General features: G+C 66.1%; 49 protein-coding genes, 1 tRNA gene and 1 pseudogene (1 of these 51 cut by a window edge). 35 read left to right on the top strand and 16 right to left on the bottom strand.

The features are described from left to right. The 4 genes from trpB to C1A30_RS20490 all read left to right on the top strand — a co-directional run. Positions 1–430, top strand: partial view of a tryptophan synthase subunit beta gene (gene trpB, locus C1A30_RS20475; RefSeq protein WP_101949941.1) — the final stretch only. 830 nt of this gene lie to the left of the window's left edge; 430 of the gene's 1,260 nt are visible here — the last part of the coding sequence; its start codon lies off the left edge, out of view; its stop codon occupies positions 428–430. Continuing rightward, positions 427–1,215, top strand: coding sequence for a tryptophan synthase subunit alpha (gene trpA / locus C1A30_RS20480; protein ID WP_101949942.1), 789 nt, complete (start codon positions 427–429; stop codon positions 1,213–1,215). The genes trpB and trpA overlap by 4 nt, the downstream gene beginning before the upstream one ends. Next, entirely contained in the window at positions 1,212–3,209 is a 1,998-nt protein-coding gene (gene lgt / locus C1A30_RS20485) for a prolipoprotein diacylglyceryl transferase (protein ID WP_101949943.1), read from the top strand. Before trpA ends, lgt begins: the two co-directional genes overlap by 4 nt. A gap of 119 nt (positions 3,210–3,328) precedes the next feature. Next, positions 3,329–4,846, top strand: a complete 1,518-nt coding sequence (locus tag C1A30_RS20490) for an HNH endonuclease signature motif containing protein (RefSeq protein WP_101949944.1) — start codon at positions 3,329–3,331, stop codon at positions 4,844–4,846. A 291-nt stretch (positions 4,847–5,137) separates the two neighbouring features. Here the strand turns inward: C1A30_RS20490 and C1A30_RS20495 are convergent, their stop codons facing one another. Further along, positions 5,138–6,235, bottom strand: coding sequence for an IS110 family transposase (locus C1A30_RS20495; RefSeq protein WP_101950353.1), 1,098 nt, complete (start codon positions 6,233–6,235; stop codon positions 5,138–5,140). A 155-nt stretch (positions 6,236–6,390) separates the two neighbouring features. Between C1A30_RS20495 and C1A30_RS20500 the strand changes: the two genes are divergently transcribed. The 7 genes from C1A30_RS20500 to C1A30_RS20530 all read left to right on the top strand — a co-directional run bounded on the left by C1A30_RS20500 (position 6,391) and on the right by C1A30_RS20530 (position 17,100). After that, a complete protein-coding gene (locus C1A30_RS20500; protein ID WP_101950354.1) occupies positions 6,391–6,843 on the top strand; it encodes a TM2 domain-containing protein in 453 nt (150 codons plus the stop codon). Next, positions 6,833–7,240, top strand: coding sequence for a DUF2752 domain-containing protein (locus tag C1A30_RS20505; RefSeq protein WP_101949945.1), 408 nt, complete (start codon positions 6,833–6,835; stop codon positions 7,238–7,240). Before C1A30_RS20500 ends, C1A30_RS20505 begins: the two co-directional genes overlap by 11 nt. 82 nt (positions 7,241–7,322) lie before the next feature. After that, positions 7,323–11,852, top strand: a complete 4,530-nt coding sequence (gltB, locus tag C1A30_RS20510) for a glutamate synthase large subunit (protein WP_101949946.1) — start codon at positions 7,323–7,325, stop codon at positions 11,850–11,852. After that, a complete protein-coding gene (locus C1A30_RS20515) occupies positions 11,845–13,353 on the top strand; it encodes a glutamate synthase subunit beta (protein ID WP_101949947.1) in 1,509 nt (502 codons plus the stop codon). The genes gltB and C1A30_RS20515 overlap by 8 nt, the downstream gene beginning before the upstream one ends. Before the next feature lie 26 nt (positions 13,354–13,379). Further along, a complete protein-coding gene (gene pyk, locus C1A30_RS20520; protein ID WP_101950355.1) occupies positions 13,380–14,798 on the top strand; it encodes a pyruvate kinase in 1,419 nt (472 codons plus the stop codon). A gap of 15 nt (positions 14,799–14,813) precedes the next feature. Then, positions 14,814–15,683 (top strand): acyl-CoA thioesterase II, encoded by an 870-nt coding sequence (locus C1A30_RS20525; protein WP_101949948.1) that lies wholly within the window; start codon positions 14,814–14,816, stop codon positions 15,681–15,683. Positions 15,684–15,702: 19 nt separating this feature from the next. Continuing rightward, on the top strand, positions 15,703–17,100 hold the full coding sequence (locus C1A30_RS20530) for a bifunctional lysylphosphatidylglycerol flippase/synthetase MprF (protein WP_101949949.1): 1,398 nt from the start codon (positions 15,703–15,705) through the stop codon (positions 17,098–17,100). On the opposite strand, the gene C1A30_RS20535 is transcribed toward C1A30_RS20530, so the two are convergent. The 6 genes from C1A30_RS20535 to C1A30_RS20560 all read right to left on the bottom strand — a co-directional run bounded on the left by C1A30_RS20535 (position 17,097) and on the right by C1A30_RS20560 (position 23,753). Then, positions 17,097–17,606 carry a DUF4190 domain-containing protein gene (locus C1A30_RS20535; protein WP_101949950.1) on the bottom strand — a complete coding sequence of 170 codons (510 nt, stop codon included), beginning with the start codon at positions 17,604–17,606 and terminating at the stop codon, positions 17,097–17,099. The genes C1A30_RS20530 and C1A30_RS20535 overlap by 4 nt on opposite strands. 10 nt (positions 17,607–17,616) lie before the next feature. Continuing rightward, positions 17,617–19,092, bottom strand: a complete 1,476-nt coding sequence (locus C1A30_RS20540) for an ATP-binding cassette domain-containing protein (RefSeq protein ID WP_101949951.1) — start codon at positions 19,090–19,092, stop codon at positions 17,617–17,619. After that, positions 19,085–20,563, bottom strand: a complete 1,479-nt coding sequence (locus C1A30_RS20545) for an ABC transporter ATP-binding protein/permease (RefSeq protein WP_101949952.1) — start codon at positions 20,561–20,563, stop codon at positions 19,085–19,087. Before C1A30_RS20545 ends, C1A30_RS20540 begins: the two co-directional genes overlap by 8 nt. A gap of 23 nt (positions 20,564–20,586) precedes the next feature. Continuing rightward, positions 20,587–21,627: a cytochrome d ubiquinol oxidase subunit II gene (cydB, locus tag C1A30_RS20550; protein WP_101949953.1), complete on the bottom strand. Its 1,041-nt coding sequence runs from the start codon at positions 21,625–21,627 to the stop codon at positions 20,587–20,589. Positions 21,628–21,639: 12 nt separating this feature from the next. After that, on the bottom strand, positions 21,640–23,100 hold the full coding sequence (locus tag C1A30_RS20555; RefSeq protein WP_101949954.1) for a cytochrome ubiquinol oxidase subunit I: 1,461 nt from the start codon (positions 23,098–23,100) through the stop codon (positions 21,640–21,642). Positions 23,101–23,162: 62 nt separating this feature from the next. Beyond that, positions 23,163–23,753, bottom strand: coding sequence for an HdeD family acid-resistance protein (locus C1A30_RS20560; RefSeq protein ID WP_200828320.1), 591 nt, complete (start codon positions 23,751–23,753; stop codon positions 23,163–23,165). Between the two features lie 213 nt (positions 23,754–23,966). On the opposite strand from C1A30_RS20560, the gene C1A30_RS20565 reads away from it, so the two are divergent. From C1A30_RS20565 to C1A30_RS20600, 8 genes are all read left to right on the top strand, one after another. Next, on the top strand, positions 23,967–24,299 hold the full coding sequence (locus tag C1A30_RS20565) for a DUF732 domain-containing protein (RefSeq protein ID WP_160112772.1): 333 nt from the start codon (positions 23,967–23,969) through the stop codon (positions 24,297–24,299). Between the two features lie 143 nt (positions 24,300–24,442). After that, a complete protein-coding gene (locus C1A30_RS20570; protein WP_101949957.1) occupies positions 24,443–25,327 on the top strand; it encodes an ABC transporter substrate-binding protein in 885 nt (294 codons plus the stop codon). A gap of 21 nt (positions 25,328–25,348) precedes the next feature. Next, the gene (locus C1A30_RS20575) at positions 25,349–26,275 is read left to right on the top strand and encodes an amino acid ABC transporter permease (protein ID WP_101949958.1); all 927 of its coding nucleotides are present in this window, start codon (positions 25,349–25,351) and stop codon (positions 26,273–26,275) included. 8 nt (positions 26,276–26,283) lie between these two features. Continuing rightward, positions 26,284–27,036, top strand: coding sequence for an amino acid ABC transporter ATP-binding protein (locus C1A30_RS20580; protein ID WP_101950356.1), 753 nt, complete (start codon positions 26,284–26,286; stop codon positions 27,034–27,036). A 2-nt stretch (positions 27,037–27,038) separates the two neighbouring features. After that, positions 27,039–28,160 (top strand): MacS family sensor histidine kinase, encoded by a 1,122-nt coding sequence (gene macS, locus C1A30_RS20585; protein WP_200828322.1) that lies wholly within the window; start codon positions 27,039–27,041, stop codon positions 28,158–28,160. Beyond that, positions 28,133–28,795, top strand: coding sequence for a response regulator transcription factor (locus C1A30_RS20590; protein WP_101949959.1), 663 nt, complete (start codon positions 28,133–28,135; stop codon positions 28,793–28,795). The genes macS and C1A30_RS20590 overlap by 28 nt, the downstream gene beginning before the upstream one ends. A gap of 44 nt (positions 28,796–28,839) precedes the next feature. Then, on the top strand, positions 28,840–30,555 hold the full coding sequence (locus C1A30_RS20595) for a DUF2339 domain-containing protein (protein ID WP_101949960.1): 1,716 nt from the start codon (positions 28,840–28,842) through the stop codon (positions 30,553–30,555). 28 nt (positions 30,556–30,583) lie between these two features. After that, entirely contained in the window at positions 30,584–31,075 is a 492-nt protein-coding gene (locus C1A30_RS20600; protein ID WP_101949961.1) for a Dps family protein, read from the top strand. Here C1A30_RS20600 and C1A30_RS20605 read toward each other — a convergent pair. Further along, positions 31,050–32,360, bottom strand: coding sequence for an adenylate/guanylate cyclase domain-containing protein (locus tag C1A30_RS20605; RefSeq protein WP_235010015.1), 1,311 nt, complete (start codon positions 32,358–32,360; stop codon positions 31,050–31,052). The genes C1A30_RS20600 and C1A30_RS20605 overlap by 26 nt on opposite strands. Before the next feature lie 790 nt (positions 32,361–33,150). Between C1A30_RS20605 and C1A30_RS20610 the strand changes: the two genes are divergently transcribed. Continuing rightward, positions 33,151–35,115 carry a cellulase family glycosylhydrolase gene (locus C1A30_RS20610; protein ID WP_160112773.1) on the top strand — a complete coding sequence of 655 codons (1,965 nt, stop codon included), beginning with the start codon at positions 33,151–33,153 and terminating at the stop codon, positions 35,113–35,115. On the opposite strand, the gene C1A30_RS20615 is transcribed toward C1A30_RS20610, so the two are convergent. Then, positions 35,112–36,611 (bottom strand): PucR family transcriptional regulator, encoded by a 1,500-nt coding sequence (locus tag C1A30_RS20615; RefSeq protein ID WP_160112774.1) that lies wholly within the window; start codon positions 36,609–36,611, stop codon positions 35,112–35,114. The genes C1A30_RS20610 and C1A30_RS20615 overlap by 4 nt on opposite strands. An 82-nt stretch (positions 36,612–36,693) precedes the next feature. Here C1A30_RS20615 and speB point away from each other — a divergent pair, with 82 nt between their 5' ends. The 4 genes from speB to C1A30_RS20635 all read left to right on the top strand — a co-directional run bounded on the left by speB (position 36,694) and on the right by C1A30_RS20635 (position 41,323). After that, on the top strand, positions 36,694–37,641 hold the full coding sequence (gene speB, locus C1A30_RS20620; protein ID WP_101949964.1) for an agmatinase: 948 nt from the start codon (positions 36,694–36,696) through the stop codon (positions 37,639–37,641). Beyond that, the gene (locus tag C1A30_RS20625; protein ID WP_101949965.1) at positions 37,638–39,215 is read left to right on the top strand and encodes a 5-guanidino-2-oxopentanoate decarboxylase; all 1,578 of its coding nucleotides are present in this window, start codon (positions 37,638–37,640) and stop codon (positions 39,213–39,215) included. Before speB ends, C1A30_RS20625 begins: the two co-directional genes overlap by 4 nt. Before the next feature lie 9 nt (positions 39,216–39,224). Continuing rightward, positions 39,225–40,685, top strand: a complete 1,461-nt coding sequence (locus C1A30_RS20630) for a sodium:solute symporter (RefSeq protein ID WP_101949966.1) — start codon at positions 39,225–39,227, stop codon at positions 40,683–40,685. A 215-nt stretch (positions 40,686–40,900) separates the two neighbouring features. After that, the gene (locus tag C1A30_RS20635) at positions 40,901–41,323 is read left to right on the top strand and encodes a hypothetical protein (protein ID WP_101949967.1); all 423 of its coding nucleotides are present in this window, start codon (positions 40,901–40,903) and stop codon (positions 41,321–41,323) included. Between the two features lie 62 nt (positions 41,324–41,385). On the opposite strand, the gene C1A30_RS20640 is transcribed toward C1A30_RS20635, so the two are convergent. Continuing rightward, a tRNA-Leu gene (locus C1A30_RS20640) sits at positions 41,386–41,462 on the bottom strand. Positions 41,463–41,540: 78 nt separating this feature from the next. Between C1A30_RS20640 and C1A30_RS20645 the strand changes: the two genes are divergently transcribed. The 6 genes from C1A30_RS20645 (at position 41,541) to C1A30_RS20670 (ending at position 47,497) form a co-directional block, all read left to right on the top strand. After that, on the top strand, positions 41,541–42,152 hold the full coding sequence (locus tag C1A30_RS20645; RefSeq protein ID WP_101949968.1) for an ANTAR domain-containing response regulator: 612 nt from the start codon (positions 41,541–41,543) through the stop codon (positions 42,150–42,152). Between the two features lie 177 nt (positions 42,153–42,329). Further along, positions 42,330–43,547, top strand: a complete 1,218-nt coding sequence (locus C1A30_RS20650; RefSeq protein ID WP_101949969.1) for a branched-chain amino acid ABC transporter substrate-binding protein — start codon at positions 42,330–42,332, stop codon at positions 43,545–43,547. Between the two features lie 114 nt (positions 43,548–43,661). Then, complete coding sequence (locus tag C1A30_RS20655) at positions 43,662–44,708, top strand: branched-chain amino acid ABC transporter permease (RefSeq protein ID WP_101949970.1); 1,047 nt, start codon at positions 43,662–43,664, stop codon at positions 44,706–44,708. A gap of 68 nt (positions 44,709–44,776) precedes the next feature. Further along, entirely contained in the window at positions 44,777–45,943 is a 1,167-nt protein-coding gene (locus C1A30_RS20660; RefSeq protein ID WP_101950359.1) for a branched-chain amino acid ABC transporter permease, read from the top strand. Continuing rightward, positions 45,940–46,767, top strand: coding sequence for an ABC transporter ATP-binding protein (locus C1A30_RS20665; protein ID WP_101949971.1), 828 nt, complete (start codon positions 45,940–45,942; stop codon positions 46,765–46,767). Before C1A30_RS20660 ends, C1A30_RS20665 begins: the two co-directional genes overlap by 4 nt. After that, positions 46,751–47,497, top strand: a complete 747-nt coding sequence (locus tag C1A30_RS20670) for an ABC transporter ATP-binding protein (protein WP_101949972.1) — start codon at positions 46,751–46,753, stop codon at positions 47,495–47,497. Before C1A30_RS20665 ends, C1A30_RS20670 begins: the two co-directional genes overlap by 17 nt. Positions 47,498–47,562: 65 nt before the next feature. On the opposite strand, the gene C1A30_RS20675 is transcribed toward C1A30_RS20670, so the two are convergent. From C1A30_RS20675 to C1A30_RS20690, 4 genes are read right to left on the bottom strand one after another with little or no spacing between them, the layout of a single operon-like run. Continuing rightward, positions 47,563–47,790 (bottom strand): DUF167 domain-containing protein, encoded by a 228-nt coding sequence (locus C1A30_RS20675; protein ID WP_101949973.1) that lies wholly within the window; start codon positions 47,788–47,790, stop codon positions 47,563–47,565. Between the two features lie 4 nt (positions 47,791–47,794). Then, the gene (locus C1A30_RS20680) at positions 47,795–48,526 is read right to left on the bottom strand and encodes a TIGR02206 family membrane protein (RefSeq protein WP_369974141.1); all 732 of its coding nucleotides are present in this window, start codon (positions 48,524–48,526) and stop codon (positions 47,795–47,797) included. A gap of 12 nt (positions 48,527–48,538) precedes the next feature. After that, the gene (locus C1A30_RS20685; protein WP_101949974.1) at positions 48,539–49,738 is read right to left on the bottom strand and encodes a lipid-transfer protein; all 1,200 of its coding nucleotides are present in this window, start codon (positions 49,736–49,738) and stop codon (positions 48,539–48,541) included. Further along, a complete protein-coding gene (locus C1A30_RS20690) occupies positions 49,728–50,171 on the bottom strand; it encodes a Zn-ribbon domain-containing OB-fold protein (RefSeq protein WP_101949975.1) in 444 nt (147 codons plus the stop codon). The genes C1A30_RS20685 and C1A30_RS20690 overlap by 11 nt, the downstream gene beginning before the upstream one ends. Positions 50,172–50,343: 172 nt before the next feature. Between C1A30_RS20690 and C1A30_RS20695 the strand changes: the two genes are divergently transcribed. Together C1A30_RS20695 and C1A30_RS20700 are read left to right on the top strand one after the other, a co-directional pair. Continuing rightward, on the top strand, positions 50,344–50,748 hold the full coding sequence (locus C1A30_RS20695; protein WP_235010018.1) for a hypothetical protein: 405 nt from the start codon (positions 50,344–50,346) through the stop codon (positions 50,746–50,748). A gap of 11 nt (positions 50,749–50,759) precedes the next feature. Further along, the gene (locus tag C1A30_RS20700; RefSeq protein ID WP_101949976.1) at positions 50,760–51,197 is read left to right on the top strand and encodes a hypothetical protein; all 438 of its coding nucleotides are present in this window, start codon (positions 50,760–50,762) and stop codon (positions 51,195–51,197) included. Positions 51,198–51,214: 17 nt separating this feature from the next. Here the strand turns inward: C1A30_RS20700 and C1A30_RS20705 are convergent. Next, a pseudogene (locus C1A30_RS20705) lies at positions 51,215–51,334 on the bottom strand (alpha/beta hydrolase); the annotation flags it as partial. 11 nt (positions 51,335–51,345) lie between these two features. Continuing rightward, complete coding sequence (locus C1A30_RS20710; RefSeq protein ID WP_101949977.1) at positions 51,346–52,485, bottom strand: FAD-dependent monooxygenase; 1,140 nt, start codon at positions 52,483–52,485, stop codon at positions 51,346–51,348. Between the two features lie 70 nt (positions 52,486–52,555). Here C1A30_RS20710 and C1A30_RS20715 point away from each other — a divergent pair, with 70 nt between their 5' ends. From C1A30_RS20715 to C1A30_RS20725, 3 genes are all read left to right on the top strand, one after another. Beyond that, the gene (locus C1A30_RS20715) at positions 52,556–53,434 is read left to right on the top strand and encodes a LysR family transcriptional regulator (protein WP_101949978.1); all 879 of its coding nucleotides are present in this window, start codon (positions 52,556–52,558) and stop codon (positions 53,432–53,434) included. Between the two features lie 75 nt (positions 53,435–53,509). Continuing rightward, on the top strand, positions 53,510–56,071 hold the full coding sequence (locus tag C1A30_RS20720) for a LuxR C-terminal-related transcriptional regulator (RefSeq protein WP_101949979.1): 2,562 nt from the start codon (positions 53,510–53,512) through the stop codon (positions 56,069–56,071). Positions 56,072–56,213: 142 nt separating this feature from the next. Continuing rightward, positions 56,214–57,668 carry a hypothetical protein gene (locus C1A30_RS20725; RefSeq protein ID WP_160112775.1) on the top strand — a complete coding sequence of 485 codons (1,455 nt, stop codon included), beginning with the start codon at positions 56,214–56,216 and terminating at the stop codon, positions 57,666–57,668. The last annotated feature ends 3 nt before the right edge of the window (positions 57,669–57,671 follow it).

Consider the following 57,671-nt stretch of genomic DNA (forward strand, 5'->3'; position numbering starts at 1 on the left):
CGAGGCTGCCGGCGACGGAGTCGAGACAGGGCGTCACGCCGCGACATTCACAGGTGGGTCACCTGGCGCGTTCCAGGGTTCGTTCTCTTATCTGTTACAGGACGAGGACGGCCAGACGATCGAATCGCATTCGATCTCAGCGGGATTGGATTACCCGGGCGTGGGCCCAGAACATGCTTATTTGAAGGACACCGGCCGGGCGGACTACCGGCCGATCACCGATACCGAGGCGATGGACGCGTTCTCGCTGCTGTGCCGCACCGAGGGCATCATCCCTGCGATCGAATCCGCACACGCGGTCGCTGGTGCGCTGAAGTTGGGCGCCGAGTTGGGCCGCGGGTCAATCGTGTTGGTGAACCTGTCGGGCCGCGGCGACAAGGATGTCGAGACCGCGGCGAAGTGGTTCGGGTTGTTGGACGGTGCGTCGTGAGCCGGCTTGGTCCGTTGTTCTCCGCGTGTCGGGAGGAAGGCCGATCCGCGCTGATCGGGTATCTGCCCACGGGCTTCCCCGATGTGCCGACGTCGATCTCGGCGATGACGGCAATGGTCGAATCTGGTTGCGACATCATCGAAGTGGGCATCGCTTATTCGGATCCCGGGATGGATGGCCCGGTGATCGCGGCCGCGACGGAGGTGGCGTTGCGTGGCGGGGTTCGGGTGCGCGACGCACTGGCCGCGGTGGAGGCGATCAGCAAGGCCGGCGGCCGGGCCGTGGTGATGACGTATTGGAATCCGGTGCTGCGGTGGGGCGTCGAGGCGTTCGCGCGTGACCTGGCGTCCGCGGGCGGCCTCGGGATGATCACGCCGGATCTGATTCCCGATGAAGCCTCGGAATGGCTTGAGGTTTCCGAAGCGCACGATTTGGACCGGATCTTCCTGGTGGCGCCGTCGTCGACGCCGGAACGGTTGGCGGCGACGATCGAGGCTTCACGTGGGTTCGTCTATGCCGCGTCGACGATGGGTGTCACGGGTGCGCGCGATGCGGTGTCGGTGGCGGCGCCGGAACTGGTGCGCCGGGTGAAAGCGTTGTCGGACATTCCCGTTGGGGTCGGCCTGGGTGTGCGATCGCGTGAACAGGCGGCGGAGATCGGCGCATACGCGGACGGCGTCATCGTGGGGTCGGCGTTGGTATCGGCGCTCGAGGACGGAGTTCCGGCGGTGCGTGCCTTGACCGAAGAACTCGCCGATGGAGTGCGGCAGAGGATCACTGCGTGACGACGACTTACCTGGCGTACATACCAAGTCCTTCGCAAGGGGTGTGGCACATCGGTCCAGTGCCGCTTCGCGCGTACGCGCTGTTCATCATCGTGGGGATCATCGCGGCGCTGGTGCTCGGTGATCGGCGATGGGTGGCCCGCGGCGGCCAGCAGGGCGTCATCTACGACATCGCGTTGTGGGCAGTGCCGTTCGGACTGATCGGTGGCCGGCTGTATCACGTCATGACCGACTGGCGGACGTACTTCGGTGAAGACGGCGCAGGGGTGGCGGGTGCCCTGCGGATCTGGGACGGCGGCCTCGGCATCTGGGGTGCGGTCGCACTGGGGGCGGTCGGTGCTTGGATCGGGTGCAGGCAGAAGGGGATTCCGCTATCCGCGTTCGGTGACGCGATCGCGCCCGGAATCATTCTGGCCCAGGCCATCGGCCGACTGGGTAACTACTTCAACCAGGAGTTGTACGGCAGGCCGACAACGCTGCCGTGGGGGCTGGAGATCTATGAGCGCCGCGATGCGAGTGGCGCGCTGGACACCTTGAATGGGGTGTCGACCGGTCAGCTGATCGAGGTCGTCCACCCGACGTTCTTGTACGAATTGTTGTGGAACCTTTTGGTTTTCGCGGCGCTGCTTTGGATCGACAAACGGTTCAAGATCGGCCACGGCCGGCTGTTCGCGATGTATGTGGCGGGCTACTGCGTCGGCCGGTTCTGGGTCGAGTTGATGCGCAGTGACGTGGCTACGCACATCGCCGGCATCCGGATCAATTCGTTCACATCGACGTTCGTGTTCGTCGGCGCGGTCGTGTACATCATGGTCGCGCCGAAGGGTAGAGAAGATCCGGCGTCCCTTGTGGGTAAACCGGAAGACGATCATGCGGTGCTGGCGAAAGAGCTGACGACTGTCGCGGCGACGACGGGTGTGGTGGCTGCCGCCAAGGCCGCGGGTGATGTCGAGGCCGAAGACGCGAAGGCCGTCGCTGAGCCCGAGACAGAAGACGCCGAAGCCCTCGGGGCCGACGTGGCGGGCGTCCCCGCGGACTCGGTCGAGGATGCAGAGAAGTTCGCAGCGGAGGGCGAGGAGGAGCCCGAGGCGGGCCTGGGTGCGGTCGAGGGCGAGGAAGTCGCAGACGCGGTCGAGGCTGCGCCGGAGGTGCATGAGGCAGAGGTCGAAGCCGCCGAAGAAGCCGAGGCCGTCGCGGATGAGGCCGCTGCGAAAGCCAAAGACGAAGAGGCCGAGGCACCGAGCGACGACGCCGAGGTAGAGGCCGCTGACGAGGCTGAGGCTGTCGCTGACGAGCCTGCCACGGAAGCCGAGGCGGAGCCCGAAGCGGTTGAAGCCGACGCCGAGGCGGAGCCCGACGACGAGGCCGAGGCTGTCGCGGTTGAGGCTGCCGCAGAAGCCGAGGCGGAGCCTGAAGAGGTTGAAGCCGTGACCGAAGTGGCCGCCGCTGACGAGCCAGCTACAGGCCTCGGTGCGGTCGAGGGTGCGGAAGTCGCCGATGCGGTGGAGGCTGCGCCCGAGGTTCACGACGCCGAGGCAGAAGCTGCTGATCAGGCAGAGACCGTCGCGGACGAGGAAGCCGAGGAAGCCGCGGAAGGCGAGGAGCCCGAAGAAGTCACTGCTGAAGTTGCGGCCGACGACGAGCCTCTGTCGGAGGCGGCGGCCGAAGCCGAGGAGCTCGCCGAGGAAGTTGTCGAGGCGCCTGACGAGGAAATTGAGGCGGCAGCCGAATTCGCCGCCGCGTTCTCCGAAGCCGATGCGGTCGAATCCGACGACTCCGAGCCGGACGAACCCGAGACCGAGGCCGCCGAGGCCGCAGTCGAAGAGGCAGAAACCGAGCCCTCCGAGGAGGAAGAGGAAGCGGTCGTCGACGAAGCCGCCTCCGCCGCGGACGACGAACCCAAGACCGGTGTCCTCGAGCAGGCGGAGCCCGAGCCTCCGAAACAGCCCGAGCCTGCCGGGCGACTGAGCCGCTTGTTCCGTCGCAATCGCTGACGGACGCCGTATACCAGAAGCTGCGGCTCACTGACGAAGCTATCCCCAGGCCCGAACTCGTCCACAGCCTGCACGGATGTGGTGGCGGATTCGTCGGGTGGCTGAATATTGTCGAAAGTATGTTCGAATCGTTGGTTGCGGCGGCGGTGGGTGCCTCGGGTGCCGCCGCGGTGGGGGCGTGGGCGCGGGTGGAAAACGTCGCCTGCGCGCGACGCTTGGCGGCCAGCGCCGACATGCTGGAGGCGCGGTTGTCGGCTGCCGGGTCTGCCGAGCGTGATCAGTGGTGTCTGGACAATTGGGATTCGGTTAGTGCCGAGGTGGCCGCCGAGCAGAACGTCTCCAATGGGGTGGCCTCGCATCAATTGTTGGTGGCGATATCGCTGCGTGAGCGGCTGCCGCGGGTGGAGGCGGTGTTCGCCACCGGGGCGCTGTCTTATCGGTTGGTGGCCGCGATCGTGTCACGTACCCGGTTGGTGCGCGATCGGCAGGCCCGCGCCGAGTTGGATGCCGCGATCGCCGCCGAGGCCGAGAGTTGGACCAGGTTGTCGGCGACCAAAACCGAGACCGCCATCGACGCGTTGATCGATCGGATCGATCCGGGTGCGTTGCGGCGCACCGAGCGCAGCGCCCGTGGCCGGCATCTGGACATTGTGGATGGCGATGACGGCAGCGGCCTGGACAGCATCGAGGGCAGCCTGCTGGCCCCGCACAGCGCCGCGCTCAAGGAGCGGCTGCGTGCGCTGATCGGCTCGGTGTGCGGCAAGGATCCGCGCACCGTCGATCAATTGCGCGCTGATGCGATGGGGGCGATGGCCACCTACGCCGAGAAGCTGGGCTGTGAGTGCGGTGATCCGCACTGCCCCGCCGCGGCGGCGGCGTCGTCGGGTGGGGCGGTGATTCATGTGATCGCCGAGCAGTCCAGCCTGGCCGATGACACACCGGTGCAGCTTGACGGTGCAGCCCCGCCGTTGTTCGATTCGGATAAGCCGTTGCGGGAACGCACGATTGACGAGGTGAGCGCCCCGGAACCATTGCCAGGGCCGGCGCACACCAACCCGGCGGCGATCATTGGCGGCGGGATCCTGCCCGCGCCGCTGCTGGCGGCCAAACTGGCCGCCACCGCGGTGATTCGGCCGCTGATTCACCCCGGGGACGCGCCGCCTGAACCGCGCTACACCCCCTCGCGGGCGCTGGCCGATTTCGTCCGGTGTCGCGATATGACGTGTCGTTTCCCGGGCTGCGATGAGCCGGCCTACCGCTGCGATCTGGACCATACGATCGGCTATCCGGTCGGGCCGACGTGTGCGTCGAATCTGGCCTGTCTGTGTCGAAAACACCATCTGCTCAAGACGTTTTGGGGCTGGTCGGCGCGTCAACTGCCCGACGGCACCCTCATCTGGTCGGCGCCCAACGGGCGGACCTACACCACCTATCCGGGTGCCCGGTTGCTGTTCCCGCAACTGTGTGCACCGACCGCGCCCATCGCCACACCCACGGTCGCCCCGCCAAAGGCCACCGGGCTGACCATGCCACGGCGCACACACACCCGCGAACAGCAACGCCAACACAGCATCGAAGCCGAACGCCGCCTCAACGACCCCTACATCGCCGAACGCAACAAACCCCCACCCTTCTGATATGGGGTGCTGGTTTGTCAAGAGGCAAGGTGAAGCGGCGGCCGTGACGGTTGCCGCGGCCGCCGCTTCGTTGACCAGATGGACTGGCTTGGCGTCGTGTCGACGCTGGGTCAGTCTGATATGCGCGGGTTGGCTACCGCAGGACGGGACTTTCGGCGTGAGCGGATCGCTTGTCTAGCATCGAGGGTAAACACGTTGCAGGACAACGTGTCTCCTCATAGAAGGGACGCGGGTCGCTCGGTCTGACGCGTGCCTGCACCGGTGGTTCCATCTGGACGATTGTGTCGGCGCTCAGTCCTCGAGCACCGCCAGCGACCAGCACCAGCCTGCCAGCTCGCGCGCGATCGCGGCGTTGGCGATCACCGGACGTTTGCGGCGCTCGTCGAAGCGCACCCACCGGGTGTGCAGCCGACGATTGGCGGCGTGACTACGGGCACGGACGGCTGGTGTGGCCCTGTCCCAGCAGCGGCGCAGCCGCGGTCCGGGTTGATAGCGCTTACGGTGATGCCAGGCCGATTCGATGAGTAAGCGGCGCACGTGACCGTTGCCGGTCTTGGTCAGACCACCCTGCGTGCGGGTGACTCCCGAGGAGTACTCGCTAGGCACCAGACCCACGTAGGCGCCGATCGTGCGTCCGGTGAAGCGCTGCCAAACGCCGATCTCGACAGCCAACCCGAACGCCGTCAGCGTGGAGATCCCCCGAAGACACTGCAGGCGGTCGGCGACGGCAGTGAACTCCGAATCCGCGGCCAGAGCCGCGATCGCCGTGTCGATGCGGTCGCGGCGGTCCACGGTGCACAACATCGCATCGAAAGCGGCGTCGAAAGCGGCCTGCAGAGCGCGGTCCTCGAAACGCTGCCGGCGCAACCACAATTCGTGCTTGCCCGTCCACGCCTCACCGCCGTAATAGACGATGCCCTGACGAAGCAGCAGCTTCGAGACCCGATGCCGCGCAGCCATCAGGTCACCGCGGCAATCATCGCGAGCACGGACGAGGTCGCGGGCAGCTTCCTGCTCCACCGTCGGCACGGCGACCGACACCACCTCGCCCAGATGCACCATTCGAGCCAGATGCCGCGCGTCGCGTTTGTCGGTCTTCACGCGATCCCCAGAGGGACGGATCAGTTTCGACGGTGCCGCCACGAGACACTCGGTCCCTGCCGCCGTGAACGACCGCGCCAACCCGAACCCCGTCGGACCCGCCTCGTACACCACCCTCACGGGCCCGGGCAACGACTGCGTCCACCCGATAATCTCCTCGTGGTCAGGGGTCATCCGGCGCTCCACGACCTCACCGGTCTCACCATCCAACGCACACCCAAACACCGAACGCGCGTGCACATCCAAGCCAACACTCGTACGCTGACGGATCACTGGGGCCTCCCAAATCTGTGGCTCTACCGGCCAGGACCACACTCCTGACGGCAACCCACGATCACATTTGAGTGAGGCCCCAGCCCCCCATACCGTCTAGAGGCACGCCCGAAAGTTGGCGGGTTTTCCTTACTTACGACCGGCCGTGTCGCTCTGGCATGCTGGGTGCCATGACCGAGCCGCAGTTCAGTGGCAGTGAAAGCGGCGGCCCGTTCCCGCCGCCCCCGCAGCAGCCGGGCTACCTGCCGCCGCAATCGGGCCAGTACCCGCCACCTCCAGGGCAATATCCGCCGCCCCCAGGCCAGTACCCGCCGCCGGTCGGCAGCTATCCGCCGGCGTACATGGATCCCGCGGCCCCGTATGGCAGGCATCCGCTGACCGGGGAACCGCTCTCGGAGAAGTCGAAGATGATCGCGGGACTGCTGCAGTTGCTCGGGCTCTTCGGGCTTGTCGGCATCGGCCGCATCTACTTGGGCTACACCGGCCTCGGGGTCGCACAGCTGATCGTCGGGATCGTCACGTGCGGCATCGGCGCAGTGGTGTGGGGCATCATCGACGCGATTCTGATCCTCACCGACAAGGTCCGCGATCCGCAGGGGCGCCCGCTGCGCGATGGCACCTAGCACCATCAGCCGACGGCAGGTCTACGGTGCGATCGGCGCCGGGGCCGCCCTCACCGGCGCGCTGGCCTACATCGGTCTCGGTGATCCGCACCGCTCGGACTTCGGCTTTCCGACCTGTCCGTTCAAGGCGCTGACCGGCTGGAACTGCCCTGGTTGCGGCGGTCTGCGGATGACACACGACGTGCTGCACGGTGACTTCGCCGCCGCCGTCATGGACAACGCCTTCCTCCTGGTCGGCCTACCGTTGCTGGCGGCCTGGCTGCTCGTTCGCTGGCGGCGCGGCGAATCGTTGATGCCGAAGCCCGCGGTCGTCGTGCTCGTCGTCGCCGCCTTCACCTGGACGGTGGTACGAAACCTGCCCGGATTCCCGCTGGTCCCGACGCTTATAACCGGTTAGCTCCGCAACCCGCTGATACAATCGACAACCGGGCCGGTGCAGTCCCGGACCACGATTTTCCGGACTGCGAAGGTGGCTTTCGATGCTGTATTCAGCATTTCCTGCACCCCAGGGCTTGTACGACCCTGAGAACGAATCGGATTCCTGCGGTGTCGCCATGGTCGCCGACATTCAGGCCCGTCGCTCGCACGCCATCGTCACCGATGGCCTCATCGCCCTCGAGCACCTCGAACATCGCGGCGCCGCGGGCGCCGAACCCAACAGCGGCGACGGCGCAGGCATCCTCATCCAGTTGCCCATCGAACTCCTCAGCGCCGTCGTGGACTTCGAGTTGCCCGCGGCCACCGACGACGGCTGCAACACCTTCGCCGCCGGGCTGTGCTTCCTGCCACAGGATGCCGACGCCCGCGCCGCCGCCACTGAACATGTCGAAGCCATCGCGAAAGACGAGGGCCTGCACGTCCTCGGTTGGCGTCCGGTACCCGTCGATCCCGACGGCGCCGAAGTCGGCGTCACCGCGCTCGGCTGTATGCCATATATGGCACAGCTTTTCGTCACTACCCCCGAGGGCGACATCGGCGGCATCGACCTCGACCGCCGCGTCTACCCGCTGCGCAAGCGCGCCGAACGCAACGGCGTGTACTTCCCGTCGCTGTCCAGTCGCACCATGGTCTACAAGGGCATGCTCACCACAATGCAGCTGCCGCAATACTTTCCAGACCTGCGCGACGAACGCTGCCGCAGCGCCATCGCGATCGTGCACAGCCGGTTCTCCACCAACACCTTCCCCTCCTGGCCGCTGGCCCACCCGTTCCGCTTCGTCGCCCACAACGGCGAGATCAACACCGTGCGCGGCAACCGCAACCGCATGCACGCCCGCGAGGCCATGCTCGCCAGTTCAAAGATCCCCGGCGATCTCGGCAGGCTTTCGCCCATCTGCACCCCCGAGGCCTCCGACTCCGCCTCCTTCGACGAGGTGCTCGAACTCCTGCACCTCGGCGGCCGCAGCCTGCCGCATGCGGTGCTGATGATGATCCCCGAGGCGTGGGAGAACGCCCTCACCATGGACGCCGACGAACGCGCGTTCTGGCAGTTCCACGCCTCTGTGATGGAGCCCTGGGACGGGCCCGCCTGCGTCACCTTCACCGACGGCACCCTCGTCGGAGCGGTGTTGGACCGCAACGGATTACGGCCCGGCCGGTGGTGGCGCACCATCGACGACCGCGTCATCCTCGCCAGCGAGAGCGGCGTGCTCGACGTGCCGTCCGCCGAGATCGTCGCAAAGGGCCGGCTGCAGCCCGGCAAGATGTTTTTGATCGACACCGCGCAGGGCCGCATCATTCCCGACGACGAGATCAAACACGACCTCAGCAAGCAGGAACCCTACGGCGAATGGCTGCACGCGGGCCTGCTCGACCTCAAGACGCTGCCCGAAAGGGTTCGCGTCACGCCCAACCACGACTCCGTGGTGCGACGCCAGATCTCGTTCGGCTACACCGAAGAGGATCTCCGCATCCTGCTCACCCCGATGGCCGCGTCCGGCGCCGAGCCACTCGGCTCGATGGGCACCGACACGCCGACGGCCGTGCTGTCCCAACGGTCCCGTCTGCTCTACGACTACTTCGTCGAACTCTTCGCCCAAGTGACCAACCCGCCACTGGACGCCATCCGCGAAGAGATCGTCACCTCCATGGCCCGCGTCATGGGCCCCGAGCACAACTTGCTCGAACCTTCCGCCGCATCTGTCCGTCAGATCGTGCTCAAGTGGCCCGTTCTCGACAACGACGAACTCAACAAGATCGTCCACATCAACGACGACCACGAGCATCCCGGCCTGAGGACCACCGTGCTCAAGGCGCTCTACGACGTCGAACGCGGCGGCGAAGGCCTAGCCGACGCCCTCGACGAACTCCGGCACCGCGCCTGCGACGCGATCTCCAAAGGCGCACGCACACTGGTCATCTCGGACCGCGACTCCGACCACACCAGGGCGCCCATTCCGTCGCTGCTCGCCGTCTCCACCGTTCACCACCACCTGGTCCGTACGAAGGAACGCACCAACGTCGCACTGGTGGTGGAAAGCGGCGACGCCCGCGAAGTGCACCACATCGCGATGCTCATCGGCTTCGGCGCCGCGGCGGTCAACCCGTACCTCGCGTTCGAGTCCATCGAAGACCTGATCCGCGAGGGTGAACTCACCGGCATCGAACCCGCCGCCGCCGTGCGCAACTACCTCAAAGCGCTCGGCAAGGGCGTGATGAAGGTGATGAGCAAGATGGGCATCTCCACCGTCGCCTCGTACACCTCGGCCCAGGTGTTCGAGGCGGTCGGCATCGACAAGGACGTCATCGACGAGTACTTCACCGGCACCCCAAGCCAACTGGGCGGTGCCGGACTCGACGTGCTCGCCGAAGAGGTCAAGCAGCGGCACCGCCGCGCCTATCCGGAGAACCCCACTGAGCGGGTCCACCGCAGGCTCGAAGTCGGCGGCGAGTACGCCTTCCGCCGCGAGGGCGAACTGCACCTGTTCACACCGGAAGTGGTGTTCCTGCTTCAGCATTCGACCCGAACTGGCAGACACGACATCTTCGGTCAGTACTCCGACGAGGTCAACCGCCTCTCCAGGGAAGGCGGCACCCTTCGCGGACTGTTCGACTTCAGGAAGACCAGGCCCCCGGTGCCACTGGACGAAGTGGAACCCGTCGAATCGATCGTCACCCGCTTCAACACCGGCGCGATGAGCTACGGATCCATCTCCGCTGAAGCACACGAAACCATGGCGATCGCCATGAACAACCTCGGCGGCCGGTCCAACTCCGGTGAGGGCGGCGAAGACGTCGATCGTCTCTACGACCCGAAGCGGCGCAGCGCCGTCAAGCAGGTGGCGTCCGGCCGCTTCGGCGTCACCAGCGACTACCTGGTCAACGCCACCGACATCCAGATCAAAATGGCGCAGGGCGCCAAACCCGGTGAAGGCGGCCAGCTTCCGGGCTTCAAGGTGTACCCGAACATCGCCAAAACCAGGCACTCGACACCCGGCGTCGGCCTCATCAGCCCGCCGCCGCACCACGACATCTACTCCATCGAGGATCTCGCCCAGCTGATCCACGACCTCAAGAACGCCAACGACCAGGCCCGCGTCCACGTCAAGCTGGTCAGCTCCGTCGGAGTCGGCACCGTCGCGGCGGGGGTGTCCAAGGCGCACGCCGACGTCGTACTGATCTCCGGGCACGACGGCGGCACCGGTGCGGCGCCGCTGACCAGCCTCAAACACGCGGGCGTGCCGTGGGAGATCGGCCTCGCCGACACCCAGCAGACCCTGGTGCTCAACGGCCTTCGGGACCGCATCACCGTGCAGTGCGACGGCGGTATGCGCACCGCCCGCGACGTCATCGTCGCTGCCCTGCTCGGCGCCGAGGAATACGGTTTCGCCACCGCGCCGCTGGTGGTGTCCGGCTGCATCATGATGCGGGTCTGCCACCTCGACACCTGCCCGGTCGGCGTTGCCACCCAGAACCCGGAACTACGAGCGCGATTCAACGGCAAGCCGGAGTTCGTCGAGAACTTCTTCCGGTTCATCGCCGAGGACATCCGCCGCTACCTCGCCGAGCTTGGCTTCCGCAGCATCGACGAGGCCGTCGGCCACGCCGAACTGCTCGACACCGCAGCAGGCATCTCGCACTGGAAAGCCAAGGGCCTTGACCTGACGAAGGTGTTCGCCGTCCCCGAGAACGCAACGCAACGGCGTCGCACCCGCGGCCAGGACCACGGCCTCGACCAGGCGCTGGACCGCACGCTGATCCAGCTCGCCGAGGGCGCACTGGAAGACGCGCACCCCGTGCACCTGGAACTGCCGGTGCGCAACGTCAACCGGACCGTCGGCACCCTGCTCGGCTCCGAGGTCACCCGCCGCTACGGCGCGCAGGGATTGCCGGACAACACCATCCGCGTCACCCTCACCGGCTCGGCGGGCCAATCCATCGGCGCCTTCCTGCCGCCCGGCATCACGCTGGAGCTGATCGGGGACGCCAACGACTATGTCGGCAAGGGCCTTTCAGGTGGACGGGTGATCGTCCGGCCGCCCGACGACGTGCTGTTCCTGCCCGAGGACAACGTCATCGCAGGTAACACCCTGCTGTTCGGCGCGACCTCCGGTGAACTGTATCTGCGCGGCAGGGTGGGTGAGCGGTTCGCCGCACGCAACTCCGGCGCACTGACCGTCGTCGAAGGAGTCGGCGACCACGCCTGCGAGTACATGACCGGCGGCCGTGTCGTCGTGCTCGGCAAGACCGGCCGCAACATGGCCGCGGGCATGTCCGGCGGCATCGCGTTCGTGCTCGGCCTCGACCCCGCGCGCGTCAACACCGAGATGGTCGAGTTGCAACGCCTCGAACCCGAGGACCTGACCTGGCTGCACGGCGTCATCGCCAAGCACGCCGGCTACACCGGCAGCACGGTCGCCAAATCGGTGTTGTCCGACTGGCCAAGGCGCAGTGCGCAATTCACCAAGGTCATGCCCACCGACTACCAACGTGTGCTGCAGGCGACGCGGATGGCCAAGGCCGAGGGCCGCGACGTCGACACCGCGATCATGGAGGCCAGCCGTGGCTGATCCGCACGGATTTCTCGAAGTACCCAAGGTCGAGGCCGCCAAGCGGCCCGTCGACGAACGCGTCGGCGACTGGCGCGAGGTGTACGAACTGCAGAACCCGCACGAGCGGGCAGGCGAGGTGTCCCAACAGGCCCGCCGCTGCATGGACTGCGGAATTCCGTTCTGCCACTCGGGTTCCGCGGGCTGCCCGCTGGGCAACCTGATCCCCGAATGGAACGACCTGGTCCGAAGGGGCCGCTGGGATGCGGCCAGCGACCGGTTGCACGCCACCAACAACTTCCCGGAGTTCACCGGGCGGTTGTGTCCGGCGCCGTGTGAGGCCGCCTGCGTGCTGTCCATCGCCGAGGAGCAGACCGGCGGCAGCGTCACGATCAAACGCATCGAGCAGACCATCGCCGACCAGGCCTGGCTGGACGGCATCGTCGAACCGCAGCCGGCGGCCATCTCGACCGGCAAGAAGGTCGCCGTAGTCGGCTCAGGACCCGCGGGACTGGCTGCCGCGCAACAACTCACCCGTGCCGGCCATGATGTCACCGTCTACGAACGGGACGACCGTATCGGCGGACTGATGCGGTACGGCATCCCCGAGTACAAGCTGGAGAAGCGCACCCTCAACCAGCGGCTCACTCAGATGCGCGCCGAGGGGACACGTTTCGTCACCGAGACCGAGGTCGGAGTCGACATCACCGTCGAACAACTCCGAAAGCAATACGACGCCGTCGTGCTCGCGGTCGGCGCGCTGAGGGCGCGCGACAACGACGTCGAGGGGCGTCACCTCCAAGGCGTCCACCTCGCGATGGAACATCTGGTACCCGCCAACAAGGAGTGCGAGGGCGACGGGCCCAGCGCGATCTCCGCCAAGGGCAAACACGTGGTGATCATCGGCGGCGGCGACACCGGGGCTGACTGCCTCGGCACCGCGCACCGGCAGGGCGCCGCGTCGGTGACGCAACTGGACTACAACCCCGAACCACCCGAGTACCGCGACGAATCCCGTTCGCCGTGGCCGATGTGGCCGATCGTGTTGCGCACCCGGCTTTCGCCCGCGCACGCCGAAGGCGGCCACCGCAAGTACGAGGTCGCGGTCCAGCGCTTCGTCGGCGACGACCGCGGCCACCTGCGGGCGGTGGAGATCGCCGAGGTGAAGGTCGAACGCGACCCCGACGGCCGCAGGCGCATCACACCGGTCGGAGAGTCCCTTGAGATTCCCTGTGAATTGGCGCTGCTGGCGATCGGCTTCGACGGCGTCGAACACATGCCGCTGTTGGACGGCCTCGGGCTGACACTGAACCGGCGCGGCACTTTGCCGTGCGGATCGGATTGGCAGACAGATGCGCCCGGCGTGTTTGTCTGTGGCGACGCACACCGCGGCGCATCGCTGATCGTCTGGGCCATCGCGGAGGGTCGCAGCGCCGCACACGCCGTCGACACCTACCTGATGGGGGAGTCCGACCTCCCCGAGCCCGTCGGACCGGGAGCCCTACCGCTCGCCGTCATCTGAACCGATTCACGACTATGCTTCTCGGCGTGAATCGACGCGGAAAAATCGTCTGTACGCTCGGCCCGGCCACCGCAACCGACGAAGCAGTGAAGGCGCTGGTCGAGGCGGGAATGGATGTCGCGCGGCTCAACTTCAGCCACGGCGACTACAGCGACCACGAGGCCAACTACAAGCGGGTGCGCACCGCCTCCGATCTGACCGGGCATGCGGTCGGCATTCTGGCCGACCTGCAGGGCCCGAAGATCCGCCTCGGCCGGTTCAAGGACGGCCCGACCTTCTGGGCGAATGGCGAAACCGTGCGCATCACCGTCGACGATTGCGAAGGCACGCACGACCGGGTGTCGACCACCTATAAGCGACTGGCTGAGGACGCCACGCCGGGCGACCGGGTGCTCGTCGACGACGGCAACGTGGGTCTGCTCGTCGACAGCATCGACGGCAACGACGTCATCTGCACCGTCACCGAGGGCGGCACGGTCAGCAACAACAAGGGCATGTCGCTGCCCGGTATGAACGTCTCCGCGCCCGCGCTGTCGGAGAAGGACATCGAGGATCTCGAGTTCTCACTGAAACTCGGCGTCGACCTGGTCGCGCTGTCGTTCGTCCGCTCACCCGCCGACATCGAGTTGGTGCACGAGATCATGGACCGCGTCGGCAGGCGGGTGCCCGTCATCGCCAAACTCGAAAAGCCGGAAGCCATCGACAATCTCGAGGCGATCGTGCTGGCATTCGACGCGATCATGGTGGCCCGCGGCGACCTCGGCGTCGAGTTGCCGCTCGAAGAAGTGCCGCTGGTGCAGAAGCGCGCCATCCAAATGGCAAGGGAAAACGCCAAACCCGTCATCGTCGCCACCCAGATGCTGGAGTCGATGATCGAGAACTCGCGGCCGACCCGCGCGGAGGCCTCCGACGTCGCCAACGCGGTGCTCGACGGTGCCGACGCGGTGATGCTGTCCGGCGAGACGTCGGTGGGCAAATATCCGCTCGAAGCCGTCAAGACCATGGCGCGCATCATCTCCGCGGTCGAGGAGAACTCCGTCGCCGCACCGCCTCTCGCGCATGTGCCGCGCACCAAACGCGGTGTCATCTCCTATGCCGCCCGCGACATCGGTGAGCGGCTGGACGCCAAGGCGCTCGTCGCGTTCACCCAGTCGGGTGACACGGTGCGCAGGCTCGCCCGCCTGCACACCCCGCTTCCTGTGCTGGCATTCACGGCGCTGCCGGAGGTCCGCAGCCAGTTGGCGCTGACGTGGGGCACCGAGACGTTCATCGTGCCGAACATGACCAGCACCGACCAGATGATCCGGCAGGTGGACAAGTCGCTGCTGGAACTGGGCCGCTACAAGCGGGGCGAACTGGTGGTCATCGTCGCTGGCGCTCCGCCGGGCACAGTAGGCTCCACCAATCTGATCCACGTGCACCGGATCGGCGAGGAAGACGTCTAACTGAGAGGAGGTCGAGTGTCGACGGCAGATTTCCAGGAGCTGCTGGCGGTACTCGACCTCAACCGCGTCGACGACAACTTGTTCGTCGGCGTGCACCCGAGCAAGAACCCGGTGCGCACCTTCGGCGGCCAGATGTTGGCGCAGGCCTTCGTCGCGGGCAGCCGCACCGTGTCGGACAAGCTCCCGCCTGCGAGCGTTTCGGCGCACTTCATCGCAGGCGGTGACCCGGAGAAGGACCTCGAGTTCCACGTCGCGCGGCTTCGTGACGAGCGCCGCTTCGCCAACCGCAGGGTCGACGTGATGCAGGACGGCCAACTGCTGACCACCGCGATGATCGCCTACCTGTCCGGCGGTCGCAGCCTCGAGCACGGCATCGAAGCGCCGTCGCTGCCGGACCCCGAGTCGGTGCCGCCCGTCGACGATCTACTGCGCGGTTACGAAGACGTCGTGCCCCATTTCGTCAACGCACTGCGGCCGATCGACTGGCGCTACACCAACGATCCGACCTGGGTGATGCGCGACAAGGGCGACAAGCTCACCTACAACAGGGTCTGGATGAGGACCGAGGGTGCGATGCCCGACGACCCCGTGGTGAACTGCGCGGCGCTGGTCTACTCGTCCGACACCACGGTGCTCGACTCGATCATCACCACGCACGGATTGTCGTGGGGCTACGACCGGATCTTCGCCGTCACCACGAACCACTCGGTGTGGTTCCACCGCCCGGTGCGGTTCGACGAGTGGGTGCTGTACTCGACGTCGTCGCCCGTCGCCGCCGACTCGCGTGGCCTCGGTACTGGCCATTTCTTCGACCGGTCGGGCCAACTGTTGGCCACCGTGGTGCAGGAAGGCATCGTCAAGTATTTCCCCGGCGCAAACAGGTAGCGGGCGTAACCTTTTTGCTGTGAGCGATTCGCGCGTCAATATTGCGCCGCGGTTGCGAGCCCGCGAGCGCGTCGTCGTCCATGTCGATTCGCCTGCCGTCCGCTGGATCGGCGCGCTGGCCGTGCTCAGCCTGTTCTGCTGGCTGGTCCTGCTGCTCACCCGTGACCACGACCGCGACTGGCATGCCGCAGGCCGGTTGGCGTGGTCGCTGACCGTGCTCACCGCGGTGGCGCTCATCGCCCGCGGCATCTTCCTCGGCAGACCGGTCACCGCGGCACACGCGTGGCTTTCGCTGGCCGCGGTGTTGGCCGGCCTCGGCGCCCACGTGCTGATATTCGATCTGCTCGGCAACTTCCTGATCGTCTGCGCGGGTGCGCTGTTGATGTGGCCCACCACGGCGCGGTCGAATCCCGCTGACCGACAGCGTATTTGGAAACTGGTGAACGCGACGACCGGTGATCCGCTTGCGCCTTTCGCGATGCAGGAGAAGAAGTGTTACCACTTCACCGCGGACGGCACCGCCGCCATCGCGTACCGAACCCGGATGGGCTATGCGGTGGTCAGCGGCGATCCGGTCGGCGACGAGACCCAGTACGCGGAACTGGTCGCCGACTTCGCGGTGATGTGCCATGCCCGCGGGTGGCGGATTGTGGTGCTCGGCTGCAGTCAACGCCGGCTTGACCTGTGGGCCGACGCGACCGTGCTCGGCCAGACGCTGCGGGCGGTGCCGATAGGGCGCGACGTGGTCGTCGACGTGGCGAGTTTCGACATGGTCGGGCGCAAGTACCGCAACCTGCGTCAGGCGGTGCAGCGCACGCACAACTTCGGCATCACCACCGACGTGCTATCCGAACAGGGACTCGATGGCCGCACGCTCGCCGAGTTGACCGACGTGCTGCTGGCGTCGCCGAAGGGTGCGCGCGTCGAGCGCGGGTTCTCGATGTGCCTCGATGGTGCGCTCGAGGGCCGCTATCCCGGGGTGCTGTTGGCCGTCGCCCGCGACAGTGACGGGCGGGTGCAGGGCTTCCACCGGTACGCGACGGCCGGACAGGGCAGTGAAGTCTCACTCGACGTGCCGTGGCGACGGCGCGGCGCACCCAACGGCATCGACGAACGGCTGTCGGTCGACATGATCGCGTGGGCCCGCGAGAACGGCGGGCAGCGGCTGTCGTTGGCGTTTGCCGCATTCCCGGAGATCTTCGACGACAAGAACCGCGGCAGGATCTCCAGCCTGATCTACACCGCGATTCATCTCGGCGACGCGTTGATAGCGCTGGAATCGCTGTACCGTTACCTGCGCAAATTCCACGCTCTCGGGGATCGCCGATATGTGATGGCGTCGATGACCCAGATTCTGCCGCTGTTGTTCGTGCTGCTGTCGCTCGAGTTTCTGCCCCGTCGGCGCCGGCTCACCTAGGGGCTGGGGGTGAGCGTCACCGAGAACTGGTTCTCGACGCGTTCCCGGAACTGGTCGGCGCACTTCTGGATCTCCTGCTCGTTGGAGCCGGCCTTGGCGACGCAGTCGACGTAATCGGAGCCGCCGACCTCCTTGAACATCCCGTACCAGATCGGGATGAAGACCAGCGCCAGCACGATTGCCAAGACGCCCAACACGATTCCGGCGATCGCGACGCCGCCGTTGGTGGCCTCACCGCGTTTGACCCTGCCGCGCCCGACGCTGCCGAGGATGACCGCGACCAAGCCGAGGATCACACCGCCTGCCACCGTCCAGCACAGCACCAGGCCGACGATCGCCAGCACCAACGCGGCGATGCCGAGGCCGTTGCGCGGTGCCGTCGGCGGCGGCAGGTACCCGGCGTACGGCTGCGGTGGCGGCGGCGGGTAGCTGCCGGGTGGCGGCGGCGGGTAGTTGCCGGGATACGGCCCCCACTGCGGTGGCGGTGGCGGCGGCGGTTCGCTCATTGTGGTGAGGTTACTCGTCGCGGCTGAGATTAAGGACTGGACAGACAACCCGGTCCGGCAGGTGGTGGGTGGCGACGACGACGGTCCGTTCGGCCGGGAAAAGTGCGCCGGGGGTGAGCAGTTCGGTCAACAGGCGACCGCCGTCCGACGCGTCCAGATGTTCGGTCGGCTCGTCGAGCAACACGGTGGGCGCCGTCGAGATCAAAGCCCGGGCCAGCAGCAGGCGCCGACGCTGTCCTGCCGAGACCGCCGCTGCCCCACCGACAAGCACGGTCGACAGACCCTCGGGCAGCGCATCGAGCCAGTCGCCGAGCCCCACCCGGCGCAGCGCGGTCCGCAATTCGTCATCGTCGGCATCGCCGCGCGCGACAAGCAGATTGTCCCGCACGGTGGTCGAGAACAGGTGGGCATCCTCTGCGAAAAACGCTTCCTCCGACGGGTTTTCGGCCATCGCCATCAGCAGTGTGGTCTTGCCGGAACCGCTCGGCCCGACGACCGCCAGACGGCCACCACTCGGCACGGCAACCGGAGTCGCCAGCGGCCGCACCCGCCCGCCGCCGTCGTCCAAAGTCATGTCGCGCAGTCGCCGGGCCGCCAGTCGGGAGCGGGTGAGTTGTATTGCCGCGGCGGGCAATGCGGCGGTGGCCTCGAAGGCCGACAACGGCAACAGCATCAGTATCGCGACGCTCATCGGCGACACGGCGTCGGCGATCCCGATCGCGGCGACAACGGCGCCAAGCACGCTGATCCCGAGCGCCGCAGTCGGTGCGGCGGCGGCCAGCGCAGCGGGCGCGGCGGCCCGGTCGGCGGCACGGCCCCACGCGGTGTGTCTGCGCTCCGCTTCGGCGACGACGTCGTCGATGCGGCCCGCCACCCGCAACTCCGGTGCATGCTCGAGGGCCAGCATCACCGCGGCGTCCCGGTCCGAGTGATGTTGCGCGGCAACATCTTCTGCGGCGGTGGCGGCGCGGGCGGCCAGCCACGGGGCGGCCACGCCCGCGATCAGCAGGCACACCGCGAGCACGACCGCCGCGGCGGGCGAGATCACCGCGATCACGGCGACCGCGGCCACCGACAGCACCGCGGCCACCGCGATCGGCAACACCGCGCGCACCAGCACATCGGACAACTCGTCGACCGACGCGCCGATACGGGCGACAAGTTCACCGCTGTGCAACCGCATCACGACCTCGGCGGGCGCGTCGGCCAGCCCGCGGTACAGCGTTTCACGGGTGTCGGCCGCGGCCCGCAGCGCGGTGTCGTGGGCCGCCAACCGCTGGCAATACCCGAGCACACCGCGCGAGATGCCGAGTGCACGCACCGCCACCACCGCCACCGAGAGGTCGAGCACGGGCGGCATCTGCCAGGCACGGGTGATCAGCCATGCCGCGACACCGGCCAGCGCCAGCGCGCTGCCCAGCGACAGCACCCCCAGCGCGACGGCGAGCAGTAACCGGGGCAGTCGTGGCCGCAACAACTCAAACATCGATCAGGCTCCCCATGTGCACCACCCGGTCGCCGATCGCCAGCACAGCATCGCGGTGGCCTACCACTAGCACGCTCGCCCCCGCGCGTGCACGCTCGACGATGGCCTTCAGCACGCGGGCTTCCATCCGGGCGTCCAGATGAGACGTCGGCTCGTCGAGCAGCAGCACCGTGGCCGCGGAACCGAACACCCTCGCCAGGCCGAGCCGTTGGCGCTGCCCCAGGGACAGGCCGACTCCGTCGCGGCCGATGACCGTGTCGAGGCCGTCCGGCAGCGTCGCCAACACCTCGTCGAAACCCGCGGCGCGGCAGGCGGCTTCGATGTCGGAAAGCGGACCGAACAACTCGAGGTTGTCGCGCACGCTACCGGGGATGAGGACCGGCCGGTGCGCCAGCCACGCCACCTGACCCCACCTGGCCTGCGGCTGCGGTGAGTCGAGCCCGAGAATGCTGTGCAGCAGCGTGGTTTTGCCGATGCCGTTGGGCCCGGTCAACACCGTGACCAGCCCTGGCTCGAGCGGGACGTCCAGCGAGGGTGGCCGCACCGGTCGGGTCCGCAACTGGTCGAGCAACTCGAATGCCTTGTCGGCAGCGGTCTTTCCGTCCTGCGCGGCGTGGAATTCCATCCCGACGCGGCGCAGCGGCCAGAACACCTCGGGCGCCAGCAGCAGTGCGGTCAGGCCCGCGGCCAGTGTCATATCGCCGAACACCAGGCGCAGGCCCACCCCGACCGCAACGAGCGCGACACCGAGGGTGGCCAGCAGTTCGAGCACCAGGGAGGACAAAAACGCGATGCGCAGTGTCGACATCGCCGAGCGTCGGTGCGCCGCGCCGAGTTCGGCGATCCGCTGCGCGGACCCGTTCACCCTGCCGAGCGCCCGCAGGGTGGGTATGCCCGCCACCAGATCCATCAGCCGCGACTGCAGCGTGGTCATCGCCGCCAGCGCCGCAGCGGACCTGTCGCGGGTCAGCATGCCGATGAGCACCATGAAGATCGGGATCAGCGGCAGCGCGATCACCACGACCACCGCGGACCGCCAGTCGTAGATGGCGATCGCCACCACCGCGGCCGGGGTCAGGATGGCGGCCAGGAACAGCGACGGCAGGTATGCGGTGAAGTACGGGCGCAGCCCGTCGAGTCCCCGGGTGATCAGCGTGGCGGCGCCATCACGGTGCAGGGCGAGTTCGCGCGGCGGCAGCGCGGTGACGCGACGCAGCACTTCGGCTGCCAGGTCGGCGATCACGGCCGTCGCGCCGCGTTGCGACAGCCTGCCCTGCAGCCAGTGCGCGACCGTGCGGATCGACCACAGTGCCGCCAGAATCCACAGCGGCCCTGCCCAATGCGTCAGTGTGCGGGTGGCCGGGTCGGTGACGACCCCGGCGACGATGTCCGCCAACACCACGGCCGACGCGATGGTGGCACCGCTGATCACCACGCCGCAGGCCACCGATGCGGCAAGGAAGCGCCGCATCGCGGGGGACGCCGTGGCCAGGTTCAGTTCGATCGCCTCGCAAGTCCGATGGAAGCGGGTATCGCGTCGGCGGTGATGCGGCGGCGGAACACCCAGTAGGTCCAGCCCTGGTAGATCATCACCAGCGGCAGCAGCGTCAGCGACGCCCAGGACATGATCTTCAGCGTGTACGGGGTGGAGGACCCGTTATAGATCGTGACGCTCCAGTCGGGATTCAGTGTGGACGGCAGCAGGTTCGGATACATCGAACCGAACACCAGCACGGCCACGGCCGCGATCACCACGACCATCGACACGAAGGCAAGGCCTTCGCGGCGGTGCAACCACATCAGGGTGACGGCGGTCAGCAGTGCGACGACGGCGACCGCGAGCGGCAACCAGGTCCACGTCTTGCCGTGGGCCAGTTGCGTCCACAGCCCGAACCCGCCGACCAGCACCACGACGGGTGCGGACAACAGCCGCGCGAAGCGGAAGGCATCGTCGCGCACCGGGCCGGCGGTCTTCAACGCGATGAACACCGCGCCGTAGAAGGCGAACAGCGAGGCGGTGGCCAGCCCGCCGAGCAGCGTGTACGGGTTGAGCACGTCGCCGATGGTCAGGTGGACGCGGTGGTCGCCGTCGATCGGCAAGCCCCGCAACAGGATTGCGAATGCGACGCCCCATAGGATGGCGGGCAGCCACGAGCCGATGGCGATACCCGCGTCGGCCCGCGCCCGCCAGGTCGGGTCGTCGATCTTGCCGCGCCACTCGATACCGACGATGCGCAGGATCATCGCGAACAGGATCGCGAGCAACGGCAGGTACAGGGCCGAGAACAGGGTCGCGTACCAGTTGGGAAATGCGGCGAACATCGATGCGCCCGCCGTGATCAGCCACACCTCGTTGGCGTCCCAGACCGGGCCGATGGTGTTGAGCACTGCGCGCCTACGGGTTTCGGGGTCACCGTCACCAGCCGCGCCGAGCGGCGCCATCAGCATTCCGACGCCGAAATCGAAACCTTCCAGTATCAGGAAGCCGAGGAACAGCGCCGCGATCAGGAAGAACCATAGATGTTGGAGTCCCATGATGTCGTCCTCTCAGTACGCGAAGGACAGCGGGGCCACGTCGTCGGACTGCGGCGGGGTGGGCGGCGCCGGTTCGGAGTCGTGCTCGAGCGGACCCTCGACCACGTAGCGACGCATCAGCCAGAACCAGATCACGGCCAGCACGCCGTAGAGCAACGTGAAGACGGCCAGCGAGAAGAACACCGTGCCCGCCGCGTGGTCGGAGACACCCTGTTGCACCGTCAACCGGACCATCTGGTCGCCGGTCGGATTCGGGGCGACAACCCATGGCTGCCTGCCCATTTCGGTGAACACCCAGCCGGACGAGTTGGCGAGGAACGGTGCCGGAATGGTCAAGAGGGCGAACCACCCGAACCACCGCTGATCGGGAATCCGGCCGCGCCGGGTCAGCCACAACGCCAGCAGCGCGAAAGCGACTGGGACAGCGAGCAATCCGATCATCGCGCGGAACGCCCAGTACGTCACGAACAGATTCGGCCGGTAGTCGCCTGGACCGAACCTCTGCTCGTAGGACTGCTGCAGGTCCTTGACTCCCTGAAGAGTGACCCCCTCGAACTTGCTCTCCGCCAGGAACGGCAGTACGTACGGCACCTCAATGACGTGGGAGACGCTGTCACAGTTGTTGTGCGTGCCGATCGTCAGGATCGAGAAGTCCGGGTCGGTTTCGGTGTGGCACAACGACTCCGCCGACGCCATCTTCATCGGCTGCTGGACGAACATCAGCTTGCCTTGGAAGTCGCCGGTGAAGAAGAGCCCGCCCGCGGCCGCCAATACGACCAGGCAGCCGGCGATGGTGGCGGGCCGGTACATGCTTGTTGCCTGGCCTGCTTGTTCAGGCCGCTTGTGTGAGCGCACCATCAGCCACGCGGACACACCGGCCACGAACGCGCCCGCGGTGAGAAACGCCCCGGTGACCGCATGCAGGAACGCCCAGATCGCAGTGTTGTTGGTCAGCAGGGCGCCGAAGTCGACGAGTTCTGCGCGCCCCGTCTGCGGATTGAACGTGGCGCCGACCGGATGCTGCATGAACGAGTTTGCCGCGATGATGAAGTACGCCGAGGCGTTGACGGCGATCGCAACGACCCAGATGCAGGCGAGGTGCACCAGTCGCGGCAGCCGACTCCATCCGAAGATCCACAGCCCGATGAACGTCGACTCGAAGAAGAACGCGACCAGTCCCTCGAACGCCAACGGCGCACCGAAGATGTCACCCACGAAGCGCGAGTACTCGCTCCAGTTCATCCCGAACTGGAACTCCTGGACGATCCCGGTGGCCACGCCCATCGCGAAGTTGATCAGGAACAGTTTCCCGAAGAACCGCGTCAGGCGGTACCAGCCGGTGTTGCCGGTGATCACCCACGCCGTCTGCATCGCCGCGATCAGCGGAGCAAGGCCGATCGTCAGCGGGACGAATATGAAGTGGTAGACGGTGGTGATGCCGAACTGCCACCGTGAGACATCCAGCGCGTCCATGCGACCCTCTTCCGTGGCTGTAGAAACAGCCTACGACGGAGAGTAGTAGATCAAAAGGTGTGTTAGCTCACCGTCGGGGCTGGCGGCGCGACCAGGGACGTCGCGTTCTTGCTGGCCTTGCGGATGCCGAATGCGGACACCACTTCGAACACCCCGAGTACGACCAGCCAGACGCCCACCACCAAGGTCAGGGTCGCGATCGACTCGAACGGCGAGGCCAGCATCACGACGCCCGCGATGAGGCTGATCACGCCGATGAAGATCTCCCACGCCCGGCCGGGGAGCGTCGGGTCACTGATCGCCGATACCGCCGTCGCGACGCCGCGGAAGATGAAGCCGACGCCGATCCAGATGGCCAGCAACAGAATCGAGTCAGCCAGGCTACGGAAGCACAACACCGCGAGGATGAGTGCCGCCGCGCCACTGAGGAACAGCAGAACTCGTCCGCCCGCCGACACATGCAACGCGAACGCAAATATCACCTGAGCGATACCGGTGACCAACAAGTAGGCGCCGAAGACGATTGCCGCGACGACGATCGTTTTACCTGGCCACATGAGCGCGAGAACGCCGAGAATCACGGCGAGAATCCCGGACAGCAGCGCGGACTTCCACAGGTGCTGCAGCATCGCGGGAGGGGCAAGACTTTCCATGGCCGAAGTGTGGCACAACGACCACGAAATTAACGCTCGTTTCACCAATTGCCCGGTGCGACGCAAAGAATGCGAGCGCTTAGCCGCAAATTCGCCGTGCTGCGCTCGTCATTTCGAGAATGCCGTAACGCTAAATAGGTTCGCTACGATGACTAGACGAACTATCCGGTTCAGCACAGCTGGTCAATCCCCATGGGCAAACAAGGAGTGAGGATGACGAATACGGCGATTCGCCGCACCACAGGCGGGCTCGTGGCGGCCTTTTTCGTTGCGGTCGGAGCGGCCGTATCTATTGCGCCAGCGAATGCGGACCCGGTGTACGACCAGAAGTTCCTCGATTACCTCGACGCCAAGGGTGTGCCGTTCAAGAACAAGACCGACATCATTCGAACCGCCAAGCAGTTCTGCCTCGACATGGGACGCCAAGGCGGGTCGACCTGGAAGGTCGGTTACCGACTGATGAAGGATCAGGGTTGGACCGAGTCGCAGGCGGAGACCTTCATCCAGGGGGCGGTCCCGACCTATTGCCCGCAAGCCTGGGGTTAGTCACAGCTTGATCGCTGGCTTCCGTTCTTCTGCCAGCGCGTTAGGTCTCTACTACTGTTCCGTTACCGGTGCTGCGCGCCGGATCCACGAAGCAGAAAGTAGAGGCAACCGTGTCAGCTGGATGTCAAAGCCGACCAAAGAAGTTGTGGCGTATCGCGGCGGTGTTTGCTGCGGCCGGCGCCCTCGCGCTGTCGGGATGCTCGAGTAAAAGCGAAGAGGCCGGGCCAACGACGGCCACCACAGCGGTGAGCGCGGAGAAGGTGGATGCGATCGCGAACACCGTCCCCGAAGCCATCAAGTCGTCCGGGAAGTTGATCGTGGGCGTCAACATCCCGTACGCGCCCAATGAGTTCAAGGACCCCAGCGGCAAGATCGTCGGCTTCGATGTCGACCTGATGAACGCGATCGCCGCGACGCTGGGCTTGCAGGCCGAGTACCGCGAAGCCGATTTCGCCAAGATCATCCCGTCGATCCAGGGCGATACCTTCAACGTCGGCATGTCGTCGTTCACCGACACCAAGGAGCGTGAGCAGAGCGTCGACTTCGTGACGTACTTCTCGGCCGGCATCCTGTGGGCCCAAAAGCCCGGCGCGGGCATCGATCCCAACAATGCGTGCGGTAAGAAGGTCGCCGTGCAGGCCACCACGACGGAGGAGACCGACGAACTGCCCGCCAAGAGCAAGGCGTGCACCGACGCGGGCAAGCCTGCCATCGACATCATCAAGTTCGACGGTCAGGACGCGGCCACCAACGCCGTCGTGCTGGGCCAGGCTGACGCGATGTCGGCCGACTCGCCGGTGACGCTGTACGCGATCAAACAGAGCAACGGCAAGCTCGAAGCCGCAGGCGAGATCGCCGACGCAGCACCGTACGGCTGGCCGGTGAAGAAGGGCTCGCCGCTGGCGCAGTCACTCAAGCAGGCACTCGAGCATCTGATCGAGAACGGCCAGTACAAGCAGATCGCAACGAACTGGGGCGTCGAGAAGGGCATCATCGACAAGCCGGTGATCAACGGCGCGATCAACTGATTGTGGCGGTGGAGAACTGAAATGACCGTTGTCGACTCGTCGCCATCCACCGGCCCAGCCGCGATTGATGCCGTCCCACTGCGTCATCCGTGGCGGTGGGTGGCGGCAGTCGTCATCGTCATCCTGCTGGGCCTCTTCCTGTACGGAGTGGCCACCAACCCGGCCTACCGATGGCCGATTTTCTTCGAGTACCTCTTCAACGAGCGGATCTTGCTGGGTGTGTCGAACACCCTCCAGTTGACCGTCTATTCGATGGTGCTGGCGATCGTGCTCGGCGTGATCCTCTCGGTGATGAGGCTGTCGCCCAACCCGGTCTTCAAGTCGGTGTCCTGGGTGTACTTGTGGATCTTTCGCGGCACGCCGATCTATGTGCAGTTGGCGTTTTGGGGGCTGATCCCGACCATCTACCAGAAGATTCAGCTGGGTGTCCCGTTCGGCCCGACGTTCTTCGAGCTCAACCTCCAGGCGCTGTCGATTCCGTTCCTGCTGGCGACGCTCGGCCTGGCGCTGAACGAGGCCGCATACATGGCCGAGATCATCCGCGCCGGAATCAATTCGGTGCCGGAGGGGCAGTCGGAGGCATCCACGGCGCTCGGCATGTCGTGGGGTTTGACCATGCGGCGCACGGTGCTCCCACAGGCGATGCGGGTGATCATCCCGCCGACCGGCAACGAGGTCATCAGCATGCTGAAGACCACGTCACTCGTCACCGCGGTGCCATACGCGTTCGACCTGTACAGCATCGCCACCCGTGAAATCGCCGCGCGCACTTTCGAGCCCGTGCCGTTGCTTCTCGTTGCGTCAGCCTGGTACCTCGCGATCACCAGCATCATGATGGTCGGCCAGTACTACCTCGAGCGGTACTACTCCCGCGGCGCGAGCCGGAAGCTGACGTCCAAACAGCTTGAGGCGCTGGCCAAAGCGCAGATGGGAGAGCCGCATCCATGACCGCGCCGATGGTGAAGGCTGAGGCCGTGTGCAAGGACTTCGGCGCGCTCAAGGTGCTCAAGGGCATCACGCTGGACGTCGGAAAGGGCCAGGTGCTGGTGCTGGTCGGGCCGTCCGGTTCCGGCAAGTCGACGTTCCTGCGCTGCATCAACCACCTCGAGACGGTGACCGCGGGCAGACTGTACGTCGACGGTGAACTCGTCGGATATCACGAACGCGGCGGCAAGCTGCACGAGATGAGGCCGCGCGATGTGGCCAAGCAGCGCCGTGACGTCGGAATGGTGTTTCAGCACTTCAACCTTTTCCCGCACCGCACCGCGCTCGACAACATCATCGAGGCGCCGCTGCACGTGAAGAAGGTGAAGAAGAAGGAGGCCGTCGACCGGGCCCGCGACCTCCTCGTCCAAGTCGGGTTGGAGGACAAGGCGAGCGCCTATCCGGCGCAGTTGTCGGGTGGACAGCAGCAGCGCGTCGCCATCGCCCGTGCGCTGGCGATGAACCCGAAGCTGATGCTGTTCGACGAGCCGACGTCGGCGCTCGACCCCGAGTTGGTCGGCGAGGTGCTGGGCGTGATGAAAAAGCTCGCCCAAGAAGGCATGACGATGGTGGTGGTGACGCACGAAATGGGCTTCGCGCGCGAGGTCGCCAACGAATTGGTGTTCATGGACGGCGGCGTCGTCGTCGAACGCGGAGTCCCGCGCGAGGTGCTCAGCAACCCACAACACGAACGCACGAAAGCGTTTCTGTCCAAGGTGTTGTAACGGTGCGTGACCGCGATCCAGCCACCCCGCTGTGGCGGGCCGCGCAGGTGTTCCGGTTGCTGAGTTGCCTGTACGCGCTGGGGTTTCAGATCGCGGTCAACGACGACCTCGATCACCCGGCCGTCGGCTGGCTGTTGTTCGCGGTGCTCATCGGGTGGAGCGCGGCGTGCGCGGTCGCCTATCTGCAGGGGTTCGGGCGCAGGTCCGCGTGGGTGCTCGCCGAGATCGTGGTCGTGGTGGCACTGATCCTCTCCACGGTGTTCGTCGCCTCCGAACAATGGGCGCTGGACAACCAGTCGTGGCCGACGACGTTGTGGGCCACCAACGCAACGATCTCGGCGGCCATCCAGATGGGCGCGATCCCCGGCATGTTGGCCGGCGTCGCTGTGATGATCGCCTCAACAGTGGTCAAGGGTTCCTTCAACTACGACCTCGGCCGCAACGCGACGATCGTCATCGAACTGGCGGTGGGTCTCGCGGTCGGGATGGCCGCACAGACCGCCAGGCGTGCGCATGCGGAACTCGAACGCGCTACCAGGCTCGCGGCCTCGCTGGAGGAACGCGACCGGCTGTCGCGTCAGGTGCACGACGGCGCCATCCAGGTGCTGGCGCTGGTCTCCCGGCGCGGCCGCGAAATCGGTGGAGAGACAGCCGAACTGGCCGAGCTCGCCGGTGAACAGGAACGTGCGCTGCGCCGCCTCGTCAGCGCCTCCGACGTCGAACCACGGGCGGGGGCCACCGCGGACATCGGGGCGCTGCTGCGGCGACGCGCCTCCGACCGAGTCTCGGTCAGCGTGCCCGCAGAGCCCGTGCTGCTGGACTCCGCCGTCGCCGACGAGTTGTACGCCGCAGCAGCCAACGCGCTGGACAACGTCGCGGCGCATGCGGGGGCCGACGCCCTTGCCTACGTGCTACTGGAGGATCTCGGCGACTCGGTGACGATCAGCATCCGCGACGACGGCGTCGGCATCGCGGAGGGCAGACTGGAGGCGGCCGTCGCGGAGGGTCGCGTCGGAGTCGCCAAATCGATTGTGGGACGGCTGGAGTGGCTGGGTGGCAGCGCCAAGTTGACCACCGGGCCGGGATGTGGGGCGGAATGGGAGCTGACGGTACCCCGACGGTGATGGTCGTCGACGACCATCCGATCTGGCGCGACGCCGTGGCCCGCGACCTCGCGGAGGACGGCTTCACAGTGGTGGCGACGGCCGACGGGGTGGCGGCCGCGCGTCGGCGCGCCGCGGTCGTGCACCCCGACGTGGTGGTGATGGACATGAGGCTTTCCGATGGCGACGGTGCGCAGGCCACCGCGGAGGTGCTCGCGGTGTCGCCGTCGTCCCGGATCCTGGTGCTCTCGGCGTCCGACGAGCGCGACGACGTCCTCGAAGCGGTAAAGGCAGGCGCCACAGGCTATCTGGTGAAGAGTGCATCGAAACAGGAACTCGGTTCCGCGGTGCGCGCGACCGCCGAAGGCCGTGCGGTGTTCACACCGGGGTTGGCGGGTCTGGTGTTGGGGGAGTACCGCCGCATCGCGCAGGCCCCTGGCGCGGGCGAGGGCACGCCGAGCCTGACCGAACGCGAAACGGAGGTGCTGCGCTTCGTCGCGAAAGGCCTGACGGCCAAGCAGATCGCGGCCCGACTGTCGCTGAGCCACCGCACCGTGGAGAACCACGTGCAGGCCACGTTCCGCAAGTTACAGGTGGCCAACCGGGTGGAACTGGCGCGGTACGCCATCGAACACGGTTTGGACAAGGACGAGTAGTCCTACTCATCCGAATCCGGCGGCGCGTTGCGACGATTTCTCACATGACCGAACCGCGTGCCGTCATCTCCCGGTTGTCTGCGGATTCCGCTGCGATCTCCCAGTACCTCGCGCGGATGTCCGCCGATCTGGCCGAACTCGACCGCCTGCTGGCTGCACAGCCCCAACCGATGCCTTATGCGCCGCACTGGCCGCAGTATCCGCCGCCGCAGTACCCGGCCCCGGTCGAGCAGCAGCAGCGGAAGGAACGGTCCGAGAACTGGATCGGACGGATGCTGGCGGTCGCCGGGGTCGCCGTCACGCTCGTCGGTGTCGTGCTGCTGTTGGTGCTGGCGGCCCAGGCGGGCATCCTGCGTCCCGAGTTCCGGGTCGCGGGCGGCGCCGTGCTTGCGGCCGGGTTGGTGGCCTGTGCGTACTGGCTCAGCACGCGACCCGGCGGCCGAGTGGGCGCCGTCGCCCTGGCCGCCACCGGCATCGGCGCCGCATACATGGACGTCATCGCAGTCACGACGATCTACGACTGGGTGCCCGCCGCCGTCGGCCTGGTCATCGCGGCCGTCGTCGGCGGCGGCGGTATGACCTTGGCGCGGCGGTGGGATTCGCAGCATCTCGGGGTGCTGGTGCTGGTGCCGCTGATCTGCCTGGCGCCGGTGATCACCGACGGTGTCACGCTGCTTCTCGTCGGTTTCATGCTCGCGCTGTCCGCCGCCTCGCTGCCCGTCCAACTCGGCAAGGACTGGATCTGGTTGCACGCTGCACGCACGGCCGCCCCCACTTTCCCGTTGTTGATCGCGTTGGTCGCCGTCGCCTTCAGTTCGGATCGTGACCTGTGGCTGGCGGGCGCGTGCGCCCTCGCCGCATTGCTGGCACTGGCAGGGGCGCTGATCCTGTTGCCGCGCACGACAAATGGAGCCGCGACGGCGCTGCTGACGGCGGCGGGTGCGCTGCCGGTCCTGTGTGTCTCCCCGGCGGTGGACCGGGTGGTGGCAGCGTTGATGGCGGCGTCGCTGGCCGCGGTCATGCTCGCGATCGTGCTGACCCGCCCGCCCGGCGTGACCGCCGCGGTACGGCAGATCTGGTCGGCGCTGGCGGCGGTGTCGGCGCTGGTTGCGGTGACCGTCGCCTTCGACGGTTACATCGCTGGCCCAGTGCTGCTGGCGATGGCCGTCGTGGTCGCGGTCGCGGGTCGGCGCGATCCGATCGCGCGGTGGGTGGCGATCGGCTTCGGGTTCGTCGGGGGTGGCATCTTCCTGGTCTACGCACCGCCGACCGCAATCGTCGAGGCCACCGAAATCACCACTGCAGAAGGCATTTCCACATTGATCGCCAGTGTCTTGTTGGTCGCGTCCGCGATCGCCATCACCTGGTCCTGGCGTGACGAACCGGTCGTCTGGGCGGGCTGCGCCGCCGTGGTGATCTATGCCGTGACCGCGTTCACCGTGACGGCCGGTGTGTGGATCGGCGGCGAGAACGGCGGCTTCTTCGCCGGCCACATGGCCGCCACGATCTGCTGGATCGCGATGGCCGCGGGCCTCTTCGGCTATGCGGCGCGGGTCACCAGGGCCGAACGGTCGCTGCCGATCGGCGGAGGGCTGACACTGGTCGCCGCTGCGATGGCCAAACTTTTCCTGTTCGACCTCGGCACCCTCGACGGGATCTTCCGGGTGGCGGTGTTCATCGTGGTCGGCCTGGTGCTACTCGGCATGGGCGCCGGCTACGCGCGCCTATTGGAACGACAGGATTCCGCCAAATTGGAATGATTCCATTGTGGCGGCCGTTGGTTGAGGCATGGGTACCACAACACGTCGCACAGAAGCAGAAGTACAGGCATTTCAGGCATCGCCGGCTCTCAGCGCGAACCTGCAGCGGGTGCTGGTCGACCTGATCGAACTGCACCTGCAGGGCAAGCAGGCGCACTGGAACGTCGTCGGCGGCAATTTCCGCGACCTGCACCTGCAACTCGACGAACTCGTCGACTTCGCACGCGAGGCAAGTGACACCATCGCCGAGCGGATGCGGGCGCTGGACGCGGTGCCCGACGGCCGGTCCGACACCGTCGCCGCCACCACGTCGCTGCCGGAGTTCCCGGCCTATGAGCGCAGCACGGCCGAGGTCGTCGACCTGATCACCGCGCGCACCTACGCGGCGGTCGACACCATCCGCGGCGTCCACGACGCGGTCGACGCGGAGGACCCGAGCACCGCGGACATCCTGCACCAGCTGATCGACGGGCTGGAGAAGCTGGCCTGGCTGATCAAGTCGGAGAACCGGAAGGTGTGACGGCGCTGCGCCGTTCGACGGCATTGCGGACGGCTTCGTCGTCGCGGCGGCCGACCAGGTACCAGGTGTGCATGACGCCCTTGCCCTTGATGTCGACCTCTCCGCGCTCTTCGAGCACGAATGCGTGGTTGAGGCGCTGATACACGTCGTCGGGCACCTGGATCCGCCCCTCGACATCGGTGGTCTCCATCCGCGCCGCCACGTTGACCGCGTCGCCCCACACGTCGTAGAAGAACTTGCGCGCACCGACCACGCCTGCCACCACCGGCCCGGCGGCAAGGCCGATGCGTAGCGGAACCTCGCGACCCTGAGGGTCTTTCAGGTCCGCGACGGTCTCGGCCATGTCGAGTGCCAGACAGGCGAGCGCCTCGATGTGATCGTCGCGCGGTTCAGGAACGCCGCTGACCACCATGTAGGAATCGCCGCTCGTCTTGACCTTCTCCAGGCCGTGCCGGTCGACGAGCGCATCCAGATCGGTGTAGAGCCGGTCCAGGAAGCGCACCAAATCTGTTGGGGGAGTGTCACTCGAGCGTTTGGTGTACCCGGCGATGTCGGCGAACAGAATCGACGCGTCGTCGTACTTGTCGGCGATGATGTTGCGCGACGGGTCTTTCAGGCGCTCGGCGATGGGCGCGGGCAGGATGTTGGTGAGCAGCCTCTCGGACCGTTCATATTCGGCCTCCATCGCCAGCCGTGCCCGCCGGATCTCCCGCAGCGCGTACCACGCCACCGCGATCACCATCACGAAGGCCGATGTCACCGTGAGGATGAAACCCGTCCGGTATGCCCAATCCGGTTGCACGCCAGTGTTATACGGAACGAGTAGCTCGAGTGCGATGACGGTCGCGGCGTTGCCCGCGGCGAGTACCGCTGTCAGCACGATGTGATCGACGCCGAGGATCAACACCATCAGGGTCGCGGCGAGTAGGTAGTAGAACGGCAATCCCGAACTCGTGCCGAGGTGCCAGCACACCACGGTGATCGAGGCGTACGCCACGAAGAAGAACACCAGCGGCGCGACCAACTCACCGAACCGGTACAGCAAGGGGATCAGCAGAAAGATGGCACCGGCGGCCAGGTTCACCATCGCGATCCACAGCACATCCTGTCCGATGATCAACGCTTGAATGCCGAAGAAGATGCTGATGACCGCGCCGATGCGGGTGGTGACGGTCAGTACCCGAAGGTGGCGCGCAACGGTTTCGTTCTGATGCCGGGTGCGGGCAGGCACCCGGTTCTCGAGCGCCACGTCGGGCACGCAGACGGATCGAACCTTGGCCACCACCTTCGAAGCGTAACGCCGCGAGACGGCCCCACCTGCGGGTTTTCGGTTCCACGTGCCCACGACATACCGTGTGTTTTGCTTAGCCGCGCCGGTATTCGGCCCGGTCCGGCATTACGCATTTTGCCGTCGACCAAATCACGGCTCGTCCGTTGTGCTTTTTGGATAACGGCGAGCGGGTAGCTGATGTGAGGGGCCCGTGGTGCGCCGCGGTTGACCCCGCTACGGCGTGTCGACGGCGTCGGGGTGTCGTTTTCTGCGCAGCGCCGGGTGGTTGGAGCGTGGCGATTATTCATTCGGTTCTGCATACAACCGGCGCGGCCGGATGTGACCGCGTTGCAGTGAGGTTTTGCTTGCTGTGTTCGGCGCAAACGCGTTCCGGTGAGATTCGCGCGCTGTGCAGAGAAATTGCCGCGTGATGCGACCGTGATCACCTCGATATTCCCAGATATGGGACACATACGAGTCACCCCCTACCATAAACGACGGCAGAGATAACCCCTTTGCTGAAACTGTCGAATGGCGCGCAATTGATGTGTGCATCCCGACCCCGGTCGCGCCATGCGGGGAAGATGCCTTGCGCCGCCACGCTTTTCGGACCAAAAGTCTTTTTCAATTGGCTGCGCGCTTTTCTGCCCGATGGGCTAATTTGAATCGACACATCTGGTGCCATGTCTTCGGACTGACAACTGAAACGGGAGTGGCTATGAGCCGGGCCATGAGTCGCCGCATGCGGCGATACTCGATATTCACCGTGATTGCCCTAGTGCCGATCGCGATCTTGTGTGCCTACGTGACGAATTTGCTCACGCCCACCTCCCCGATGCCGCGGCCGGTCAGTGCGGCCGCTTATCACATCGTCGAAACGGCGGCGATAAAAGAGGACTCCGAGACCATCGGCATCGCCGATTCAGATTTGTACAACGCGACTGATGACGAGATCGAAGCCCGCTTCAACGAGATGCAGGCGTTGGGCGTCAACACGGTTCGGGTGGTCATCCCATGGGCGGCGATCAGGCCTGCAGAGCCAGGCTCGGCGTTGGAGCAGCTGTTCCCGCCGAACTGGGCGAAGATGGATCGCATCATCCAGGAGGCCACCGATCGCGGTTTCTCGGTGCTGGGGGTGCTGAATTCGACGCCGTACTACGGCGGGCAGGACAACTCCGGATGCTTGGGTTGTGTGGGTGTGGCGCCCGACCCGGCGGATTTCGCGGCATTCGCGGCGGAGGTTGCCCAGCGATACCAGGGTGAGGTTTCGGCCTACGAGGTGTGGAATGAGCCGAACTCCTACAAGACGTGGTCGCCTGCCGTTGATCCGGTCGCTTACACCAATGTGTTGAAGGCGGCGTATACGGCGATCAAAGCCGCAGACCCGAATGCCACCGTCGTGGCCGGTGTGCTTGGCGCGGTCGTCACCGTCGGCAATCTGACCATGGACCCGGTGACATTCGTGCAGACCATGTATGCCAACGGCGCCAAGGGTTTCTTCGATGCGCTGTCATATCACCCGTACAACTATCAAAAGACCTTCGCGGAGCAGAATCCCGGTTTCGTGTCGCCGCTGCAGATGCTGCTCCAAATGCGGCAGACCATGCTGAACAACGGCGACGACCTGGTGAAGATCTGGGCCACCGAATACGGCCTGCCGACATCGCTCAATGCCGACCAGGCGGCGGCCTACCAGAACCAGCTCAAATTCATCAGCGACTTCCTCACCGTCTGGGGTGAGGGGCTTACCGACGCCCAAATGGCGCAACTGCCGGCCCAGTACCGCGAAATCGCTGCTAGCTGGGAGGACTGGATCGGCCCGGCGTTCATCTACAGCCTGCGTGACCGGTTGGGCCAGGAACTGACCGAGCAGGGTTCGTTCGGCCTCTATTACTTCGACGAGGCGTCCGGTGAGTGGAAGTTGAAGCCGGCGGGCGAATGGATCAGGGACATCATCAGGGAGCGGCAGTCCAGTGACCTGGCCGCGGCCTTGGCGGCCTCGTTGCAGAAGTTGGTGCAGCAGGTGGCGACCACGGTGCAGAACACCGTCGTGAATCAGGTGGTGCCTGCGGTGCAGCAGACGGTGCAGCAGGTCGGCTCGTCAGTCGCCAACGCGTTGGCACAAGCACTCGCGGCGTGGGCGGCGTCCTTCAAGAAGACACCGACGACGCCGACCACGGTGGCCGCGATCGAAGCGGTCGACACGGCGGCGGTGGCCGAGCAGGCGGTGACCGAGACGTTCCAAAAAACCGCGGCCGTGACAACGTCGGAGACCAGCGACACGACCGAGAAGATCTCCGCGTCGGACGGACCTGCGGCCGACAAGTCAGAGCAGTCGACGAAGTCCGACGAGACAAAGGTGGTCAAGGAACCGACGCCCGCTGCGGCGACGGCGACGGAGCCGGCCACTGAAACGGACCCGAAGGCATCCGAGAATCCTCCCGCCGCAACCGATGACACCAAGTCGTCCGACGATCCGAAGGCGTCGACTCCGGCCACCCGGAAGGAGAACGACGACGCCAAGGACGACGCCAAGGACGACGATGCCAAGGACGACGATGCCAAGAAGGACGGGGACAAGAAGTCCGGCGCAGACAAGAAGGGTGCGGGCGGCCACTCGGTGACCGGCAAGCACGGAAAGGGTGCGGTACCCAACGGCAAGTCCGTCGACGAGATCAAGTCCAAGCTCGGCGACCACACTCCGAAGTCTTCGAAGGGTACGCCGAAGCACGCGGCCAGCGAGGAGGCGTCGGCTCCCGCGGCCGGTTAGTCCGACGACATCCGGGCGGCGTCACGAGCCCGCAGGGCCAGCCACAATTCGTGGCGGTCCTGCGCGGACTCCATGCGCCGCCCGGTTAGTCGTTCAACTGCCTCGATGCGGTTGCGCATCGTGTGCCGGTGAACGCGCAGCGCGGCGGCCGCGGAGCCCCAGTGCCCGTTGTGCTCGAGAAAAGCGGTGAGCCCGCGCAGCAGTTCGCCTGACCGGTCCATCGCGTCGAGCGGCCCGAGCACCGCGTCGGCGTACGCCTGGAGTGGTTGCGCCCCAACGGTGTTCAAGAGCAGCCGACTGCTGGCGATTTCTTCGGCGTGCATGTGGCGGCCCTGGACGCGGCTCGCGGGCAACGCCGACCGGGCCTGACGCAGGGATACGACCAGCGAGCCGGGTCGCACCGCGATGCCGATGCCCGCAGGCCGACCGCCCGCCAGCGTGGCGAGCGCACCCGGCAGGTCCGTGTCGATGGGCACCGCGAGTTCGACCACCTCTCCCGCTGCGCGCACCAATGCGTCGGGCAGGCTGGTGAGCAGGTCGGCGGCCAAGTCGTCGGCGTCGTCCTTGGCGGCGACGGCGGCGGCCCGCAAGTCGGTGTCCTGCAGCCCGACGGACGCCAGCCAGCGCGCGGCGACGACATCGTCGACGGAGGCGCGGGCCAACCGGTCCAGCACCTGGGCCCGGCCGCGGCGCTGAGCGGTGGTGAGCCCGTGGCGGCGCTCGAGCTCGAGGGATAGCAGCGATACCAGATCACCCGAAATCTGATGTGCAGCAGGCAATTCAGCGGGTCCGTCGATCAGCAGCCAGGCGCGAAGCCTGCGCGCGCCGAGCGCGTGGAGTTCCCGCCTGCGGCCACCGCTGATGTCGGCGGCTGCCGCGTTGAGGCCCTGCTCGCGAACCGACTCCAGCAGCCCCGACAGTCGCGCAACCAAATGCTCTGCGTCCGAATCCGATTGGGCGAGGACCCGGCCGAGCAAGTCGATCACCACGCCCGAGCGGCCGGTGGTGTCGCGGTGGGCGGCAAGGATGCCGAGCAGCCCGCCGGGGGTGACGGCGGCTGCAGTCAGGGCCCGCTGAGTCTGCAGCGCCCACTCCAGGTCCCGCCGTTCGGCGCGCGCCCGGTAGGCGAACACCGCCTTCGTCACCGCGATGAACGGCACCGGATCGGGCACCGTCAACAACGGCATGCCGACCTCGTCGGCGGCGCTGACCAGTCGTGCGGGCGCCTTCTGGTGGGGCAGTTCGGCGCCGAGCCCGATTCCGACGGCGCGCACCCCCGCGGCATCCAGGTCGGCGAGATAGGACCGGCACCCCGCTAGGGTCTTCGGCAGCAACAGGCCGATGGTCAACAGCAGCTCGCCGCCCTGCAGCCATGGACCGGGATTCACCAGCTCAGAAACCGCGGCGGCCTCGATTTCCCGGTCGGCACCGCCGCGCCCTGCGACCAGCTGCAGCCCTAGATCGGGGTCCGCGACCAGCTCCGCAACGGTCAGCATGGACATATCGTCGAACAGCTATAGCCCAATCTCTACAAAATGGCTATATCTGCAGCCGGTCTTTTCGGGGAGCGTTCTAGACATGACTTCTGCGCCCCCGATCGGACCGGTCGACGCCACCCGTGTGCCGCGCTACGCGGGCCCGGCCACTTTCGCACGCCTGCCCCGCACCGATGAAGTGACCCACACCGACGTCGCGGTCGTCGGCATCCCGTTCGACTCCGGGGTGTCCTATCGGCCGGGGGCGCGGTTCGGGCCAGGCCACATTCGGGCCTCGTCCAAGCTGCTGCGGCCGTATCACCCGCGGTTGGATGTCGAACCGTTCGCCGTTCAGCAGGTGGCCGACGCCGGCGACATCGCCGTCAACCCGTTCGACATCGCCGAGGCGATCACCACGATCGAGCGGGCGTCGGACGAGTTGCGTGACGGCGGGACGAAGCTGATCACGCTCGGCGGCGACCACACCATCGCGCTGCCGTTGCTGCGCTCGCTGCATCGCGACCACGGCCCCGTCGCTGTGCTGCACTTCGACGCCCACCTCGACACCTGGGACACCTACTTCGGGGCTCCGTTCACGCACGGCACGCCGTTCCGGCGGGCCAGCGAGGAAGGTCTGCTGCATCCCGAACACTGCCTGCACGTCGGTATCCGTGGCCCGCTCTACGCGTCCACCGATCTGACCGACGACCGGGTGCTCGGCTTCCAGGTGATCGGCACCGACGACGTGCAACTCGACGGGTTGGCCACCGTAATCGAGCGGATGCGGGCGCGTCTCGGCGATGCGCCGGTCTACGTGTCCGTCGACATCGACGTGCTCGACCCGGCCCACGCGCCGGGCACCGGCACCCCGGAAGCCGGCGGAATGACAAGTCGCGAGCTGCTGCACTGCCTGCGCAGCCTGGTGGGCGTCAACCTGGTCGGGGCCGACATCGTGGAGGTGGCGCCAGCCTACGATCACGCCGAGATCACCGGTATCGCCGCCGCGCACGTCGCGTACGAGCTGATGTCCGTGCTGGCGGCCACCCAATGACCACGCATCGCAACGGCGGCGCTGCGGTGGTGGAAAGCCTTGCCGCACAAGGGGTGGACACCGTCTTCGGTATCCCTGGCACACACAACCTCGAGCTGTACCGCCATTTTCCGGCGACCGGAATCCGCGCGGTCACCCCGCGCCACGAGCAGGGAGCGGGATACGCCGCCGAAGCCTACGCCCGAGTCACCGGCAGGCCAGGTGTGGTGGTGGCCACCAGCGGGCCCGGCCTGACGAACACGATGACGGCGGCGGCCACCGCCTATGCGGAGTCGCAGCCGATGCTGATCCTGTCGTCCGGGATGCCCACCGACGCCGAGGGCCATGACCTCGGACAGCTGCACGAGGCCAAGAACACCAGCGGCGCAATGGATCAGCTGATCCGCTGGAGCCGCCGGGTACGCACCGCCGAGGACGCCGCTGAAGCCGTCTCGGACGCGTTCGACTCGTTCGCCGCCGGTCGTCCGCGCCCGGTGCACATCGAGATTCCCGTCGACGTCCTCGAGGCGCAGTGGACGGGGGAGCCCCGTGCGGCCGCCAAACACGCTGCCCCACAAGCTGATCCGGAGGCGGTCCGCGCCGCGGCCGAGGTACTGGCAGCCGCGGTCCAGCCGATGATCATCGCAGGCGGGGGAGCGGTGAACGCGCAGCGGGAGGTGACCGCGCTGGCCGAGACACTCGACGCGCCGGTCGCCACCACGGTCAACGGCAAGGGCGTCGTCGACGAGGCCCATCCGCTGTCGGTTGGCGCATCCGTCCGGCTTCGGGCCGTGCAGAAGGCCGCCGCCGAAAGCGACGCGCTGCTTGTGGTTGGGTCCGAACTCGGCGATTCGGACCTGTGGGAAGGGCAGATTCGCGCGCGAACGGTGATCCGATGCGATATCGAACCGGGCCAGTTGCAGAAGAACTGCCCGGCCGACCACACGCTGCTCGGCGACGCCGCGGCCACCGTCGCCGCCCTTCGGGCCGCGTTGCCCGCCGCGACCGCACGCCCCCACGACCGCGCGGCGGCGGTGCGGGCGGCGTGCCGCGAGGAAGCGGCGAAGGACGCGGGCGGCTACGCGGAGATCAACGCCGCCGTGCGCGCGGCGCTGCCTGCCGACGGCGTGCTGACCGGAGACAGTTCGCAGGTCACCTACTTCGGCTCGGTGCATTTCTTCGACATGCCTGCCCCGCGGCGCTTCTGTTATTCGCCCGGGTTCGCCACGCTGGGTTACGGGCTGCCCGCCGGCCTCGGCGCCGCGATCGGGCTGCCAGGAACGCCGGTGGCGGTGTTGCTCGGCGATGGCGCGCTGATGTTCTCCGTGCAGGAACTGATGACGCTTGTCGAACAACAACTTTCGATACCGGTCGTCGTCGTCGACAACGGCGGCTACCAAGAGATCCGGGACCAGGAGGCGGTCAGGGGCATTGCGCCGATCGGCGTCGAACTGCGCACACCGGACTTCGCCGCCCTCGCGGTGGCGATGGGGGCACGTGGAGTGCGCACGACGTCGACGGCCGAGTTGACCGACCTCGTCCGCGGTGCGTTCGCCGCTGACGGACCGACTGTCATCCACTTCGACATCCGCTGAGGGGACATCATGGATATCGCGATCGTCGTCATCTATCTGCTGGGCATGATTGCCTTCGGCTTCTGGGGAAAGAGCAGGGCCAAAACGCAATCCGACTTCCTCGTCGCAGGCCGCCGCCTGGGCCCGCTGCTCTACTCCGGCACCATGGCCGCGATCGTGCTCGGCGGCGCGTCGACGATCGGCGGTGTCGGCCTCGGCTACAAGTACGGGATCTCTGGCATGTGGCTGGTGTTCTGGATCGGCGTCGGCATTCTGGCGCTGAGCCTGTTGTTCGCGGGCCGGATCCAGCGGCTGCGCGTCTACACCGTCAGTCAGATGCTCGAATTGCGTTATGGCCCAGGTTCTTCCGTGCTGTCAGGAATCGTGATGTGGGGCTACACACTGATGCTGTCGGTGACGTCGACCATCGCGTATTCGACGATCTTCGGCGCGTTGTTCGACATCGCCAAGGTGCCCGCGATCATCCTCGGCGGCAGCGTGGTCATCATCTACTCCACGCTGGGCGGGATGTGGTCGATCACGCTGACCGACTTCGTGCAGTTCCTGGTCAAGACCATCGGCATCTTCTTCATCCTGCTGCCGGTCGCGCTGTACAAGACCGGAGGCGTCTCCGGGCTGGCTGACAAACTGCCCGCCGACGCCACGTCGCTGACCACCATCGGCGGCGACACCATCCTGACCTACTTCGTCATCTACACCTTCGGTCTGCTGATCGGCCAGGACATCTGGCAGCGGGTGTTCACCGCGCGCAGTCCCGGGGTGGCGCGCTGGGCAGGCGCGGCGTCGGGCCTGTACTGCCTGCTGTACGCGGTGGCGGGAGCGGTGATCGGGATGGCCGCCAAAGTGCTGCTGCCGGCGCTGGAATCCCGGGACGACGCGTTCGCACAATTCGTCGAGCAGCAGTTGCCGCCGGTGCTCGCCGGCCTCGTGCTGGCCGCCGCGCTCGCCGCCGTGATGTCGACGTCGAGCGGTGCGCTGATCGCCACCGCGACGGTGTTCAGTCAGGACATCGTCGCGCGACTGCGGCATCAGGACATCGAGGCGGGCAGCGAACACGACCACGTCCGCAACAACCGCCTATACGTGTTCGGCTTCGGCATCCTGATGGTGATCATCGCGTGCGTGCTGCAGGACGTGGTGGCCGCGCTGACCGTGGCCTACGACATCCTGGTCGGCGGGTTGTTGGTGCCGATCCTGGGCGGTCTGGTGTGGCGGCGCGGCACCAACGTCGGGGCAGTGGCGGCAATGGCCGTCGGTACCGTCGCGACGCTGGCCACGATGATCTACGTCGGCGATATCTACGCCAACGAGCCGATCTACGTCGGGCTGGTGACCGGGCTGGTGGTCTATGTGGCGGGCAGTCTGACCAGTAAGGCCACCGACCCGCAGGTGCTCGCGGAGTGGGATCGCCGTAGCCGCGGCCAGTTTGCCGACCAAGCGCTGGAGGAATCCCGGCCCGGAGCGATATAGCAAATTCGATTCTTCGGACGGGTGCGTGATCCCCGGAGAACTTATTTGCCGCTCGCGTTAATTCTGTAGTTTGCCGGATCAAGCAGTAGCGAGCGGATTGCAGAGTATTTGACGCAGAGTTATCGAAACGATTTGTTTGCCAGATGCTTTCTTCAATGCCTCGGTGTGAGTTAATCTACTTGCGTTAACCACCGACCCTGGCTAAGGGAGAAAACATGGCATCACTACGTCCGTTCGTGATCTTCGGCTGTTCGCTCGTCGGTGCTGGGGCTATCGCGATGGCCGTCCCCGCGACGTCTTCTGCAGACAACTGCCTGCTGGGCATCAAAGGTCTCGTATGCACCAGCGGGGTCCTGAACAGCAACACGCTCGGCCCGAACATCGGCATCGGGAACAGCGGCGGCTTCAACGGCGGCATCCTGAACTCCGGCCTAGGCAACGTCGGGATCCTCAACGGCGGCGTCTTGAACGCCGGCGTGGCCAACCAGGGCGCCGGCAATTTCGGCATCGCCAATCTGGGCACCGCCAACCAAGGCATCCTCAACGGCGGTACGGGCCGGCAGGGGCTGCTGAACTTCGGTGGCGGCAGTCTCCTCGGGCTTGCGCCAGGCGGCAAGCTACTGGGAATCGGAGGCTGACAACAAGGGGCGCAAAGCGCGGGGTCGACGGGCGGGTCCTTCGGGGCCCGCCCGTTTACTGCTGGTGCCCTCGGTGAGATTCGAACTCACACTGTACGGGTTTTGAATCCGTTTCCTCTGCCAGTTGGGATACGAGGGCTTCGTGTTTCCGCGGGTTTCCACCATAGAGGATGCCCCGCGGTCGCTGATCGCCCGCCGGACCGCCACAATGTGTCCCATGACCGCGTCACCGACCGATGCCGATAGGCCGCGCCGCGTTCTCGTCGCCGAAGACGAGGCGCTCATCCGGCTGGACTTGGCCGAAATGCTGCGCGAAGAAGGCTACGAGATCGTCGGGGAGGCCGGCGACGGCCAGGAAGCGGTCGATCTGGCCGAGAGCCTGCGGCCCGATCTGGTGATCATGGACGTCAAGATGCCGCGACGCGATGGCATCGACGCCGCGTCCGAGATCGCCAGTAAGCGCATCGCGCCGATAGTCATCCTCACCGCGTTCAGTCAACGCGAACTCGTCGAGCGGGCGCGCGACGCAGGCGCCATGGCGTATCTCGTGAAGCCGTTCAACATCACCGACCTGATCCCGGCCATTGAGGTGGCGGTCAGCCGGTTCAGCGAGATGACCGCGCTGGAGAACGAGGTTGCGACGTTGTCCGACCGGCTGGAGACGCGCAAGCTCGTCGAGCGGGCGAAGGGTTTGCTGCAGACGAAGCAGGGGATGTCGGAACCCGAGGCGTTCAAATGGATCCAGCGTGCGGCCATGGATCGCCGCACCACGATGAGGCGCGTCGCCGAGGTGGTGCTCGAAACTCTCGACGCGCCCGAGAAAGCGTAAAAACTGCGTTTCCGACGCGCCGTTGGCCGCGAATTTACGGCCGGTCAGCAGTCCCCGTTTTCCAACATGACGCGACATGGGTTCGCGTTGGCTATGGTCTTCCCGAAGCATCGCCGCCCCGGCAGAGGAGGGCTGGTGCGCCCGATGCCGACAAAAACATTGACGCGGAGGTGAAGTGTGCGCGGAGGCGTGGCACGGAATGCATTTGCTCTCGGTAGTGCCGTCCTGGTCGTGCTCGGTATTGCCGGGTGCCAACAATCCGAGCCGAGTGGTGACGGAGGCACTGCGCAGGCCGATCTGAAGATCGTCGAGCAGGTTCAGATCGACGAGCAGGGCAAGGAGGTCAAGGCGGATCAGACTGCCGCGCCCGCCGATCCCGCCGGTGACGGCAAGGCCACCTGCCCGCCGGTGTCGATCGCAATGGCGGGAGCTCTCAACGGGCCGGACGCCGCGCTGGGCATCAACATCAAAAACGGTGTGCAGCTTGCCATCGACAAGCACAACGCGGCCAACAAGGGCTGCCAGGTCCAGCTGAAGCCGTTCGACACCGAAGGCGATCCGCAAAAGGCCACCGCGATCGCGCCGCAGATCGTCGACGACCAGTACACGATCGGACTCGTCGGCCCGGCGTTCTCGGGTGAGACGAAAGCCACCGGCACCGTGTTCGACCAGGCCGGCCTGGTCGCCACCACGGCATCGGCGACCAACCCGACGCTGTCCCAGAACGGATGGAAGACGTTCTTCCGCGGCCTCGCCAACGATGCCGTGCAGGGTCCGGCGGTCGCCAACTACCTGAAGAACACGTTGAACTACAAGAAGGTCTGCGTCATCGACGACAGCACCGACTACGGCCTCGGTCTGGCCTCGGCGGTCCGCGAGACGCTGGGCCCGGTGGCCGATTCCGGTTGCAACATCTCGGTGAAGAAGGGCGACAAGGACTTCTCCGCTGCGGTGACACAGGTCAAGGGCGTCAACCCGGATGCCGTTTTCTACGGCGGCTACTACTCCGAGGCGGCTCCGCTGACCCAGCAGCTCAAGGACGGCGGCTTCGCCGGGACGTTCGTTTCCGCCGACGGCACAAAGGATCCCGAGTACGTCAAGCAGGGCGGCGAGGCCACCAAGGGCGCCATCCTGTCCTGCCCGTGCGGCCCGGCCACCGGATCGTTCGCCGACGAGTACAAGAAGAAGTTCAACACCGATGCAGGCACCTACAGTGCGGAGGGCTACGACCTCGGCACCATCCTGGTGAAGGGCATCGACTCGGGTGCCATCACCCGGCCGGCCCTGCTTGACTTCGTGAAGAACTACAACGGCCAGGGTGTGGCCCGTAAGTACCAGTGGACCCCGACCGGTGAGCTCACCACCAACCTCATCTGGATCTTCAAGGTTCAGTAAGTCGCAGAGGCGAAGCGCGTCCGAGACCATATGGCTCGGACGCGTTTTCGCTGGCGATGCGTTTGTTGTAAACGTCCCATCGGATAGACCACTGTCGCGAGGAGCTGCCCCCGGATGATCCACGAGTGCCTAGATCACGGGGCTCAATACGCCTGTCTGGCCGCCAACATCAACTTCAACCTAGAAGGCCTGCGAATTGGCTTCTGGCAGCTGACGATCGACGGTCTGTCCTGGGGAGCCATCTATGCGTTGGTGGCGGTCGGATACACGCTGGTGTTCGGCGTGCTGCGACTGATCAACTTCGCGCATTCCGAGATCTTCATGCTCGGCATGTTCGGCGCGTACTTCGCGCTCGACATGATCGTTGGCTTCACGCCGAGCGGCAACGCGTACAGCAAGGGCATCGGGCTGACGATCCTGTATCTGGGCGTGGCGATGTTGTTCGCGATGCTGGTATCCGGTTCGGCCGCCGTTGGGCTGGAATTCATCGCGTATCGGCCGCTGCGGAAACGGGGTGCCCGGTCGCTGACATTCCTGATCACCGCAATCGGTATGTCGTTCGTGCTGCAGGAGTTCGTCCACTTCGTCCTGCCGAAGCTGTTGAAAGGGTACGGCGGCAGCAACGCGCAGCAGCCGATCATTCTGGTGCAGCCCAAGACGCAGTTCACCATCTTCGGTGCGACGGTTTCCAACATCACCATCGTGATCATCGTCGCTGCGTTGATCTTCGCGGTGCTGACCGATTTCGCGATCAACCGGACAAAGTTCGGCCGCGGTATTCGCGCTGTCGCCCAGGACCCGACGACCGCGACGTTGATGGGGGTGTCGCGCGAACGCATCATCACGACGACGTTCTTGATCGGCGGTCTGCTCGCGGGCGCGGCGGCGCTGCTCTACACGCTGAAAGTGCCGCAGGGCATCATCTACTCCGGCGGATTCCTGTTGGGTATCAAGGCTTTCTCGGCTGCGGTGCTCGGCGGCATCGGCAACCTGCGCGGCGCGCTGCTCGGCGGTCTGCTGCTCGGCATCATGGAGAACTACGGTCAGGCCGTGTTCGGCACGCAGTGGCGCGACGTCGTCGCGTTCGTGCTGCTGGTTCTGGTGCTGTTGTTCAGGCCGACCGGCATACTCGGTGAGAGCCTCGGGAAGGCACGCGCATGAACGACAAGCGAGAAGCCGAAGGCGGATCGCGCATTCGGGCCAAGCGAGAAGCCGAAGGCGGATCGCGCATCAAATCTGTGTTGGCGCCGGGCGACGGCCTGCGCAACTGGTGGGACGGATTGTCGCGGGCACAGAAGTGGATATTCGGCGCCCTGCTGTTCGGTGCACTCGCGCTGTTACCGCTTTATACGCCGCCGTTCTTCAACACACCTGGCATCAGCTTCGGCGGCACCATGGCGCAGTTCGCGATGGTGGCGATCATCGCGATCGGCCTCAATGTCGTCGTCGGCCAGGCGGGTCTGCTCGACTTGGGCTACGTCGGGTTCTACGCGGTGGGCGCGTACACGGTCGCCTTGCTCACCAGCCCGGACAGCCCATGGAACAAGGTAGGGCCCGACGGGTGGTTCAGTGCACCGTGGGCGTGGTTGGCGTGCGTGCCGCTGGCGATGGCCATGACAGCGCTGGCGGGTCTGATCCTCGGCATCCCGACGCTGCGGTTGCGCGGTGACTATCTGGCCATCGTGACCCTGGGCTTCGGCGAGATCATCCGGCTGATGGCCGACAACCTCTCCGACATCACCAACGGTCCTCGCGGCCTGAACGAGGTCGCCTACCCGCGGCTGGGGGAGAGCGAGAGGCTGCCCGAAGGCGTGTTCTCCAACGGCAACTCCACGGGCGCCGCCAACTACGGAACCTGGTGGTTCTGGCTCGGGCTGGTGCTGATCGTGGTCATTCTGCTGTTGGTCGGCAACCTGGAACGCAGCAGGGTAGGCCGCGCGTGGGTGGCGATCCGGGAAGACGAGGACGCCGCAGAAGTGATGGGCGTCAACACTTTCCGCTTCAAACTGTGGGCGTTCGTGATGGGTGCGGCGATCGGCGGCCTGTCCGGCGCGCTGTACGCGGGCCAGGTGCAGTACGTCGCGCCCCCGACGTTCAACATCATCAACTCGATGCTGTTCCTGTGCGCGGTGGTGCTCGGCGGTCAGGGCAACAAGCTGGGCGTGATCTTCGGCGCGTTCATCATCGTCTACCTGCCGAACCGATTGCTCGGTGTGCACTTCCTCGGCATCAACCTCGGTGACCTGAAGTATCTGTTCTTCGGATTGGCGTTGGTGGTCATGATGATCTTCCGGCCGGAGGGGCTGTTCCCCGTCCGCCAGCAGTTGTTGGCGTATGGCAAGACGGCACGGGAGTTCCTGAGAACCCCGCCGGGCGAGAAGGAGCCGGCCCAATGACGATCGAGGACCTGGCGGGCGTCCACCGCGAAATCCACGCCGCCGAAGGCGAAACACTCCTGGAGACACAGGAGTTGACCATGAAGTTCGGCGGTCTCGTCGCGCTGGATTCGGTCAGCTTCAACATCAAACGCGGTGAAATCCTCGGGCTGATCGGTCCGAACGGCGCGGGCAAGACCACGTGCTTCAACGCGATCACCGGGGTGTACCGGCCGAGTTCGGGCTTGGTGATCTTCGACGGGGCGCCGCTGGGGCGGATCAAACGGCATCAGATCACCCGCAAGGGCATCGCCCGCACCTTCCAGAACATCCGGTTGTGGGGCGAGATGACGGCGCTCGAAAACGTCGTCGTGGCAACCGATGCGCGGCACAAGACGTCGGTGCCCGGCGCGCTGGTGCGCACACCGCGGCATCGGCGGGAGGAGAAGACGGCGATCGAACGCGCGGCGGCGCTGCTGCATTTCGTCGGCATCGCCCATCGCGGCGAGGAGAAGGCCAAGAACCTGCCGTACGGCGACCAGCGTCGTCTCGAGATCGCCCGAGCACTGGCCACCGAGCCCAAACTGTTGTGCCTCGACGAACCCGCCGCCGGGTTCAACCCGAGCGAGAAGGCGGCGCTGATCGACCTGATCCGCAAGATCCGCGACGACGGCTACACCGTATTGCTGATCGAACACGACATGCGGTTGGTGATGGGGGTGACCGACCGGATCGTGGTGCTCGAATTCGGCCGCAAGATCGCCGACGGCCTGCCGCACGAGATCCGCGAAGACCCGAAGGTCATCGCCGCCTATCTGGGGGTGCCTGATGACACTATCCACTGAAACATCCCGTCCAGTGCTGCTCGAGGCCCGCGATGTCGTGGTGCACTATGGCCGCATCAAGGCGTTGCACGGCGTGTCCCTGGTGGTGCGCGAAGGCGAACTCGTCACGCTGCTCGGCTCGAACGGGGCAGGCAAAACCACGATGATGCGGGCCATTTCGGGCCTGCGGCCACTCACCTCGGGCTCGGTGTGGTTCGACGGGCAGGACATCAGCCGGGTCAAGGCGCACAAGCGGGTGAGCGACGGGCTGATCCAGGCGCCCGAGGGTCGCGGCGTCTTCCCAGGTATGACCGTCACCGAGAACATCGAAATGGGTTGCTACGGGCGCAAATTCGCCTCCAAGGCCGAGCACAACGAGCGCCTCGACTGGGTGCTCGAGACGTTCCCGAGGCTGGCCGAACGCAAGAATCAGGTCGGCGGCACGCTGTCCGGCGGCGAGCAGCAGATGCTGGCGATCGGGCGTGCGTTGATGGCCCGGCCGAAGGTGCTGCTGCTCGACGAACCGTCGATGGGCCTGGCGCCGATGGTGATATCGCAGATCTTCAAGATCATCGCCGAGATCAACTCGCAGGGCACGACGGTGCTGTTGGTCGAGCAGAACGCGCAGCAGGCGCTCAGTAGGTCGGATCGGGCCTACATTCTGGAGACCGGAGAGATCACCAGGGAAGGCAACGCGCGAGAGTTGCTGGACGACGACAGCATTCGCGCGGCGTATCTCGGCGTGGCCTAGCGCCTCTGCGCGAGTGACCGTGTCTGCACGCGACACGCCGTACAAAACTGTGCAAAAGCGGTCGCTCACCGGGAGATGCGAAACCGCTTGAGCCGGCCCGTCGTACCGGACACCAGTTCGACGTCTCTACGTGGAACGCCGAAGTGGTCGGCGAGCAGTTTCGTGACGGCTTCGTTCGCCTTACCGTCGACCGCCCGCTCGCGGACATAGATGGTCAGCCCTTCGGCAGCGGTCTCGACCAGCGGGCCCTTCTTGCTGCCGGGTTTGACCCGGACCGAAATGACTTCTGACATGTCCTCAATCCACGCTAACGCGACGCATCCACGGCCATGTCATCAACGCCCACACGATGAGCACCAGCGCCGCGGCGACGAAGATGTACCAGGGCCAGGGGCCCATCACGTCCAGCAGCGATGACGTGGACGGTTTGTGGTTGAGGAAGCCGTAATTGGTTCCGGCGATGCGGTTGAACACGAACGTCACCGTTGCCCACACCAGCGTGACTGCGACGGCGAACCGGTAGCTGCGCCAGTCCGGCCGCATCCCGCGGCCCCAGGTGAGATAGACGGCCGCCCACACCACCAACAGGTGAATCGCCCAGAACGCCAGGAACTGGTAGTGCGGAAAGTCGGGGCTCTGCAACGCAGGCGAGATCAACGCCTGGGTGCTCAGCACCAGCCCCCAGTAGTAGGTCAGCACATAGGCCCACTGCCTGCGTGACCACAGGGCATACGCGGCAACGACGGTCGCCAGGTCGGTCAACTGCAGCGGTACCGAATCGAGTGTCGGCGGGCTCAGCACGTAGATCAGGATCGCGGCATAGATCAGCGCCGTCACCGCGCCCAGCACGCGGCCGAGCCGTCGCGCCTGCTGTTCGGCCTGCCTGCGGCCGATCGACACCAGGGCGACCGCGCCGAGGAGAAACACCGCAATGACGGCCCAATGCGACGGGCCGTAGGCCGTGAACCTCTGCTCGTCGAACGTGAGCTTGCGTGTCAGATTTCCCGGAAATCTCGAGCGTAAGTTCACGTTCGGCGCGGGCTAGCGGGCGACGATCACCGACGAGCCATGTCCGAACAGACCTTGGTTGGCGGTGACGCCGACGGTGGCGCCCTCGACCTGGCGGCCGGTGGCCTGGCCCTTCAGTTGCCACGTCAGTTCGCACACCTGCGCGATGGCCTGCGCCGGGATCGCCTCCCCGAAACAGGCCAACCCTCCCGACGGGTTGACCGGGATGCGGCCGCCGACCGCCGTTGCGCCACTGCGCAACAACTGTTCGGCCTCGCCTTTGGGGCACAGGCCGAGGTGCTCATACCAGTCGAGTTCCAACGCGGTGGAAAGGTCGTAGACCTCCGCCAGCGAGAGGTCTTCGGGGCCGATGCCGGCCTCGGCGTAAGCGGCGTCGAGAATCTGATCCTTGAACACGCGCTCCGGTGCTGGCACTGCGGCGGTGGAATCCGTTGCAATATCGGGTAATTCGGGCAGATGCTGCGGATATTGCGGTGTCACCGTCGACACCGCGCGCACCGACGGCACGCCCTCGAGCGAACCCAGATACTTCTTGGTGAACTCCGCGCTGGCCACGATCAACGCGGCCGCGCCGTCCGACGTCGCGCAAATATCAAGCAGCCGTAGTGGATCCGAAACCACCGGGCTGGCCAGCACGTCCTCGACGGAGGCTTCCTTGCGGTAGCGCGCGTTCGGGTTGTTGAGTCCGTGTTTCGAGTTCTTCACCTTCACCGCCGCGAAGTCCTCGAGCGTCGCGCCGTAGAGATCCATCCGGCGGCGGGCCAGCAGCGCGAAGTACACGGTGTTGGTCGCGCCGATCAAGTGGAACCGCTGCCAGTCGGGATCGTTCTTGCGTTCGCCGCCCACCGGCGCAAAAAAACCCTTCGGCGTGGTGTCGGCGCCGATCACCAACGCGACGTCACAGAAGCCGGCCAGGATCTGGGCACGTGCGCTCTGCAACGCCTGAGATCCGCTGGCGCACGCGGCGTATGACGACGACACTGGCACGCCGTTCCAGCCCAACTTCTGCGCGAACGTCGACCCGGCGACGAAGCCGGGGTAGCCGTTCCGGATCGTGTCCGCACCCGCGACCAGTTGGATCTGACGCCAGTCCAGGCCCGCCTCGGCCAGCGCGGCGCGCGCGGCCACCACGCCGTATTCGGTGAAATCGCGTCCCCACTTGCCCCACGGGTGCATGCCCGCGCCAAGGATGTAAAGCGGTTCAGGACTCATCAGCGGGCCTCCACGCGTAGACGACTCTCTCCACGCCGTCGTCGTCGACGAACAGCGGCATGGTGGCCAGTTCCATCTCCATGCCGACCTTCAGATCCGTCGCGAGCGTGCCCTCGACCACCTTGCCGAGCACGATCAAACCCTCGTCGGCCAGTTGCACGGCGGCGACGGCGAACGGTTCGAACGGATCCGGTGACGGATATGGCGGCGGCGGGGCATACCGGTTCTCGGTGTAGCTCCACAGCGTGCCGCGCTGCGACAGCGGCACCTGCGCAAGCTCGTCACCTTCACAGCCGGGGTTGGGGCAGTTGTTGGCCCGCGGCGGAAAGACGTAGGTACCGCACAGATGACACTTGCCGCCGATCAGATAGGGCTGGCCGGACGTGTCGGTGGCGAACCACCCGTCGATCGCGGGTTGCGTGGAAGCTGACACCCGGTCAGCGTACCGAGTCGGCACGCAAAACTGAAACGTGTTCCAGTTGTTGGTCCAGCTGAGCCGCCGACAGATGGGGTAGTCGACTACCTCATACCCGGCAGCCCGTGTCGCTGACGATAGCTCTGGACTTGGGATCGGTAGTCCCAGCCACCGTCTGTACTAACCGCCGATGCGCGGCCACCGTGGCCGCCTGGAAGATTCGGAGACACCGATGGGATTGTTCGACAAGGCAAAGAAGGCCGCCCAGCAGGCACAGCAGGGCGACGGCATGGTGCACGTCAAGGGTGCCGGCGGAATGATGAACCCGGCCATGTTCGGCGGCCCCTCGACGCAGTCGGTGGCGGCGGACGACCCGATCTGGCAGCCCATCAACGGTATTTCGCTGCAGGACTATGCCGATTTGGCCCGCCAGGCGCAGGCCCGCGGCATCAACAACGAAGCGGGCATGATCACGTTGGCGCAGGAGCGTGGGTGGGACCCTGCGGACGCCAAGGCCGCGCTGGACGGCTGGGTGCAGCGGATGGGCCAGTCGATGGCCGTCGGGCAGCAGTTCCGTAAGTTCCTCGGCTACTGACGGGACACATCATGCCCAACCCGTTCAAGGACTGGGCGCGGATGTATGGCGCCAACAGGCAGTACCTGGAATCGCAGGGTCTCCCGTCGTCGTTCGTCGGCCAGATCGCCGACATTTCCAACAGGATTCACGAGGCGGCCGACGCGAGCGAGATCGGCGTCAGGATGATCCGACATGCGCAGTTGATGAACGGCGGCGGCGTGCCTGCCATCGTCTCCGTCGACGGCGTGTGGCAGGTCGGCTCTTATCTGAACATGTCGCCGGTGGTGCGGATGCAGGTGAGGGTCGAACGCGCGGACGGCACCGCACCCTACGGCGCAGTCTTCGACGAGGTGGTCGAGGATATGCACATGGGCCGAATACAGCCGGGCACAACACTTGCGGTGTACGTCGATCCGCAGAACCCCGTCGACATGACGGTCGACTGGATCCGTACCGGTCAGCTGTAGTCGAGCAGGATCCGCAGCAGGTGGGCGCGTTCAGCGACACCTGTCAGGGTGACCGGCAACACCCGATGTCCGCGCGAGCGCAGGGCGGCGGTCAGTTCCTCGAAGCACCACGCGCCGTGGCAGGCCCCTGGCACCAATACTTAGGTCGTCATGCCCGAACCTCGTCTGCGCGAGTGTCCTTGCGGTACTTGCCCGTAACGTGCGCCAGGTCCTCCGGGCGCTGGGTGGCGCCGATGACGTGCATTTCGCGGTTGGCCGCTACCACGTCGGCTGTCTCGGGACGACGGATCCGCTCGTAGGCGAGAAGGCCCCCGCGGAAGTCGCGGGCCAGTTCGTCGGCCAGCACCCGCGCGTCGACGATTGCTTGCGAACCACCGTTGGCGCCAACGGGATACATCGGATGCGCGGCGTCGCCGAGGAGCGTCACCCCGCCGCGGCCCCACCACGGCAGCACGTCGCGGTCGACCATCGGATACTCCAGCACCAGCTCGGTGCGGCGTACGAGATCGACCGCGTCCAGCCAGCCGAGGTTCCACTCAGCGAGCATCGCCACCACCTCGGACCGGTCGCCGGGCCGGTTCCACTTCGCGTCACCTGGCAGCGCGCCCGGAGCGGTCACCTTCTTCAGCATCACCCAGTTGATCAGCCCGCCGCCGAGCGGATACACCACGAAGTCGGCTCCGTCGGCCTTGACCATCACCGCGGTCCGGCCGTCGAGGAATGGCTCACCGGGTGCCACGCCGCGAAATATCTGCACACCGGCCCACCGCAGTGGATCACCCGCCGGGTGCAGACGTTCCCGCACGGTCGAGTGAATGCCGTCCGCTCCCACCAGCATTCGGGCTTCACATTCTCCGCTGGAAGTGCGCACATGCACACCGCCGTTCGTCTGCTCGAAGTCGGTCAGCTCGCAGGCGGTACGCACGACGTCGCTGCCAGTGCGGTCGCGCAGCGCGGTCAGCAGCATCATCTGCAGCTGGCCGCGGTGCACGGAGTACTGCGGCCAACCGTAGCCGCCCTCCAACCCGCGGGGCTCACGGAACAGCAGGTTGCCTTCGGTGTCGTAAAACGCGTGGGCGTGTGGTGCGACGGCGATGTGCGCGATCTCATCGCCCAGCCCCAGTTCCACGAGTTCGCGCACCGCGTGCGGCAGCAGATTGATGCCGACTCCCAGTGGCCGCAACTCGGTGGCCTTCTCGATGACGATGGCCTCGATACCTCTGGCGTTGAGCGTCAGCGCGGCGGTCAGGCCGCCGATACCCGCGCCGACAACGAGAAGCTGGGTCACGTTTTCATAGTTGGCGCAGAAGTACTATCTGTCCAATAACTTGATGGTCGCGTAACTATAATGATCAGTTATGGAATTGCGGCAACTGAAGTACTTCGTTGCCGTCGCCGAAGAAGCCAACTTCACCAGGGCCGCCCAGCGGATGCAGGTTGCGCAGCCCGGCGTGAGCGCCCAGATTGCGCGCCTGGAACGTGAGCTCGGGCAGCCGCTGCTGGACCGGTCGCGGCGATCGGTGCGCCTGACGGCCGCTGGGGAGGCCGTGTTGCCACACGCCAGAGCCGCGCTGGCCGCCGCCGCCAACGTCTCGCGGACGGTCGGCGAACTCACCCAATTGGTGCGCGGCACACTGACCATCGGGACCGTCCTGTCGCACAACATCGACATGCCCGTTCTACTGGCGGATTTTCACGCCGACCATCCTGACGTCGAAATCACCGTCAAGACAGATGATTCCGACGCCCTTGTCGAGCGGGTGCGGTGCGGCACGCTGGATGCCGCGGTCGTCTCCATCGGTCCCGACGAATGTCCGGAGGGGCTTGACGTCTTCGTGGTCAACGACGAGGCGTTTGTGGCCGCTGTCTGCCGCGACGACGCGCTGGCGGGCCGCAATGCCATCACGTTGGCCGGGCTGGTGGGCCGGCCGCTGATCGCGCTCCCGGTGGGCACCGGCATCCGGCGCCGGCTCGACATGGCCTGCGCGCAGGCCAGAGTCACGCCGCGCATCGCGTTCGAAGCCAGCACCCCGCAGGCGCTGGTCGAGCTGGCCGAACGCGGCCTCGGAGTGGCGATCGTGCCGCGATCGGCGGCACAGGGCCGCGACCGGCTGTGCGCCCTGCCGATCGTGCCCGAGTTGCGCGGCCGGCTGGTGCTGGCATGGCGGTCGGTCGGCCCGATGAGCCCGGCGGCACGTGTACTGGTCGATAAAGCACGGCGGCTTCTCAGCGCCTGATTTTGGTTTGCCGATGGCGTGTCGGCTACCGGTAAACACCGACTACCCGCAGCTGCGACATCCTAGGATTTACCTGTGGGAAACCTGTGGCCGTTCACTGGGCGGGCCGTAGAGACCGCGCAGATCGTCCGCACATTGGCCGAGCCCGGCTCGTCGTCCGGTGTGGTGATCGCGGGTGACCCCGGGGTCGGCAAGAGTCGGCTGGCGCGAGAAGTTCTGACCGCCATAGCGGATCGGTGCGAGACAAGATGGGTCGTTGCCACCAAGTCGGGCCGCGCGCTGCCGTTCGGCGCGTTCTCGGAATGGATCCGTGATGCCGGCTCGGATCCCACCATGCTGGTGCGCAGCGTCATCGACACTCTCACCGCGACCACCCGGGGCCGCTCAGTGGTCGTGGGGGTGGATGATGCGCATCAACTCGACGAGCTCTCCGCGTTGGTCGTGCATCAGCTGATTAATCGTCAGCTCGCGAAAGTCGTTGTGACCGTGAGAAATCGGGAGCAGGCTCCCGACGCGATCACCGGGTTGTGGAAAGATTCCTACCTTGACCGCATCCAGCTCACCGCGCTGACGCGGCAGGAATGCTGCCAGCTTCTAACGCGGGTGCTGCACGGACCGGTCGCCCCGACCACCCTGGAACACCTATGGCAGTTGACGCAGGGCAACGCGTTGTTCCTGCGTCACCTCGTGGACCAGGAGCTGGCGCGAAAGCACTGGTCGTTTCGCAACGGCTCGTGGGCGTGGGACGGCAACGACCTCGCGTCGACCGAGCTCGCCGATCTGGTCACATCGCAGATGGGCGCGCTGTCTGAACCGCTGGCCGACGTCGTCGACCTGCTGACCGTGGCGGGACCGCTCGAATGCGACTTGCTGGCCCAGATCACCGACTGGTCGGTTGTCGAGGAGGCTAGGACGAGGGGACTGGTCGCTGTCGAGTACGACTCGACCACGGCCATTGCGAGGTTGGGTCACCCGTTGTATGGCGAGGTCCGCCGCTGGAAGAGCAGTGGCATGCGAGGCAGGGAACTGCGCGGGCGCGTCGTGCGGGCGGTCGCCGACGGTCCGGTTGGCGATACCCAGGAGCTGCTACGTCGAGCGCTGTGGTGGCTCGAATCGGATCTGCCGCCCAATGGTGCGCTTTTCACTCAAGCGGCTGGCGCAGCAATGCAGCTTTTGAATCCGCTATTGGCAGAACGCCTTGCGGGTGAAGCCCGGCGCGTAGAGACGACCTACGAGGCGACGTATCTGCACACCTTCGCGTTGCATCTAGTCGGTCGAGCACCTGAGGCGGAACGCATCCTCGCTGACGTGTTCGACCAGCGTTTCGCACCAGAAGAGCTTGCAAACTTGGCGATGTTCCGGGCAGCGAACCTGTATTGGGTACTAGGCCAGACTGCTGCATCGCGCCAAGTGCTCGACGACGCGCAAGGGCGACTTCCGGTCGAGACACACGGCGTGCTCACTGCATACCGGGCGTTGGTCGAAGCCGCAGACGGATCGGCGGGTGCCGCGATCGACATCGCGGATTCCGTTCTCAGCAAGGATATTTCAGATATCGCAGCGATGAACGCGTTGTACGCACTTGAACTCGCGTGTGGGTACGCAGGCCGCGTCGAAAAAGCAACCGGCGCGGCGAAACGTGGCTATCAACTGGCTGAACGTTCGCCGGGCGTCGCCCCGATGCTCTTTGGTTTCACCGAGCATCACATCCAGGCGCTCGTTCTTGCTGGACATCTCGGCGAAGCGCAAGGGCTGGCCCAACGGGCCGCACACCAAACGATCGATACCCCGGTGGCGTCAAGCGCCTATGCCGCGCTGTTCATGGGTCACGTTGACCTAAGTGGGGGACGGGTTCGCGCTGCGATCAGTCGACTCGAGAAGGCGGTTCGTACTTTCACGGAAATCGGCAACGTGAAACTTGGTGAAGTGCTGTCCCGCTGCGATTTCGTGGTGGCACTGGCGACATGCGGCGATGCAGACAGTGCCACCTCTGAATTCGCCGCGTTGGACGCGTTGCAGAATCCGTTCGGCTATTTGGAGCCGCGTTGCGTGTTGGCGCGTGCTTGGCTGTCCGCCGCGGAGGGAGAAATGACAGCCGCAGTGGCGAGCTGTCTGAAAGCGGCCGAAATCGCCAGAGAGCAAGGCTATTTCGCTCAGGAGACGATGTGTTTGCATACCGCAGTGCGCTTCGGCGATTTCACATCTGCGACACGGCTCGGCGACCTCCGGGAGTTCGTCGAAGGCCCGAGGGTGGCCGCCGCGGCAGCCCACGCCAGCGCGCTGGCTGTAGGCGACGCAGACCAATTGTCGGCAGCATCGCGCAGTTTCGAGAGGTTTGGTGACCTGGCCGCGGCGATCGACGCCGCCGCACACGCCGCCAACGCATACCGGAGACGCGATCAACGGGGTTCGGCACTCACCGAGTTGGCGCGGGCGCACGAGCTGGCCGAGTTGTGCGGGGGCATGGACACGCCCGCATTGCGGGCCGTGGAGGCGGACCTGCTGACCGGTAGGCAGCGCGAGGTGTTGGCCATGGCAGCGCGGGGTCTGTCGAACCGCGACATCGCGCACCGGTTGAACGTTTCGGTCCGCACGGTCGAGGGACACCGCTATCGCGCGACGAAGCGAAAGGCGTAGTCCGGTCAGAACGCACTCGGGAAATGACGTAGTCAGTTTCGCTGATGCAACCGGAAAGGCGTAGTTGACTACCCGCGCTCACAGCCTTCTACCAGCAGATACTTGCCTCGAGCAACAATGTTCTACTCGCTGGGGAGGGACCATGTCATACGCAACGTATGTCGGTCGAGTCGGGGGACTTGCAATCGCATTGGGCATCGGGACGGGGTTGGTCGCGGCCCCGTGGGCAGCCTCCGCCAAGCCCCCGGACAACGGCAAGGGTCCAAGCTTCAGCGTGTCGGCCAACGGCGAAACGCGGGTGACAAGAGGCACCGCCAGCTCCAGTGCGACGGGCACCGGTTCTGTCGCGATCGCCCGCGGCGACCAGAGTTCAGCAGACGCGGACGGGGACGGTACCCGAGCGACTGCCATTGGTACGAACAGTCACGCGATTGCGGCGGGCACCAACAACACTGCGTACGTCGAAGGTGACAACAGCACCGCCAAGGCAACCGGAGGCACCCACAACACCGCCACCGTGATCGGCAACGGCAGCACCGCCACCGCAGGTAGCACAGAAAACGTCATCGGCGGTGACAACAACACCGCCACCGTGATCGGGGACGACAGCGACGCCACCGCCAGGGGTGGCGAGAACAACACCGCGATTGTCACGGGCGACGGCAGTCGCGCATTCTCCGGAAGTGTGCCAACGGATACCGCGGGAGTCATCGAGGGCTCCAACAACACGGTCACCGTGACCGGCGACGACAACCTGGCGTCGGTGCTCGGCGGTGACGGCAACATCGTCACCGTGACGGGCAACGACAGTCGCGCGTTCGCTGTCCTCGGCGACGACAACACCGCCACGGTCACCGGCGACGGCAGCGTCGCGGAGGTCGGCAACGGCGACCGCAACACCGCGACGGTTGTCGGCGACAACAGCGAGGCACACGCAATCGTAGGCAATGACAACACCGCCACCACCACCGGCAACAACAGCCATACCGACGCTGAGATCGGTAACAACAACATCGCAACTGTCGACGGTGACAATAGCCTCGCCGCGTCGGGCGACGGTGATGACAACAAGGCTGAAGTCATCGGTGACCGCAGCACGGCCGCCGCCGGCCAGAGCCTGATCGGCAATCCGGGCGACGGCAACAACGGAAATACCGCGATAGTCGTCGGAGACGACAGCACGGCGCTGGCGAACTTCGGCAAAGACAACTATGCCGAGGTTTACGGCAACGGCAGTACGGCGACTGCAAGCGAGGGCAACGACAATCAGGCCTCGGTGAATGGAAACCTGAGCACGGCGAGGGCGGTTGTCGGGAACGACAACACGGCCATCGCAAACGGCACCGACAGCGAGGCGACCGCGGCGTTCGGCAACGGGAACTTCGCGGCGGTAGACGGCGACGACAGCTCGGCGGTGGCGGGCGGGCACATCGGCGGCCTTGGCAACCAGAACACCGCCAGCGTCGTCGGAAACAACAGCACGGCCAACGCCGGTGGCCCCAACGCGGACAACACCCTCGCCTTGGTGGAAGGCGACGGCCTGCACGCGAACGCCGGCCCGACCGACCAGGACGTCGACATCGTCGTCGCCCCCTGACTC

Source organism: Mycobacterium sp. 3519A (genome assembly GCF_900240945.1).
In the GTDB taxonomy this organism is placed as follows: domain Bacteria; phylum Actinomycetota; class Actinomycetes; order Mycobacteriales; family Mycobacteriaceae; genus Mycobacterium.

Excerpts from the sequence above, each read along its gene's own strand:
- C1A30_RS20490 (WP_101949944.1), top strand. The coding sequence starts at position 3,329 with ATGTTCGAATCGTTGGTTGCGGCGGCGGTGGGTGCCTCGGGTGCCGCC.
- C1A30_RS20500 (WP_101950354.1), top strand. The coding sequence starts at position 6,391 with ATGACCGAGCCGCAGTTCAGTGGCAGTGAAAGCGGCGGCCCGTTCCCG.
- C1A30_RS20505 (WP_101949945.1), top strand. The coding sequence starts at position 6,833 with ATGGCACCTAGCACCATCAGCCGACGGCAGGTCTACGGTGCGATCGGC.
- gltB (WP_101949946.1), top strand. The coding sequence starts at position 7,323 with ATGCTGTATTCAGCATTTCCTGCACCCCAGGGCTTGTACGACCCTGAG.
- C1A30_RS20535 (WP_101949950.1), bottom strand. The coding sequence starts at position 17,606 with ATGAGCGAACCGCCGCCGCCACCGCCACCGCAGTGGGGGCCGTATCCC.
- C1A30_RS20540 (WP_101949951.1), bottom strand. The coding sequence starts at position 19,092 with ATGTTTGAGTTGTTGCGGCCACGACTGCCCCGGTTACTGCTCGCCGTC.
- C1A30_RS20545 (WP_101949952.1), bottom strand. The coding sequence starts at position 20,563 with ATGCGGCGCTTCCTTGCCGCATCGGTGGCCTGCGGCGTGGTGATCAGC.
- cydB (WP_101949953.1), bottom strand. The coding sequence starts at position 21,627 with ATGGGACTCCAACATCTATGGTTCTTCCTGATCGCGGCGCTGTTCCTC.
- C1A30_RS20555 (WP_101949954.1), bottom strand. The coding sequence starts at position 23,100 with ATGGACGCGCTGGATGTCTCACGGTGGCAGTTCGGCATCACCACCGTC.
- C1A30_RS20560 (WP_200828320.1), bottom strand. The coding sequence starts at position 23,753 with ATGGAAAGTCTTGCCCCTCCCGCGATGCTGCAGCACCTGTGGAAGTCC.
- C1A30_RS20565 (WP_160112772.1), top strand. The coding sequence starts at position 23,967 with ATGACGAATACGGCGATTCGCCGCACCACAGGCGGGCTCGTGGCGGCC.
- C1A30_RS20575 (WP_101949958.1), top strand. The coding sequence starts at position 25,349 with ATGACCGTTGTCGACTCGTCGCCATCCACCGGCCCAGCCGCGATTGAT.
- C1A30_RS20580 (WP_101950356.1), top strand. The coding sequence starts at position 26,284 with ATGGTGAAGGCTGAGGCCGTGTGCAAGGACTTCGGCGCGCTCAAGGTG.
- C1A30_RS20590 (WP_101949959.1), top strand. The coding sequence starts at position 28,133 with ATGGGAGCTGACGGTACCCCGACGGTGATGGTCGTCGACGACCATCCG.
- C1A30_RS20595 (WP_101949960.1), top strand. The coding sequence starts at position 28,840 with ATGACCGAACCGCGTGCCGTCATCTCCCGGTTGTCTGCGGATTCCGCT.
- C1A30_RS20600 (WP_101949961.1), top strand. The coding sequence starts at position 30,584 with ATGGGTACCACAACACGTCGCACAGAAGCAGAAGTACAGGCATTTCAG.
- C1A30_RS20615 (WP_160112774.1), bottom strand. The coding sequence starts at position 36,611 with ATGCTGACCGTTGCGGAGCTGGTCGCGGACCCCGATCTAGGGCTGCAG.
- speB (WP_101949964.1), top strand. The coding sequence starts at position 36,694 with ATGACTTCTGCGCCCCCGATCGGACCGGTCGACGCCACCCGTGTGCCG.
- C1A30_RS20625 (WP_101949965.1), top strand. The coding sequence starts at position 37,638 with ATGACCACGCATCGCAACGGCGGCGCTGCGGTGGTGGAAAGCCTTGCC.
- C1A30_RS20630 (WP_101949966.1), top strand. The coding sequence starts at position 39,225 with ATGGATATCGCGATCGTCGTCATCTATCTGCTGGGCATGATTGCCTTC.
- C1A30_RS20635 (WP_101949967.1), top strand. The coding sequence starts at position 40,901 with ATGGCATCACTACGTCCGTTCGTGATCTTCGGCTGTTCGCTCGTCGGT.
- C1A30_RS20645 (WP_101949968.1), top strand. The coding sequence starts at position 41,541 with ATGACCGCGTCACCGACCGATGCCGATAGGCCGCGCCGCGTTCTCGTC.
- C1A30_RS20655 (WP_101949970.1), top strand. The coding sequence starts at position 43,662 with ATGATCCACGAGTGCCTAGATCACGGGGCTCAATACGCCTGTCTGGCC.
- C1A30_RS20665 (WP_101949971.1), top strand. The coding sequence starts at position 45,940 with ATGACGATCGAGGACCTGGCGGGCGTCCACCGCGAAATCCACGCCGCC.
- C1A30_RS20670 (WP_101949972.1), top strand. The coding sequence starts at position 46,751 with ATGACACTATCCACTGAAACATCCCGTCCAGTGCTGCTCGAGGCCCGC.
- C1A30_RS20675 (WP_101949973.1), bottom strand. The coding sequence starts at position 47,790 with ATGTCAGAAGTCATTTCGGTCCGGGTCAAACCCGGCAGCAAGAAGGGC.
- C1A30_RS20685 (WP_101949974.1), bottom strand. The coding sequence starts at position 49,738 with ATGAGTCCTGAACCGCTTTACATCCTTGGCGCGGGCATGCACCCGTGG.
- C1A30_RS20695 (WP_235010018.1), top strand. The coding sequence starts at position 50,344 with ATGCGCGGCCACCGTGGCCGCCTGGAAGATTCGGAGACACCGATGGGA.
- C1A30_RS20700 (WP_101949976.1), top strand. The coding sequence starts at position 50,760 with ATGCCCAACCCGTTCAAGGACTGGGCGCGGATGTATGGCGCCAACAGG.
- C1A30_RS20715 (WP_101949978.1), top strand. The coding sequence starts at position 52,556 with ATGGAATTGCGGCAACTGAAGTACTTCGTTGCCGTCGCCGAAGAAGCC.
- C1A30_RS20725 (WP_160112775.1), top strand. The coding sequence starts at position 56,214 with ATGTCATACGCAACGTATGTCGGTCGAGTCGGGGGACTTGCAATCGCA.